Origin of the sequence: Pseudomonas sp. R-28-1W-6 (assembly GCF_009799925.1) — a bacterium.
Lineage (GTDB): Bacteria > Pseudomonadota > Gammaproteobacteria > Pseudomonadales > Pseudomonadaceae > Aquipseudomonas.
Genome location: NZ_WELK01000005.1, coordinates 22,404 through 77,831, shown reverse-complemented (window position 1 = coordinate 77,831; position 55,428 = coordinate 22,404). Strand labels below are relative to the sequence as shown.

Sequence of the window (55,428 nt, the reverse complement as noted above, 5' to 3'; positions counted from 1 at the left end):
ACGTAGACTCAGCGACGCCGCATGGCTGGCATGGCCTGAGGTCTGGCACCCTGATCTATCTGTAGGGTGCCGCCTATTTGAAATACCGCCCCCTGACCGCCGCCACGGTGGCCTCGCGCAGCAGGCCGATAAACAGCTGCTCCACGTCGCTCAGCAGCTGGTTCTCCGGCGTGACCAGGTACACCTCGTTGACCGGCAGCTGGTCATAGGGCGGCAGCTGGAACAGCAGCTTCTGCGCCACGAAGGGCTTGGCCCCCTCCACGGTCAGGGCGCCGAAGCCGAGGCCGGCGAGGATCAGGCGGCGCACCTCCTCCTCGTTGGGCGACACCGCCACCAGGCGGCCCCAGAACTGCTGTTCGGTGCGCACCGAGTTGACCGCACTGAGGCCTTCGCCAGGCTGGTCGCTCTCGAAGGAGACATAGGCCAGGCCGCGCAGGTCCGCCGCAGTCAGGTCCGCGCGGCCGAACAGCGGGTGGTGCGGGCCGCAATAGAAGGCCATCTGCTCGTAGCCGAGCAGGTCGAAGTGCAGGCCGGTCTGGGCGGTTTTCTTGTTGCTGATGCCGATATGCAGATCATCCCGGGCCACCGCGTCGACGATATCGGCGCTGGGCTGGGAGCTGAGGCTGATCAGCACATTGGGATAGAGACGGTGGAACTGCGCCAGGCTGTCGTCGAAGGGCTGGCAGCTGACATGGCTGGCGACCTGGATATGCAGCTCGCCAAGCACCGCACCGGCCTCGCCGGCGTACTGCTCGGCCATCTTGCCGATGATGCTGCCGGCCGAGGAAATGTACTCGTAGACCCGCAAGCCCTGCTCGGTCAGGGAGAACATGCCCTTCTTGCGCTGGATCAGGCGCATGCCCAGGTGTTCTTCCAGGCGCTTGAGGGCATTGCTGACGCTGGGCTGGCTGAGCGACAGCTTGCGCGCCGCGCCGGTGATGCTGCTTTCCTCGACTATCACCAGGAAGGTGTACAGCAGGTTCCAGTCCAGGTTGCGCATAAGGCGCTCGCGGGGCGACAGCATGATCGATGGCTCTCCCAGGCAGGCCGTCATGGTGGCGGCTCCTGGCAGACCTTAGCATTGCCGACCACCCAAGGGGCAGCGCGGGGCTGCCCCTCAGGCGACACGCCGTTGCGTTCAGTCGACATCATGGCTGAGCAGGTCGGCGTACTCGGCGCGGCGGCGGATCAGCCGGCTGCCCTGACGCTGATCGACCAGCACGGCGGCGGCGGCCTGCCGGCCGCAGTACTGGCTCATCATCTCCAGCGCGTAGGCGCCGACATCCAGCAGCGCGATCACATCGCCCTGGGCCGTGGCCGCCGGCAGCTCGCGCAGGTTGGGCTGGTGCACCAGCACCTGCTCCAGCACCGCGCGATGCTCGGCCAGCGCCGGCTGCTCGGCGATCAGCTCGGCCACCGCGCCCTCGCCCTCGATGTCGTAGTAGGTGTCGCTGCTGTCGCACAGCGGGCCTGCCATGCGGAACAGCGCCGTGTCGCGGTCGTCGCTGCGCGAGGCGTTGAGCATGTGGAAGTACCAGCCGTTGTACAGATCGAACAGCACGCTGTAGCCGGCGTCCAGGTAGCACACCGGGGTCTGGCGCGCCTTGTGCGCCTCGATGCGGGTCAGCAGGATGGCGGTGTCGCTGACCATGCTGCGCCCCGGCTCGACGATGATCTGGATGCCCTGCCCCAGCGCCTGGCTGATCGGGCGGATCAGCTGCTGGGCGAGCCGGGCGAAGTCGATGTCGGTGCGGTAGTTGTCGCGATAGTGCGGCGCCACCGTGGCGAAGTTTTCCTCGGCGCTGCTGTAGTTCTTGGCGAAGCCGCCGCCCAGGTTCACATGTTCCAGGGCATAGGGCAGGCGCTCGCTCACCTCGCGCACGTAGTCGATGAGGAAGGCGGCCTCGGCCTGGTACACCGCGATGTCGGTGATCTGGGTGCCGATATGGGCGTGCACGCCGACCATCTTCACCGCCTGCGGCTGGGCGAGGATGCGCTCGATGGCCTCGGCCTGCTCATCGGCGGTCATGCCGAACTTCGAGCTGGAAGTACCGGTCTGCCAGCCGGCGGCGGCGCCGCCGCGGATCTCCGGGATGATGCGCAGCGCCACGCGGGCCTGGCGGCCCAGCTCGGCGGCCACGGCGATGATGCGGTCGAGTTCGGACAACGAGTCGACGTTGATCGAGCCGATGCCGGCCTCGATCACCTCGCGCAGCTCCTGCACCTGCTTGGCCACGCCGTTGAACACCAGCTCGCCGGGAGCGAAGCCCGCCACGCAGGCCTTGTGGAATTCGCCGCCGGAGTTGACCTCCAGGGCCAGGCCGCAGTCCTTGAACACCTTGAGCACGGCGAGGTTGGCGCAGGCCTTGCTGGCGAAGCAGACGCGGGTGTTGGCGTGCTCGCGGCGGAAGTTCTCCAGGATGTCGCGGGCATTCTTGCGCAGGCGCGCCTCGGAATAGACGTAGAGCGGCGAGCCATAGCGCTCGACCAGCTCGACGGCATTGACGCCATCGATCAGCAGCTGGTTGTCGGCACTGGTCAGGTGCGCCTCGCGTTTCCACGGGTGCAGGGAGACGACTGAAGTCATGTCGGTACTCTTTCAGTAAAAAGTGGCAGTAGGAAAAGGGGAAATCAGTGCTGGGTGGCCAGCAGGCGCCGCAGGTTGGCCGACTGCGGATCGCCGAACAGCTGCTCGGGCGTGCCCTGCTCCTCGATGCGGCCCTGGTGCAGGTAGACCACGCGCGAGGACACCTCGCGGGCGAAGCGCATCTCGTGGGTGACCATGATCATGGTGCGGCCCTCCTCGCCCAGCTCGCGGATCACCCGGAGCACCTCGCCGACCAGCTCGGGGTCGAGCGCCGAGGTCGGCTCATCGAACAGCATCACCTCCGGGTCCATGGCCAGGGCACGGGCGATGGCCACGCGCTGCTTCTGCCCGCCGGACAGGCACTCGGGGTAGACGTGGCACTTCTCCAGCATGCCGACCCGCGCCAGCAGGCTGCGCGCCTTGGCCTCCACCTCCTCGCGCGGGCGGCCGAGGACGATGCAGGGGCCCATCATCACGTTCTCCAGCACGCTCATGTGCGGCCACAGGTTGAACGACTGGAACACCATGCCGAGGCGCGTGCGCACCCGCTCGATCTGCCGCTGGAAGCGCTTGGAGCGGTTGCCGCGCGAGTCGGCGGCCAGCTCCAGCTCCTCGCCGTGCACCCGCAGGGTGCCGCTGTCGGGAAACTCCAGCAGGTTCATGCAGCGCAGGAAGGTGCTCTTGCCCGAGCCGCTGGAGCCGATGATGCTGATCACCTCATGCTTGTGGGCGGTCAGCGACACGCCCTTGAGCACCTCGGTGCCGTCGTAGGACTTGTGCAGGTTCTCCACCTCCAGGGCGGCCTGCGGATGGTGCATGGTGGTCATGGGGCCACTCCTGTGGAAAGGCGGGTGAACAGGCCGCGACGCTTGCCCGGCTGGGCGCTGCGGCAGTGCAGATGGCGGGTCAGGCAGCGCTCCAGGCGCCGCCAGAGCAGCACGAAGATCGTGGTCATCAGCAGGTAGAGCACGGCGGCCCAGAAGTACACGGACAGGTCGAAGGTCTGCGAGAAGGCGCGGCGGGTCTGGCCCATCACGTCGAGCACGGTGATCACGCTGACCACTGCGCTGCCCTTGAGCAGCAGGATGATCTCGTTGCCCAGCGCCGGGAACGCGATGCGGTAGGCGTTGGGCAGGATGATCCGGCGGTACAGCTCAAACTTGCGCAGACCCAGGGCGATGCCCGCCTCGATCTGCCCGCTGGGCACCGCGCGCAGACCGCCACGGAGGATTTCCACCTGGTAGGCGGTGGAATTGAGCACAAAGGTCAGTAGCGCGCAGTAGTACGGGTCGCGGAAGAACCACCACAGCCCCGCCTCGGTCAGCGGCACGCGGAACTGCCCGGAGCCGTAATAGACCAGGAACAACTGGGCCAGCAGCGGCGTACCGCGAAAGAACGACACGTACAGCCGCACCGGCCAGCGCCAGGCCACGCTCGGGCTGCGCCGCAGCAGCGCCAGCGGCAGCGACAGGCAGCACGCCAGCAGGGAGGCGATCAGGGTGATCTGCAGGGTCAGCCCGGCGCCGGCCAGCAGTTGGCCGCCGAAACGTTCGAGGATGTCGATCATGCTGCGCGCCCCTCACGTTCGAAGCCCCGGTTGGCGCGCTGCTCCAGGCGGGCCAGGCCCCACTCGCAGAGCAGGCAGATGGCCCAGTAGACCAGGCACACCACGGCGAAGAACAGGAAGGGTTTCTTGGTCACCCCCACCGCCACGTTGGCCATGCGCATCAGGTCGTTCAGCGCGATCACCGACACCAGCGCGGTGTCCTTGATCAGGCTGATCCACAGGTTGCCCAGCCCCGGCAGCGCAAGGCGCAGCAGCTGCGGCAGCTCGATCAGGCGAAAGATGGTCAGCCGGCGCACGCCGATGGCCTGGGCCGCTTCCAGCTGGCCCCGGTCCAGCGACTGCCAGGCACCGCGCCAGACCTCGCTGGAGTAACCGGCGAACACCAGGCCCAGGGCGATCACCCCGGCCAGGAAGGGGCTCAGCTCGAAGGACGCGGCCCCCGGGCTGAACCACTTGAGCAGGCTGTTAAGCGCCAGGCCCACGCCGTGGTAGATGATGAACAGGGTCAGCAATTCCGGCAGACCGCGGATGGTGGTGCTGAAGCCGACCGACAGGCCGCGCCACAGCGTCCGCCGGCACAGGCCGAGTGCCGCCACGGCCAGCCCCAGGGCCAGGCCGACCGGCAGGCTGGCCGCCGCCAGCGCCAGGGTCACCCCCAGGCCGCGCAGCAACTCGTCGCCCCAGCCGCCACCGGTAAAACTCAGGTAGGAGAGCCACTCCATAGAACAGCCTCTTCTCGATCAGAAGGAAGAAAAATGCGAACCCAGCCGCCCGCCAGCGAACCCGCGTGGGCTCACCGGCAGGCGGCCGTGGATCACTTCTGCAGGGTCAGCAGGTTGACCGAGAAGTACTTGTCGTTGATGGTCTTGTAGGTGCCATCGGCGATGATCGCCGCCAGCGCCTGGTTGAGCTGGTCGCGCAGGGCCGCGTCTTCCTTGCGCAGGGCGATGCCGACGCCCTCGCCCACGTACTTGGCCTCGCTGATCGGCGCGCCGGCCAGCACGCAGCAGGCGCCGTCCTCGCTCTTGCCCGTCCACTCCAGCATCGGAATCATGTCGCCGACCTGGGCGTCCAGGCGGCCGGAGACCAAGTCCAGGTTGACCGCGTCCTGGGTCGGGTACAGGCGCACGTCGGAGTCCGGGAACATGGCCGAGAGGTAGTCGCCCTGGGTGGTGGAACCCTGTGCACCGATGGTCTTGCCGGCCAGGCCCTTGGGCGAGAAGTCCTTCAGGTCGGAATCCTTGGGCACCACGAAGCTCATGGCCGACTTCTGGTAGGGGTTGGTGAAGGCGACCTTCTGCTTGCGTTCCTCGGTGATGAACATGGAGGCGATGATCAAGTCGTACTTGTCAGCCAAGAGCGCCGGGATGATGCCGTCCCAGTCCTGGGCGACGAACTCGCACTGGGCCTTCATCTGGGCACACAGGGCGCGGCCGATCTCGATGTCGAAACCGCCCAGCTGGCCATCGGCGGTGAAGAAGTTGAAGGGTGGGTAGGCGCCTTCAGTGGCGATACGCAGGGTCGGCCCTTCGGCGGCCTGAGCGGCAGCGAACGGCAGGGCACCGAGGCTGGCACAGAACAACAGGGAGCGGAGAGTCTTATTCATCTTGTTTTCCTCTGGAATCGGGGTTCGCTGTGAAGCTGGCCGTCAGTTGCAAGCCCACTTCACATCGCACTGGATGACCACCCGGTCACCGCCGCGATCCAAGAATCCGCTCGCTCCAGGCATTTATCAAATGCATATTTATTATGTTATGCATATCCCATGGCTATGTATGAGCCCGGCAAAATCGCCGATGGCAAACGGCGCAACGAGCAGCCGCTGTCGCCTGCCGCCCGAGCGCCGTCCTGCTCTCGCCGGGATGCCTGCAGCAACGGGCAACAGAGCCCCCGCGACATCGACGCCGCGCCCGCCATGCGGCACACTCGCTGCGCACCAGCGCAAGGGGGCGACAGCCAGTATCCCCGCGCAGAAAGCCGATCCCCGCTGCCTACCCGCGCCACACAGCCCCGCGAGCCCGCCATGCCTATCGAAACCTGGGAACTGCTGTCCTATATCGTCACCGTGGTGGCGCTGCCCTTCGCCATCGGCGTGTTCATCTTCGAACAGCGCAAGGAGCGCGAGAACGAGGAAGAAGCCACCTGGCAGCAGATCTCCGACGCCTACATCGACTTCCTCGAAGTGGTGCTGAACAACCCCGACCTGCGCCTGCGCAGCCAGCGCGCCACCCCCGATCTGACCGACGAGCAGCGCGAGCGCATGTGGGTGATCTTCGACATGCTCATCTCGCTGTTCGAGCGCGCCTACCTGCTGGTCTACGAAGAGGGCATGGACGAGAAGAAGTTGCGCCGCTGGCACTCCTGGGAGGACTACATGCGCGAATGGAGCCGCCGCGAGGACTTCCGCCAGCGCCTGCCGGAACTGCTGCGCGGCGAGGACCCAGGCTTCGCCCGCTACATCCAGCGCCTGGCCGCGGAAGAAGCGGCCAACCCGGCCTGATGCCGTAGGGTGCGTACGGGGTAGGTGCTTGCGGCGGATCGGCTTGTTCCTGGTCGCGAATTCATTCGCGATCGGGGCCGGCTCCGAGTGGCCTGCTTATCGCGGATAAATCCGCTCCCACTAGAGCCGAGGACGGATGCAACAGGTAGCGACTACATTGCCACCGATAAATCCGAGAGGTCGTCAACAGACGCTCAGCGCTTGGCCCAGCGCCCGGCCGCATCCTGATCGCTGCTGCGTCCTTCCACCCAGCGCGCACCTTCGGGGGTGTCTTCCTTCTTCCAGAACGGCGCGCGGGTCTTGAGGTAATCCATGATGAAGTTGCAGGCGTCGAAGGCCGCCTGGCGGTGGGCGCTGGCGGTGCCGACGAAGACGATCGGCTCGCCCGGCGGCAACTGGCCGACGCGGTGGACGATTTCCACCCGCAGCAGCGGCCAGCGCTGCTCGGCTTCCGTGACGATCTGCTGCAGGGCCTTCTCGGTCATGCCCGGGTAGTGCTCGAGGAACATGCCGCGCACGTCCTGGCCGTCATTGAAGTCGCGCACGTAGCCGACGAAGCCGACCACCGCGCCGATGCCCAGCTGGGCCGCATGCAGGGCATTCAGCTCGACGCCGGGATCGAAGGCCGCAGGTTCGACGCGCACGCTCATGACCTAACCTCCGGTAACCGTGGGAAAGAACGCCACTTCATCGCCATCGGCCAGTTCGGTTTCCAGGCTGCACAGCTCCTGGTTGCGCGCGCACATCAGGTTCGCCTCGGCCAGCACCTGCCACACGCCGCCACGGCTGAGCAGGTGCCGGCGCAGCTGGTCCAGGCTGGCCAGGCTGGCCGGTTGCAGCTGCTCGCCATCGATGCCGAGCACCTCACGGTAACGGGCGAAATACTGCACGCGGATCATGCCTGCTCCCCCGCCACGAAGTGGCCGCTCTTGCCGCCGAGTTTCTCCAGCAGGCGCACCGACTCGATGACCATGCCGCGGTCCACCGCCTTGCACATGTCGTAGATCGTCAGCGCGGCGACGCTGGCGGCGGTCAGCGCCTCCATCTCCACCCCGGTCTGCCCGGCCAGCTTGCAGCGCGCCTGGATGCGCACGCAGTCGTCGCCACAGGCTTCCAGCTCGACCTTGACGCTGGTCAGCAGCAGCGGATGGCACAGCGGGATCAAATCAGAGGTCTTCTTCGCCGCCTGGATGCCGGCGATGCGCGCCACGGCGAACACGTCGCCTTTCGGATGGCCGCCGCTGGCGATCAGCTGCAGGGTGGCGGGCAGCATGCGCACGCGGGCTTCGGCCACGGCCTCGCGGGAGGTCGACGCCTTGTCGGTGACATCCACCATGTTGGCGCGGCCTTGGGAATCGAGATGGGTCAGCACGGTCTTGCTCCGGGAGAGATACGGCCATTGTAACGCCGCCGGCAGCCGAAGCGCGCTTCCCCTCCCCCGAATGGGAGAGGGGAATACCGCGTGATTTACATGTGGGTTTCCGCGTACTCGGCCAGCAGCGAACGCGGCACGCCCTGCAGGGTGATGTGCACGCCGTGCTCGAAGTCCTTGAAGCGCTCGGTGAGGTAGGTGAGGCCGGAACTGGTGGCGGACAGGTAAGGCGTGTCGATCTGCGCCAGGTTGCCCAGGCAGATCACCTTGGAGCCGGTACCGGCGCGGGTGATGATGGTCTTCATCTGGTGCGGGGTGAGGTTCTGGCACTCGTCGATCAGGATCAGGCTGTGCTGGAAACTGCGCCCGCGGATGTAGTTGAGCGATTTGAACTGCAGCGGCACCTTCTGCAGGATGTAGTCGACGCTGCCGTGGGTGCTCTCGTCGTCCATGTGCAGCGCTTCCAGGTTGTCGGTGATGGCGCCCAGCCAGGGCTCCATCTTCTCCGCCTCGGTGCCGGGCAGGAAGCCGATGTCCTCGTCCAGGCCCTGCACGCTGCGGGTGGCGATGATCCGCCGGTAGCGCTTGCTGACCATGGTCTGCTCGATGGCCGCGGCCAGCGCCAGGATGGTCTTGCCCGAACCGGCGGCGCCGGACAGGTTGACCAGGTGGATGTCCGGATCGAGCAGGGCGAACAGCGCCAGCGACTGGTAGATGTCGCGCGGCTTGAGGCCCCAGGCTTCCTGATGCAGCAGCGGCTCCTGGTGCAGGTCGAGAATGGTCAGGGTGCGTCCCTCGATGCCCTTGACCCAGCCGACGAAGCCCTGCTCGTCGATGATGAACTCGTTGACATGCACGGCCGGCAGGTTGTCGGTGAGCTGCACCTGGTGCCAGGTGCGGCCGTGGCCCTGACGGGTCTCGACCTTGCTCACGCGGTCCCAGAACGAGCCCGCCATGTTGTGGTAACCGCGTGACAGCAGGGACACGTCGTCGACCAGCTGGTCGGTGTGGTAGTCCTCGGCGGAGATGCCGCAGGCACGCGCCTTCAGGCGCATGTTGATGTCCTTGGTCACCAGCACCACGCGCATGCCCGGGTTGCTGCTGCGCAGGTCGACCAGCTGGTTGATGATCTTGTTGTCGTTGAGGTTTTCCGGCAGCCAGGTGATCGGCTCGGCGCGCTTGCTCATGAGGATCGACAGGCTGCCTTTCGGCCCGCTCTTGCCCCGCTGGATCGGCACGCCCTTCTCGACGTCTTCGGGAATCGCATCGCCGAGCACCTGGTCGATCAGGCGAATGGCCTGGCGACACTCGGCGGCGACCGAGTGCTTGCCGGCCTTGAGCTTGTCCAGCTCCTCGAGCACGGTCATGGGGATGGCGACGTGGTGTTCCTGGAAGTTCAGCAGCGCGTTGGGATCGTGGATCAGGACGTTGGTGTCGAGGACGTAGAGGGTGGGCTGGGTGGAACGGCTGTGTCCGTGATCATCCATACTCGGTCACCTTATCTGCGGGCCATGCGGAGCCGGCAAAGCGCTCCGACGAAGGGCCGTCGGCCTCCCGGCCAGAGCCGGAAAATGCACGCAAAGGTGATGGCCTTAAGCCGCCACCTGTGCTGCAGGGTTCGACGGTCTGTCTTCGTTAATACTCCATTCGGGATGACAGAAAAAAGAACTTTTTCATCGCTGCCGGACTTTTTTATCGGCTCGACGAATAACCCTTGGCGTACCCGAACGCCCCCGTTAAAGTCGGAAGTCATGCCCCTCGGCGAGCCCACTGCGGCCCGCCTGCCAAGCCCCCTCGGCACGCCCAGAATACGCCCCCGATTCAGCGCTCGATTCAGCGGTAGTCGTGGCAATCCAGCCAGTTCACCCCGGCCCCGTTGCTGGCCTGCAGCAGCCAGGGCAAGGCGCCGGCGGCCTTGTTGTGGATGTCGTGGAACAGCACGACACCACGGCGCCACAGCAGCATCAGGGTCAGCACGCGCTGGCCGGCGGCCTCGGCGCCAACCTTGCTGCTCCAGTCCTGCGAGTCGATCTGCCACAGCGCCACCTGCAGCCCCTGACTGGCGAAGAAAGCCTGGCTGTCGGCCTGGCGCTGGCCATAGGGCGGGCGGAATAGCGGCAGGTAAAGCGCCGGCAGTTCGCGCTGCAACAGCTCACGGGTGCGGCTCACCGAGCCCTGCCAGTCGGCCCAGCTGGTGTGGGCCTTGTGCTCCCAGCCGTGGGAGGCCACGCACTGGCCGGCATACAGCTGGTTCAGGGCCGCGGCCGAGGTTTTCTGCAGGCGCTGCTGCAGGTTGCTGCCGAGCACGTAGAAGGTGCCGTTGAGGCCCTGCTCGCGCAGCCAAGCCGCCAGCTTGTCAGTGTGGCCGCCGAGCGCCGTGGGGCCGTCGTCGAAGGTCAGGAGGAACTGCCTGTCGGCCAGCTCGTCGCCGTTGCGCTCCTGGTCGGAGAACAGCGCGATCTCGCTGCTGATCCGCGGGAACAGCGCGGCCAGGCGCATCTGCTCGTTGAGGTAGCCGAGGTGGAAACGCTGGCTGGCCTCGGCCCAGGCGAAGTAGCGCGAGTCCGGGGCGATCACCAGCTGCCTGGCCTGCTCGCGCAGCCCGGCGACATCTTCCGCCGGAGCGCAGAAATCGCTGGCCGGCGTGCAGCTCTGCCGGGCGAAACGATAGTTCTCCAGCAGGCGCTGCCAGAAACGTTCGCGCACCTGGGCGATCGACTGCAGGTTGGCCGATTTCAGGCCCAGGCGGGTTTTCCAGCCTGCTTCGTCGAGCCCTTCGCTGGCCTGCAGGGCCTGGGCGAACATGAGGATTTCCGCGCGCGAGGCGCTATCGAAGGCGGCCTGGCTGTGCAGCGGCTCGGGCCAGGTGCCGCGATCGAGGGTGGCGAAGGTCGCGGGGCCGGCGGCCTGGGCGCTGCCGGCCAGCAGGCCGAGACCGAGCAACAGGGTTCTGATCAGCATGAGTATTCTTCCTTGAATGAAAAACGCGCCCCTGAGGAGCGCGTTGTCTGGGTCGGCGCCGGATCAGCTGCGATCCTGCACGCGCAGGATGGCCTTGTCGTACACCGGGTTGGCCTTCTGTTCCTTGGCCAGGTGGTAGTGGCGCAGGGCGTCGTCATACTGCTCGGCCGCCTCGTAGATGCGCGCGATGTTGTAGTAGGAGCCGGCGCGCACGGTGGCCGCACTGGCGCCGCTGGCCAGGGCGATGGCCTTGCGGTTGGCCCAGATTGCCTCGGCGGTGCGCCCGGCCTTCTGGTAGGCCAGGCCGAGGTTGCCGTAGGCCTGGCCGTAGTTGGCGTCCAGTTCGATGGCTTGCCGGTAGAAGTCGATGGCCTGGTCCAGCTGGCCGGCATGGTAGGCCGTCTCGCCCTGGCGGTTGAGCGCCTTGGCGTCGCCCTGGGCGGCTTGTGTGGCGGTCAGGCTGGCAATGCTCTGCCCTTCGTTCTGCAGCGGCTGGAGGATGCCGCCGATGGCGGCGCTTTCGCCACTGATGCCCTGCAGCTGGTTGATGTCCTGGAAGTCGCCGTTGCCGGTGATGCGGAACACCGTCCACAGGTTGCCGCGCTGGCCCTGGGGCACGTAGTAGGTGCGCACCAGCGACTGGCCGACATAGACGAACACCTTGGCCTGGCTGGTGCTCAGGGCATTGGCCGACGGGGTGGTGCTGTTGATGAAGTCATGCACGGCGTACACGTAGGTCTCGCCGAAGCGCTTCTTCTGCAGGGTGATGGTTTCCGGGCCGTAGCTGTCGGTGTCGTCGACATCCAGGTTGGCCTGCTGGCCCTGCTTCTCGCCGAAGAACACATGGTTGCCCGGGTAGGCGATATGCGAGTCGAGGTCGGCCGGAGCCCGGCCCCAGCTGAGCACCACGCGCATGCCGTCGAGGCTCTGCATCACCGGGCTGATGGCGTAGGTCATGCCCTTGCACGGGCACTTGGCGACCAGATTGGAGTAGCCGGCCTTCTTGATGATCAGCAGGCTGGCGGCGTCATCGGCGAAGGCGGTGGTCAGGCTGACCTGGCCCTGGGCGTTGGTCTTGCCGACCACGGTCTGCGCGCCGTTCTTCTGTACCAGCACCTCGGCGTCGGCGATGCGCTGGTCCTTGACCACGGCGCTGAGCACTTCGATGGGCAGCTGCTCGGCCTGGGCCAGGGCAGCGGTGGATGCGAACAGCAGGGATAACACGGCGCGAGGGAGAAGACTCACTGCGACCTCCTTGTCAGAGCGATGAATGGAAGACGCGGCCGATCGGCCGCGCGGCGAGCACTATAACCGCTGCCCGACCCACAGTCTGTGACTGATCGCCCCGATAGCTGGAGCCATGCCCCGCATTGCCAACGCAGGTAGTTTTCCAACGGCCTGTTAGAATCGCCGCCACGTTTTATGGAGACGATCCGATGCTGATGGTGATTTCCCCCGCCAAGACCCTGGACTACGAGACGCCGCCGGCCACCGCGCGCTTCACCCAGCCCGCGCACCTGGACCATGCCCAGGAACTGATCGGCCAGCTGCGCGAGATGAGCCCGCAGCAGATCGGCGAGCTGATGCACCTGTCGGACAAGCTCGCCGCCCTCAACGTCGCCCGCTACGGCAGCTGGCACCCGGCATTCACCCCGGCCAACGCCAAACAGGCGCTGCTGGCGTTCAAGGGCGATGTGTACACCGGGTTGAATGCCGAGGACTTCAGCGAGGCCGACTTCGACTTCGCGCAAACCCACCTGCGCATGCTCTCCGGCCTGTACGGCGTGCTGCGCCCGCTCGACCTGATGCAGCCCTACCGCCTGGAAATGGGCACCAAGCTGGCTAACGCCCGCGGCAACAACCTCTACGATTTCTGGGGCGAGCGCATCAGCGGCTGGCTCAATGACGCCCTGGCCGAACAGGGCGACGAAGTGCTGCTCAACCTGGCCTCCAACGAGTACTTCGGCGCGGTCAAGCGCAAGGCCCTGAGTGCGCGGATCATCGACACCGAGTTCAAGGACCTGAAGAACGGCCAGTACAAGATCATCAGCTTCTACGCCAAGAAGGCCCGCGGCCTGATGGCCCGCTACGTGATCAAGGAACGCCTGCGCGACCCGGCCGGACTGAAGGACTTCGCCTATGCCGGCTACCGCTACAGCGCCGAGCAGTCCAAGCCGGACAGCCTGGTGTTCCTGCGCGACCAGCCGGCGGAGTAGTTGCCGCGCCCCTCCACGTTGGCACGCAGGGCCAGCCACTCTGGCCCGCCAGGCAAGTACAGGCGACAGCGCCCTTGTGTAGGATGCGAACGCACATAACAACAAGGAGCGCGCATGAGCCAGCCCGTGGTACTGATCACCGGATGTTCCAGCGGCATCGGCCGCGCCCTGGCCGACGCCTTCCAGGGTGCCGGTTACCGGGTCTGGGCCTGCGCGCGCAAAGCCGCCGACCTGGCGGAGCTGAGTGAGGCCGGTTTCGTCGCGGTATCGCTGGACGTCAACGATATCCGGGCCGTGCAACAGGCCGTCGCCCGCGTGCAGCAGGAAGCCGGGCGCCTCGACGTGCTGATCAACAATGCCGGCTACGGCGCCATGGGCCCGCTGCTCGATGGCGGCGCCGAGGCCATGCGCCAGCAGTTCGAGACCAACGTGTTCAGCCTGGTCGAACTGACCCGCGCCTGCTTCCCGTTGCTGCGCGCCAGCCGCGGCCTGGTGGTGAATATCGGCAGCATCTCCAGCGTGCTGGTGACGCCCTTCGCCGGCACCTACTGTGCCTCCAAGGCGGCCGTGCACGCGCTGTCCGATGCCCTGCGCATGGAGCTGGCGCCGTTCGCCATCGAAGTCATGGAAGTGCAGCCCGGCGCCATCGCCTCCAGCTTCGGCAGCAACGCCAGCGCCCAGGCCGAGCAGCTGCTCAGCGAGCATTCGCCCTGGTGGCCGCTGCGCGACGGCATCCGCGCCCGCGCCAATGCCTCCCAGGACAAACCGACCCCGGCCAGCCAGTTCGCCGCCGACCTGCTGGCCGCCGTGCAACGCCCCAGGCGCCCCGCCCTGCTGCGCCTCGGCCATGGCTGCCACAGCCTGCCGCTGCTGGCGCGCTGGCTGCCACGGCGCTGGCTGGACGCCACCCTGAAGAAGCGCTTCGGCCTCGACGTCAGGCTGTAGAGCCCGCCCGTTCGCGCTTCGAGCCGCGCCGTCCAAAGGCCGAATCGAGGCCGTAGGGTGCGCCCTGCGCACCAGGGCACTGTGCGGGCTTTGTGGTGCGCACGGCGCACCCTACGGCGACATACGGCCGATCCGCGGCCTCAGCGCTGCGGGCAGCTCGGCAACTCGGTGCAGCGGCCAGCGCCAGCCTGAGCCGGTGCCAGCGGCACCGCGAAGCGCGGGTCACCCGGCGCCAGGCGCCGCACGCAGGCCCGCGCGGCACTGGCCTGCTGCGGGCAGCCGCGCTCGTTGAGCAGCTCGCTCAGGTTGAACCAGCCCACGGCGAAATCCCCCTGGCGGCGCAGGCTGTCGCGCAGCGCCGCCTCGGCACCGTCCCGATCGCCGGCGGCGTAGCGCGCATTGCCCAGGGCGAAGGCCGGCAGCGGCTCGCTCGGCCAGTGCGCCGCCGCCGTGCGGTAGGCCCGCTCGGCGAGGGCACGCTGGCCGGTTTCCTCCAGGTCGCTGGCCGCCTGCAGCCAGGCCGGCAAACTGGCCTCCGCCGGCAGCCGCTCCACCGGCAGGGTGACCACCGCCCAGCGCTGGGCGCGCGCCCAGGTCTTGTCGAAGCTGCTGAAGTCGGTGGTCCAGCGCCTGACCGTCGCCGAGCGCAGGATCAGTTCGCCGCGCGGCCGGTCATAGCCGACCAGCACGGCGAAATGCCATTGCGGGTACCAGTCGAAACCCAGGTTCTGCATCACCAGCACCGGGTTGCCCGCCGCCACCTGGGCCAGCAGGGCATCCAGCTGCGGCTGCAGCGGGTAGACCAGCAGGCCGTGCTGGCGCGCGGCGGCGACCAGCTCCAGCTTCAGGCTGCCCTTGCGCCCCGGCAGGTAGACCTGCGGGCGCAGGGCCTCGGGCGAGGTGTTCACGCCGCGCTGCACCAGCAGGGTGGCCAGGGCGGCGGGGCCGCACTGGTAGGCATCCTGGGCAAAGAACGGCACCTCGCGCAGCTCCACCCGCTCGGGCAGGCGCTCGCTCTGCGCCGGCAGGCGAACCTGCCCGGCACAGCCGGCGAGCAGCAGGGCCAGGCCCGCCAGGGCAAGGTAACCGGGCTTCAGCGCACGCATTTGACGAAGCTGAAGATATCCGTGGCGCAGAGCATGTCGGTGATGATGAAGATCACCAGCAACAGCACGATGACGCCGATGATGCCGCCGGCCGGTTCCTGCGCCAGTTGCTGGTTGAACTGGGCCAGCTCGGCCGCCGTCAGGCGGTTGATGCGCTCCGCCACCTGCTGCCGATCGACCCCCAGCTCCAGCAGTTTCTGCTGCACCTGCTGGTCATCGAGCATGCGCAGCAGCTGTTGTCGGTCGACCTGCTGCCGTTGCTCCTGCAGGACTTGCGGCGTCCCGAGCATGGCCGCCTGGGCCAACGGCAGCTGGGCGAACAGGGCAAACTGCAGGGCCACCAGCACGGCGGCCAGGCGACGCATGAAGGCATGGGTAAGCATGGCGAAATTCCTCTTGGCAAGTTAGCGGTTGACCACAGCGGCGCCGCGCGGGTTCCCTGCCGGGCACCGGCGCGGCGACGGCCATTGCCGGTTCGCCGGCTGCCGCGCACACTAGCGCCAGCCCCGCCGAAGAAAGGCTTCGGCCGCCACCACAGGCTCGACCGACACCATGCTCAGGCTCCAGCACTTCGCCCTCTATCGCTACGCCCTGGGCGCCGCCGCGGCGGTGTTCGTCCTCAACCTGCTGGTACGCGGCCTGCTCAAGCTCGGCGGCTATCCCGCCACCCTGCTGGTGGCCATCGCCGTCGCCCTCGGCCTGCGCTGGCTGTTCGCCCACCTTGAAGGCCATCTGCCGCTGCGTGGCCAGGCCTGGGGCCTGGCGCTGCTCTACGGCGGCGTGCTCGGGGTGCTGTACCTGGGCCTGTGGGGGCTGATGTGGCTGAAGGACGAGCCCGGGCGCATGGGCCAGCTGATCTTCGTCGTGCATTACCTGACCTACCCCATCACCCTGGGGCTCGCCCTGCACCTGGGCCGGCGCGCGGACTGAACGCCCGATGCTGCTGTCGCAAGCCCAGGCCGGCCCGGCGCACACGCTGCCCTGCGAACTGCGCGACTACCCGCAGTGGCACCGCGGGCGCCAGCGCTATGCCGTCTGGTCGATCGCCGTCGACTGCCCGGCCGTGCTGGCGCGCATGCAGGCCGCGCGCGAGCTGCTCGGCGACTGGCTGCACCCGGCCTACCAGCGCCAGGCGCATATCACCCTGTTCGTCTGCGGTTTCATCGCCTCACAACGCCAGCACCCGGACGACTTCACCGCGCCCCAGCTGGAGCGGCAAAGCCAGGCCCTGGCGCAACTGCGCCCGCGCGCCTTCGGCCTGCAGATCGGCGGCCTGGACAGCTTCGCCAGCGCCGCCTTCCTGCAGGTCGCGGATCAGCGGCAGCAGCTGCCCCTGCTGCGCCGCCAGCTCGCCGGCGCCGCCACGGAAGTCCGCCAGGCGCCCTACTGCCCGCACCTGACCCTCGGCCTGTACCGCCAGCGCATCGCCGCTGAGGCCTGGCGCGAACGGGCGGCCGCCCTGGCCGAGTTGCCGCCGCTGCCTCTGGCCGTGACTGAACTGCACTACTGCAGCTACCAGGCGCAGCAGCTGTTCGGCCCGCTGCGGGTGGAGCGGCGCCTGCCCCTCGCCGGCTGAAGCCGGGCGCCCGGCTTCAGCTCTCCCCGGCCTCCGGCTCGCGACCCCGGCGTGACGGCACCTGCACCGAAGGGAAGCGCGCCGAGGCGAAACGCACCACCAGGATCGCCAGGCCGAGCAGCAGAATGGCGCCGGAGACGTAGACCACGCCCATGTCCGGGCGATTATGGTGCGACACGTCGGAGATCAGCAGGCGCGTCAGCGCGGTGATCGCCACGTAGATGAGGAAGCGCACCGGCATGTGGTTGGTCTTGAAGTAGATGCCGACCATGGCCCCCAGTTCGAGGTAGATGAACAGCAACAGGATGTCGTCAACCGTGATGTGGCCCTTTTCCAGCATGCCGAGAAAGGCGACCACCGAGGCCCAGGCGGTGATCGCGCCGATGCCGAACAGCGCCAGGTAGTGGAAGGCCTCCACCAGCAGATTGCCCAGGGACTGCGCCAGGGCATGCATGCCCTCCCGCAGGGAATCGACTTGTTGCAGTTTCACGCGTTCACTCCTGACTGGCTTGGAAAGGCCATGCTGGCCCCGACAGATGACGGTTATGCAGAATGGAGGCCAGCCTGCCGCCCGCAGCGGCGACAGGCAATGCTTCCATGGGAGGAGAAGCCGGGCTTGCGCTGGGCCGCCACTTTCCAATACTGTATGCACATACAGCAAACTTGAACCGATACAGGAATGAGGTGATGAATGGCCGTCGAAGTGGTGTACCGCAGCAGCCGCGACCCGGAGCGCTTGTTCATGGATAAGGCCGAAGCCGATCGTTACGACAAGATGCTGGAACTGGCCGAGGCGCTCGCCGAGGCGCTGCACAAGGCCGTGCCCTCGCTCAGCGAGCAGCAGGTGGAGGAACTCGGCATCTTCATGGCGAAGAACCGCGACACCTTCGCCAAGGCCTTCAAGAACCAGCCCGAGGCCCTGGCCGAACTGGGCACCGAAGCCGCCGAGTAACCACGCCCGCCGGGCCCCCGTTACACCTTGGTGCCCGGCACTGACCAGCTGCGCTTGAAGCCGCGACCAGGAAAGCGCCATACTCGGGCTGCCCATGGCAGGGCCGCAGCCTTGCCCAGTTCTTCAGCTCGACCGATAGCCGAACCATGACCCAGCCCGCGCACCGCTCTCTTTCGGCTCCTCAGCTCAGCGCTGAGCGGGGTGCTGCCGCGTGCCTGTCGCTGCTTTCCCCACCTGTCGCACCTCCCGCCGCACGCCGGGCCGGCACTCCCCCGCCGCCCCCTGCGTGCTCCGCTGCGGGCTGATACCCGGCCCGATTCCCGGCTCCGCTTCGCCTTCTGGCCGGCCCGTCCCGCGTGACGAGCCCGTGGAGCCTGTTAAGCCTTTGCGACAGGTGATTCACCATGTATTTCGACAAGACCTTCTGGGGCGCCTGCGCCTCGACTGCGCTGTTCGTCCTGCTCTGGAGCAGCGGCGCGATCTTCGCCCGGCTCGGCCTGGACCATGCGTCAGCCTTCGCCCTGCTGACCCTGCGCTTCGCCCTGGCCCTCGGCGTTCTGCTGCTGATCGGCAGCCTCAGCCGGACCTGGCTGCCGGCGCGCGGCCAGCGCTGGCGCACGGCCGTGACCGGCCTGCTGCTGATCGGCGGTTACTCCATCTGCTACCTGCTGGCGCTGGACCACGGCGTGACGCCGGGCGTGCTGGCCACCCTGCTCGGCGTGCAGCCGATCCTCACCCTGTTCCTGCTGGAACGGCGTTTCGCCGCACTGCGCCTGCTCGGCCTCGGCCTGGCCCTGGCCGGCCTGGTGCTGGTGGCGTGGCACAGCCTGCAGCAGGCGACGCTGAGCACAACGGGACTGGGCTATGCCCTGGCGGCGCTGGCCTGCATGACCGGCGGAGCGATCCTGCAGAAAGGCCTGGGGCAGACGCCCCTGCACACCTTGCCACTGCAATACGCCGCAAGCCTGCTGGCCTGCGCCGCGCTGCTGCCGTTCCAGCCATTCGTGGTGGACTGGTCGCTGGACCTGCTGCTGCCGCTGCTGTGGCTGGCCATCGTGATCTCGGTGGTGGCGCAGTTGCTGCTCTATCGCCTGATCCAGGCCGGCAACCTGGTCAACGTCACCAGCCTGTTCTATCTGGTGCCGGGCGTGACGGCGGCGATGGACTACCTGTTCCTCGGCAATGCCATGGGCGGGCTGAGCCTGATGGGCATGGCGGCGATCGTGCTGGGCCTGCTGCTGGTGTTTCGTAAAACCTAGCGGCGGAACTTGCCCGCCACGCCCATGGCCGTGCGTACCACCCGCCATGCAGAACGCCCGCGGCAGTGATGCCACGGGCGTTTTTCTGGGTGGCCCGGCCCTAGGCGCCGTAAAGCAGGCGCTCGGCCAGCCGGTCGGCGACCCGCGCCGGCGAGTGCTTCTCGGCCTGGGCGTGGGCGTAGAGCTCGTTCAGGCGCAGGCCGATCTGCGCCAGATGGGCGGTGATCGCCGGCAACCCCTCGCCGCGATGCTGCAGCGCCACGTAGATCAGCCCGCCGCAATTGATCACGTAATCCGGCGCATAGAGGATGCCGCGCGCGTCCAGCTCGTCGGCGATCTCGGCGCTGGCCAGCTGGTTGTTGGCCGAGCCGGCCACCGCCGCGCAGTGCAGGCCGGCCACCGTCTGCGCAGTGAGCACGCCGCCCAGGCCGCAGGGGGCGAGGATGTCGCACGGCGTGCCCAGCAACGCCTCGGGCGCCACCGCACGGGCGCCCAGCTGCTCCACCGCCAGTTGCACCCGCCCGCCATCGAGGTCGCTGACCAGCAGTTCCACGCCGGCCGCCGCCAGCTGCTCGGCCAGGGCGAAACCGACATGCCCCAGGCCCTGCACGGCCACGCGCAGGCCGTCCAGGTCGGCGCTGCCGAGGCGCGCCAGGGCGGTGCTGCGAATCCCGGCATACACGCCCATGGCGGTGTGCGGCGAGGGGTCGCCGGCGGCGGTGGTGCTGGTCACGTGCTGGGTGTGCTGGGCGATGCAGTCCATGTCGGCGCTGGAGGTGCCGCTGTCCACCGCGGTGATGTAGGCGCCGCCCAGCGACTCGATCATGCGACCGAAGGCCTCGAACAGCGCTGCGCGGTTGTCGACATGCGCCGGGCGGATGATCACCGCCTTGCCGCCGCCCTGCGCCAGGCCGGCCAGCGCCGCCTTGTAGCTCATGCCGCGGGCCAACTGGATGGCATCGCGCACGGCGCTGTCGGTATCGGCATAGGGCAGGTAGCGGCAGCCGCCGAGTGCGGGGCCGAGGCGGCTGCTGTGGATGGCGATGATGGCCTTGAGGCCGGTGACCGGGTCCTGGGCGAGGTGCAAGGCTTCGAGCCGTGCGCTTTCCATCATGGCGAACATGCGGATTTCCTTGCTGGCTTTACAGGCCAGTATAGGTAGGCCGCCGGGATTGGCTGGGCTGGCTGGGTATAAGGCGGCCAAGCCTGATAACCGCCACGCCGCCTCTACGGCCTCAGCGCCCCTGCACCTTCCACCAGGTGCAGAACTCCTCCAGCGCGGTCCAGATCGGCACCTGCGGGTCGTAATCCAGGTACTGCCGCGCGCGGCCGATGTCCAGGGAGAAGTCGCGCGCCATCACCGCCACGCCGAGGCGGAACAGGCTCGGTTCGGGGCGCCCCGGCAACAGCTTGCACAGCGTCTCGTTGAGGGTCGCCGCCGCGTAGGCCACGGCATAGGGCATGTGCCGGGTCACCGGCGGCAGGTCGAACTGGCGCAGGACAAAGTTGACCACGTCCCACAGCGGCACCGGCGCGCCGTTGCTGATGTTGTACACCTTGCCCAGTGCCGGGCCGGCGGCCAGCAGGCTGCTGAACAGGGCGTCGTTGAGGTTCTGCATGCTGGTGAAGTCGACCTTGTTCAGGCCGTTGCCGATGATGAACAGGCGGCCCTTGCGCTGCATCTCGATCAGCCGCGGGAAGATGCTGGTGTCGCCGGCGCCGGTGACGAAGCGCGGGCGCAGGGCGATCACCTCCAGGCCGAACTCCTGGGCCTCGAAGACCTTCTGCTCGGCCCGGTACTTGGTCGCGCCGTAGTGGTCGACGAACCTCGATGGCACCTGCTCTTCCTTCAGGCCGACATGCGACTGGCCGTCGAAATACACCGAGGGCGAGGACAGGTGCACCAGGCGCCGCACCTTCTGCCCCAGGCAGCCTTCGATGACGTTCTGGGTCAGCACCACGTTGCCGTTGTGAAAGTGCTCGCGGCTGCCCCACACGCCGACCGCGCCGGCGCAATGCACCACCGCATCGACGTCGCGGCACAGGCGATGGGCCAGGTCCGGGTCGGCCAGGTCGCCCTGGATGAATTCCGCGCCGCGCTTGATCAGATGCTGCACGCCTTCCGCCCGGCGTCCGTTGACCCGCACCAGCAGCCCCTGCTCCAGGGCGAAACGGGCAAAGCGCCCACCGATGAAGCCACTCGCGCCCGTCACCAGAATTTTCATTGCCCCGCCTCCCCCAGCGTTCTTGTTGTGCCTGCGACTCTAGCAGGCCACCCGCCCCAGCGCCCTGACCGCCCGCGCCAAGCCGATGACCCGCGAGCCCGGGTGCAAGCCATGTGGCTAGTCCGCCAGCGGCACCAGCCAGCCGCGAGCCTGGCGCTGCAGATGGCGGGTCAGCTCGGCCAGCAGCTCGCCGCCACTGCGCCAGTGGTGCCAGTACAGCGGCACGTCCAGAGGCCGCCCCGGGATGATCTCGCACAACGCGCCGCTGGCCAGTTCGGCCTGCACCTGCAGCTCCGGCACCAGGCCCCAACCGAAGCCGGCCTCGGCCAGGCGCACGAAGCCCTCGGACGAGGGGCACAGGTGATGGGCGAATCCGCCTTCCACGCCCAGCGCGGCCAGGTAGCGATGCTGCAGCAGGTCGTCCGGGCCGAAGACGATGGCCGGGATGCGGGCCAGCCGGGCGGGCTCGACGCCCTGGGGGAAATGCCGGGCGATGAACGCCGGGCTGGCCAGCGCGCGGTAGCGCATGGCGCCCAGCGCCAGCGAGCGCGCCCCGGCCACCGGCCGTTCGGCGGCGCACACGCAGGCGGCCACCTCGCCGGCACGCATGCGCTTGAGGCCGACTTCCTGGTCCTCCACCACCAGGTCCAGCAGCACCCGGTGTTCGGCGCAGAAGTCGGCCACCGCCCGCGCCCACCAGGTCGCCAGGCTGTCGGCGTTCAGCGCGATGCGCAGCCGTTCGGGCAGGCCGCCTTCGTCCAGCGCCGGCACCTGGCCCTGCAGGTCACGTTCGAGCAGGCGCACCTGCTGCACGTGGTTGAGCAGACGCCGGCCGATCTCGGTGGGGCTCGGCGGCGTACCGCGCACCAGCACCGGCTGGCCGACCCGCGCCTCGAGCAGCTTGATCCGCTGCGACACCGCCGACTGGGACAGGCCGAGCAACTGCGCCGCGCGCTCGAAGCCGCCCTGCTCCACCACCGCCGCCAGGGCCGCCAGGAGTTTGTAATCGAACAAATCAGTTTTCCTAATGGGAGATCAGCAGGATTTGTTTTTCTTATACAACAGCAGGCCGGAAACTGCCCACCATCGTTCACCTCCCACTCTTATAAGGAAGGCCCCATGGCCGGCGAATCCGCCCTCGCCACGCTGCTCGGCAGCCTGGCACCGCAGCTCAACCCCGGCACCTATGTGTTCTGCAGCCTGACGGCCGATCAGGCGATAGAGCCGCAGCACATCATCGGCAGCATTCGCGAAGCCGAAGGCCTGAGCCTGATCCTCGCCCAGGAACAAGCCGACCGCCTCGGCCTCGGCTACGACTACGTTGCCGCCTGGATCAGCCTGAGCGTGCACTCGGCGCTGTCCGCCGTCGGCATCACCGCCGCTTTCGCCGGCGCCCTGGCAGCCGCCGGGATCAGCTGCAACGTGGTGGCCGGCTATTACCACGACCATCTGTTCGTCGCCGCGGCCGATGCCGAGCGGGCCATGGCCGTGCTGCGGCAACTCGCCGAGGGAGCCGCCTGAGATGTGGCAGAGCTATCTGAACGGCCTGCTGGTGGCCGCCGGCCTGATCATCGCCATCGGCGCGCAGAACGTCTTCGTCCTGGCGCAGAGCCTGCGCCGCGAGCATCACCTGCCGGTCGCCGCGCTGTGCGTGCTGTGCGACGCCCTGCTGGTCGCCGCCGGGGTGTTCGGCCTGGCCGCCCTGCTGGCGCAGAACCCGTTGCTGCTCGGCATCGCCCGCTGGGGCGGCACCGCCTTCCTGCTCTGGTACGGGGCCAAGGCCCTGCTGCGCGCGATCAAGCCCCAGGCCCTGGAGCAGGGCGAGAGCGAGGGACCGCGCTCGCGGCGCGCGGTGCTGCTGGCCGCGCTGGCGGTGACCCTGCTCAACCCGCACGTCTACCTGGATACCGTGCTGCTGATCGGCTCCCTCGGCGCCCAGCAGCCGGAACCCGGGGCCTACACCCTGGGCGCGGCCAGCGCCTCCCTGCTGTGGTTCTTCAGCCTGGCCCTGGGCGCCGCCTGGCTCGCCCCCTGGCTGGCCCGGCCCACGACCTGGCGCCTGCTCGACCTCGGCGTGGCGCTGATGATGTTCACCATGGCCTACCAGCTGCTGCGCGCCATCTGAGGGGCTGTTGCCGTTTCGTTCACCAACCGGCCACAGACCCTAGGCAAAGGCCCTGGCACCGGCTTTCCCACACACTTGCTGCGTGGTTAAGGCCCGGCTCGGGTGCTATGATCCGGGGCTCGCGGCGCAAAGAGTACAAACTCCCCGCCGCCAGTCCGGCCGCCCGTGAACGGCCCATGAGCGCATCGCGCCCCCGACCTGAGTAGGAGATAGACCATGGCTTTCGAATTGCCGCCGCTGCCGTACGAGAAGAACGCCCTCGAGCCGCACCTGTCCGCCGAGACCCTGGAATTCCACCACGGCAAGCACCACAACGCCTACGTGGTAAACCTGAACAACCTGGTGCCGGGCACCGAATTCGAAGGCAAGAGCCTCGAAGAAATCATCAAGACTTCCTCCGGCGGCGTGTTCAACAACGCGGCGCAGATCTGGAACCACACCTTCTACTGGAACTGCCTGTCGCCGAACGGCGGTGGCCAACCGACTGGCGCCCTGGCTGACGCGATCAACGCCACCTTCGGCTCCTTCGACAAGTTCAAGGAAGAGTTCAGCAAGACCTCCATCGGCACCTTCGGCTCCGGCTGGGGCTGGCTGGTGAAGAAGGCCGACGGCTCCCTGGCCCTGGCCAGCACCATCGGCGCCGGCTGCCCGCTGACCAGCGGCGACACCCCGCTGCTGACCTGCGACGTATGGGAACACGCCTACTACATCGACTACCGCAACCTGCGTCCGAAGTACGTCGAGGCGTTCTGGAACCTGGTCAACTGGGACTTCGTGGCGAAGAACTTCGCCGCCTGAGTCGCCCCCAGCGTTCACCAGAAACCCGGCTAATGCCGGGTTTCTTGCTTTTGGGCCACGCCCCATGCCAGGCGAGGCGCCAGCGCCGGCAAGCGATCCGCCGGTTTGTCCATCAACCGTGTACAGCCGCCCAGCGCATCCACGGCATGCTCCGCGACACCAACCGCACGCCGAACGCTTCAGCCGCGAAAAGTTCTGCCGATGACCTAATGGCCCTTTGACGGCACACGCGCATTTGCCAATACTCACACCGGTCAGCAGCCTCCGGCAGAGAACAAGGAATAAGCATTTGAAGCTGGAATTGAAAAACAGCCTGTCGCTCAAACTGCTCCGTGTTGTCCTGCTCTCGGCCCTGGTCGTCGGCGTGGTCCTCAGTTGTGCACAAATCGTTTTCGATATCTACAAGACCCGTCAGGCGGTGGCCAGCGATGCCCAGCGCATCCTCGGCATGTTCCGCGACCCCTCGACCCAGGCCGTCTACAGCCTGGACCGGGAGATGGGCATGCAGGTCATCGAAGGCCTGTTCCAGCATGAAGCCGTGCGCTATGCCGCCATCGGCCACCCCAACGAACCGATGCTGGCCGAACGCTCGCGCGAGCTGATCGACGCCCCCAGCCGCTGGCTGACCGACCCGATCCTCGGCAAGGAACAGATGTTCAGTACCCAGCTGGTGGGCAAAGGCCCCTACAGCGAGTACTACGGCGACCTCAACATCACCCTGGACACCGCCAGCTACGGCGAGAACTTCATCACCACCTCGGTGATCATCTTCATCTCCGGGGTGCTGCGCGCCCTGGCCATGGGCCTGGTGCTGTACCTGGTCTACCACTGGCTGCTGACCAAGCCGCTGTCGAAGATCATCGAGCACCTGACCAGCATCAACCCGGACCGCCCCAGCGAGCACAAGCTGCCGATGCTGCGCGGCAACGAGAAGAACGAACTGGGGCTGTGGATCAACACCGCCAACCAGTTGCTGGAATCCATCGAGCGCAACACCCACCTGCGCCACGAGGCGGAAAACAGCCTGCTGCGCATGTCGCAGTACGACTTCCTCACCGGCCTGCCCAATCGCCAGCAACTGCAGCAGCAGCTCGACCAGATCCTCGAGGATGCCGGGCGCCTGCAGCGCCGCGTGGCCGTGCTGTGCGTCGGCCTGGACGACTTCAAGGGCATCAACGAACAGTTCAGCTACCAGACCGGCGACCAGCTGCTGCTGGCCCTCTCCGACCGCCTGCGCAGCCACAGCGGCAAGCTCGGCGCCCTGGCCCGCCTCGGCGGCGACCAGTTCGCCCTGGTCCAGGCCGACATCGAACAGCCCTACGAGGCCGCCGAACTGGCGCAGAGCATCCTCGACAGCCTCGACACCGCCTTCTCCCTGGAGCAGCAGGAAGTGCGCCTGCGCGCCACCATCGGCATCACCCTGTTCCCGGAAGACGGCGACAGCACCGAGAAGCTGCTGCAGAAAGCCGAACAGACCATGACCCTGGCCAAGAGCCGTTCGCGCAACCGCTACCAGTTCTACATCGCCAGCGTCGACAGCGAGATGCGCCGCCGCCGCGAGCTGGAGAAGGAACTGCGCGAGGCCCTCAACCGCAACGAACTGCACCTGGTCTATCAGCCGCAGATCGACTACCGCGACCACCAGGTGGTCGGCGTCGAGGCCCTGCTGCGCTGGCAGCACCCGCAACACGGCTTCGTCCCGCCGGACCTGTTCATCCCCCTGGCCGAGCAGAACGGCACCATCATCGCCATCGGCGAATGGGTGCTGGACCAGTCCTGCCGCCAGCTGCGCGAATGGCACGACCAGGGCTTCAGCAACCTGCGCATGGCGGTCAACCTGTCCACCGTGCAGCTGCACCACGCCGAGCTGCCGCGCATGGTCAACAACCTGCTGCAGGTCTACCGCCTGCCGGCACGCAGCCTGGAGCTGGAAGTCACCGAAACCGGCCTGATGGAAGACATCACCACCGCCGCCCAGCACCTGCTCAGCCTGCGCCGCGCCGGCGCGCTGATCGCCATCGACGACTTCGGTACCGGCTATTCCTCGCTGAGCTACCTGAAGAGCCTGCCGCTGGACAAGATCAAGATCGACCGCAGCTTCGTCCAGGACGTGCTGGAGGACGAGGACGACGCCACCATCGTGCGCGCCATCATCCAGCTGGGTAAGAGCCTGGGCATGCAGGTCATCGCCGAAGGCGTGGAGACGGCCGAGCAGGAGGCCTACATCATCGCCCAGGGCTGCAACGAGGGTCAGGGCTACCTGTACAGCAAGCCGCTGCCGGCGCGCGAAGTGACCCTGTACCTGAAGCAGGCCCGCCGCCTGAATATCGCCACCCTGTAAGCCGCTTGCCCGGGTGCGCGCCGCGCAGCCGGCAGGCGCCGCACGGCTGCTGCGTTCGGCCCATCCTAGGGGGCGCCGTGCGCGCCAACCAATCCGCACCCGCCTGGATCGGATCGAGTGCCACCCGGCATGCCGCAGGCCAGGTCACGCTCGCACAAGCACCCCGGCCCTAGTAGCCGCGGCCTGATTCGCCATAACTCTCCGAACCCCAGGCACCCTTCGCGGCTAACGTCGCTCCCGCGAAACGGCACTCGGCATCGGCGGGCAACGGCTGCAGCGCCAACAAAAAAGCCGGGCTAAGCCCGGCCTTTGTCCATCCCGCCCGCGTCAGGCGGCGCGCCTGAGCAGCACGAAGCCCGCCCCCGCGCAGATCAGGGTCGGCACCAGCACCGCCAGCAGCGGCGGGAAGCCGAACACCAGGCTGGAGGGGCCGAGCAGGTCCTGGGCGATGCGGAACACGAAGCCCACCAGCACCCCGGTGAACACGCGCTGGCCGAGGGTCACCGAACGCAGCGGGCCGAAGATGAAGGAAATCGCCATCAGCACCAGCGCGGCGGTCATCAGCGGCTGCAACACCTTGGTCCAGAACGCCAGCCAGTAGCTGCCGTTGTTCAGGCCCTGCTCGCCCAGGTACTGGATGTAGCGCCACAGCCCGCTCACCGACAAGGCCTCCGGCGCCATCACCACGGTGCCGAGCAGCTGCGGATTGAGCTCGATGTCCCAGCGCTGGCTCGGCTCCTCGACCACCTCGGTGGTGCGCTCGCGGAAATGCGTGGTCTTGACCTCTTCCAGCAGCCAGTGGTCGCCCTGGTACAGGGCGCGGCGGGCGAAGCTGGAGGACAGCAGGTGACGCTGGTCGTCGAACTGGTAGCGGGTCACCCCGTACAGCCGGCCATTGGGCTGCACGGCGTTGATGTGGATGTATTCCTGGCCCTGGCGGTGCCACAGGCCGCGCTTGGAGCTCTGCGCCTCGCCGCCACCCTGGGCCATCGAACGGTGCGCCTGGGCCAGGTTCTCGCTCCAGGGCGCCAGGTATTCGCCGATCAGCAGGCCGACCAGCATCAGCACCAGCATCGGTTTCATCACCGCCCAGACGATGCGCCCGACCGAGACCCCGGCGGCGCGCATGATGGTCAGCTCGCTGTTGCTGGCCAGGCTGCCGAGGCCGATCAGGCAGCCGATCAGCGCCGCCATCGGCAGCATCTCGTAGATCCGCCGCGGCAGGGTCAGCAGCACGTAGATCAGCGCCTCGAGGGTGCCGTAGGACTCCCCGAGATCGCCCAGTTCGTCGATGAAGGCGAACAGCAGCGCCAGGCCGACGATGATCCCCAGCACCGCCATGATGGCGAAGAACACACTGGTCCCGATGTAACGATCAAGCCTGACCATGGGCCATCTCCTTCACTGCGCGGCGGCTGGCCAGCTTGAGTTGCACGGGCGTCCAGAGGAACAGCCCCAATCCGATCAACAGGAACAGACCATGTACCCACCACAGGCCCAGGTCCTGGGGAATCTTGCCCTTGTCCAGCTGGCCGCGGGCGCCGATCAGCAACGCCAGGTAGGCCATGTACAGGAGGATCGCCGGCAGCAGCTTGAGGAAGCGGCCCTGGCGCGGGTTGACCCGGGCCAGTGGCACGGCCAGCAGTGTGACGACGAACACCAGCAGCGGAATCGACAGGCGCCACTGCAGCTCGGCCTGGTGCCGCGGGTTGTCACTGCCGATCAGCTCACGGGTGGGGATGGCTTCGCGCTCGCCGATCTCGTTGCTCACCGACGGTTTGGGCAGCAGCACGCCGTAGGTCTCGTACTGGATCGACCGGTAGTCGGCCTGGCCCGGGTTGCCGTCGTAGCGGTAGCCGTTCTCCAGGATCAGGTAGCGGCTGCCATCGGCCTGGATCACCTGGCGTCCGCTTTCGGCGACCAGCACGGTGATGCCGCGCTCCTTGTTCTTCTCGTCCTGGTCGCGGCTCAGGCGCTTCTCGGAGATGAACACGCCGGCCAGCTGGCCACGGTCGGCCGACAGGCTTTCGGTATAGGTCACCCGTGAGCCGTCCTTCATCGCCTGGAAGCGGCCGGGCACCAGGGTGTCGAACTCGGTCAGGGCATCCTGCTGGTTGAAGATCCGCGTCACCTCGGCCACCCCTTGCGGCGCCAGGCCCAGGCTCAGCCAGGCGGTCAGCAGGGCGACCAGCAGCGCCGGGGCCAGGGTGTAGGTCAGCAGGCGCTTGTGGCTCATGCCGGTGGCCGACAGCACGGTCATCTCGCTGTCCAGGTACAGGCGCCCGTAGGCCAGCAGGATGCCGAGGAACAGGCCCAGCGGCAGAATCAGCTGGAGGAAGCCCGGCAGGCGGTAACCCATGATGATGAACAGCACGCTGGGGTCGAGCAGGCCTTGTGCCGCCTGGGCCAGGTACTTGATGAAACGCCCGCTCATGATGATCACCAGCAGCACGGCACTGACCGCGCTGAGGGTAAGCAGCACTTCACGGGACAGGTAACGGAAGACGATCAAACCGGACACTCCAGGGTTGTCAGGCTCAGGTGGCTACGCTCAAACTAGCCGGCACCTTTGCCGGCCTGCAGCACGTGCAGGCCCTCGAAAAAATAGCGGCCATTATCCGCCAAACCCGACTCTTTGTCTTGGGGACAGCTCAGCATGGAATTCCTCGTCAAAAGCACCCGCCCGGAAACCCTGAAGACCGCCACCCTGGTGGTCGCCATTGGCGAAGGCCGCAAGCTCGGCCTGGCCGCCAAGGCCGTGGATGAGGCCAGCGCCGGCGCCATCAGCGCCCTGCTCAAGCGCGGCGATATCGCCGGCAAGTCCGGGCAGACCCTGCTCCTGCACAGCCTGCCGGGCCTCAAGGCCGAGCGCGTGCTGCTGGTCGGCAGCGGCAAGGGCGAGCTATCCGACCGCCAGTACCGCAAATTGGTTGCAGCGGTCCACGGCGTGCTCAAGGGCCTGGGCGGCAGCGATGCGGTGCTGGCCCTCGGCGAACTCAAGGTCAAGGGCCGCGACGCCTACGGCAAGACCCGCCTGCTGGTGGAGACCCTGGCCGACGGCGACTATGTGTTCGACCAGTTCAAGAGCCAGAAGGCCGAAGCCCGCGCGCTGAAGAAGATCACCCTGATCGCCGACAAGGCCGAGCAGGCCGACAGCGAGCGCGGCAGCCTGCATGCCCAGGCCATCGCCAGCGGCATGGCGTTCACCCGCAACCTCGGCAACCTGCCGCCGAACCTCTGCCACCCCAGCTACCTGGCCGACGAGGCCAAGGCCCTGGGCAAGGCGCACAAGAACCTCAAGGTCGAGATCCTCGACGAGAAGAAGCTCAAGGAACTCGGCGCCGGCGCCTTCCTCGCCGTGGCCCAGGGCAGCGCGCAGCCGCCGCGCATGATCGTCATGCACTACCACGGCGGCGCCAAGGATGAGGCGCCCTTCACCCTGGTCGGCAAGGGCATCACCTTCGACACCGGCGGCATCAGCATCAAGCCGGCCGCCGGCATGGACGAGATGAAGTACGACATGTGCGGCGCCGCCAGCGTGTTCGGCACCCTCAAGGCCGTGCTCGAACTGCAGCTGCCGATCAACCTGGTGTGCCTGCTGGCCTGCGCCGAGAACATGCCCAGCGGCGGCGCCACCCGCCCCGGCGACATCGTCACCAGCATGAGCGGGCAGACCGTGGAAATCCTCAACACCGACGCCGAAGGCCGCCTGGTGCTGTGCGACACCCTGACCTATGCCGAGCGCTTCAAGCCGCAGGCGGTGATCGACATCGCCACCCTCACCGGCGCCTGCATCGTCGCCCTGGGCAGCCAGGTCTCCGGCCTGATGGGCAACAACGAGGCCCTGGTCAAGCAGCTCCTCAAGGCCGGCGAGCACGCCGACGACCGCGCCTGGCAGCTGCCGCTGCACGACGAGTACCAGGAACAGCTGGACAGCCCGTTCGCCGACATCGCCAACATCGGCGGGCCCAAGGCCGGCACCATCACCGCCGGTTGCTTCCTCTCGCGCTTCGCCAAGAAGTACCACTGGGCGCACCTGGATATCGCCGGCACCGCCTGGATCAGCGGCGGCAAGGACAAGGGCGCCACCGGCCGCCCGGTGCCCCTGCTGACCCAGTACCTGCTGGACAGGGTCAAGTGAGAGTCGAGTTCTACGTTCTCTCCTCCACCACGCCGGAAGGCCGCCTGCGCGCGGCCTGCCAGCTGGCGTTGAAGGCCTGGCGCGCCGGCCTGCCGGTGTTCCTGCGCGGCACCGACCAGGCCCAGTGCGCAGAACTGGACGAACTGCTGTGGCGCTTCAAGGGCGACAGCTTCATGCCCCACGACCTGCACCAGGACAATCCGCAGGCGCCGGTGGTGATAGGCCTGGACGACGCGCCGGCCGCCAGCCAGGGCCTGCTGATCAACCTCAACCCGGCCCTGTCGCCGCACCTGGAGCAGTTCGCCCGGGTCATCGAGATCGTCAACCAGGAGCCGCAGCTGCTGGCCTTGTGTCGCGAGAATTTCCGCCTGTACCGGCAGAAAGGCTATGATCCGCAGCGTGTAGAGCTCTGATTCGCATCATGGACACCCCGAAACCACCCAAGCCCGACCATCTGCTGGACGACCTCGAGTCGATCCGCCAGCTGCTGGAAGAGCACCAGCTCGAGCCGCCGCTGCTCACCGACAGCCTCGACGGCGAACTGCAGATCCCCCTGCTCTCCGACATCATCGAGCCCGGCCCGGCCGTGAGCCTGCCGCCCCCGCTGCCAAGTGCCGCACCGACGCAACCCGCACGTGCGCCCGCCACCCCGACGCCCCCGGCCGCACCCGCCAGCGCGACCATCGGCAGCGCCATCCAGCGCCGCCTCGGCGCCCAGGGCAGCAGCGAGCTGAACCGTCTCGACGGCGAACTGCGCGCCGCCGCGCAACTGCTGCTGCAGGACGTGATCGACGACTTCGTGCCGCAGATCGAGGCCGAACTCAAGCGCCGCCTCGACGCCCGCCTCGACCGCCTGCTGGCCCAGCGCAAGCCCTGACCCCGCAAGGTGCGCCGTGCGCACCGAGGGCCCGCGCGGGATTCTATGGTGCGCACGGCGCACCCTACGCACCGCCCCTCAGGCAACCCGCAGCAACCGCCTGCCAACCGCGCAAACGCCCGCCAGACGGCCATCGCCGCTTCGGCCTTTGGCCGCCTGGCCTTTGCCGTTATACTTGCCGGCTTTCCCGCTCAGTTGCCAATACGGTCCCGCCGCACCCATGGACAAGACCTACCAGCCCCACGCCATCGAAACTTCCTGGTATCAGACCTGGGAGCAGAACCACTACTTCGCCCCGCAAGGTTCCGGCGAGCCCTACACCATCATGATCCCGCCGCCGAACGTCACCGGCAGCCTGCACATGGGCCACGGCTTCAACAACTCGATCATGGACTGCCTGATCCGCTTCCGCCGCATGCAGGGTCGCAACACCCTGTGGCAGCCGGGTACCGACCACGCGGGCATCGCCACCCAGATGGTGGTCGAGCGCCAGCTGGCCGCCGACGGCATCGGCCGCCACGACCTGGGTCGCGAGAAGTTCCTGGAGAAAGTCTGGGAATGGAAGGAGCAGTCGGGCGGCACCATCACCCGGCAGATCCGTCGCCTGGGCAGCTCGGTGGACTGGTCGCGCGAGCGCTTCACCATGGACGAAGGCCTCTCGGAAGCCGTGAAGGAAGCCTTCGTGCGCCTGCACCAGGACGGCCTGATCTACCGCGGCAAGCGCCTGGTCAACTGGGACACCAAGTTCCACACCGCCATCTCCGACCTCGAAGTGGAAAACCACGACGAGAAGGGCCACCTGTGGAACCTGCGCTACCCGCTGGCCGACGGCAATAAGACCGCCGACGGCAAGGACCATCTGATCGTCGCCACCACCCGCCCGGAAACCATGCTCGGCGACGCCGCCGTGGCCGTGCACCCGGACGACGAGCGCTATAAAGCCCTGATCGGCACCTTCGTCGAGCTGCCCCTGGTGGGCCGGCGCATCCCGATCATCGCCGACGACTACTGCGATCCCGAGTTCGGCACCGGCTGCGTGAAGATCACCCCGGCCCACGACTTCAACGACTATGAAGTCGGCAAGCGCCACAACCTGCCGCTGCTCAATATCTTCGACAAAGATGCGCAAGTTCTCGCCAAGGCCCAGGTGTTCAACATCGACGGCAGCGTCAACAGCGAGATCGACGCCAGTCTGCCGGCCGAATACGCCGGCCTCGACCGCTTCGTCGCGCGCAAGCAGATCGTCGCTGCGTTTGAAGCCGCCGGCCTGCTGGAGAAGATCGACGACCACGCCCTGAAAGTGCCGAAGGGCGACCGTTCCGGCACTGTGATCGAGCCGTGGCTGACCGACCAGTGGTACGTCTCCACCAAGCCGCTGGCCGAGAAGGCCATCGCCGTGGTCGAGAGCGGCGAGATCCAGTTCGTGCCCAAGCAGTACGAGAACATGTACTTCAGCTGGATGCGCGACATCCAGGACTGGTGCATCAGCCGCCAGCTGTGGTGGGGCCACCGCATCCCGGCCTGGTACGACGACGCCGGCAACGTCTATGTCGGCCGTGACGAGGCGGAAGTCCGCGCCCAGCACAACCTGGGTGATATCGCCCTGCGCCAGGACGAAGATGTGCTGGACACCTGGTTCAGCTCCGGTCTGTGGACCTTCTCCACCCTCGGCTGGCCGCAGCAGACCGACTTCCTCAAGACCTTCCACCCCACCGACGTGCTGGTCACCGGCTTCGACATCATCTTCTTCTGGGTCGCCCGGATGATCATGCTGTCCACCCACCTGACCGGGCAGATCCCGTTCAAGACCGTGTACGTGCACGGTCTGGTGCGCGACGGCCAGGGCCAGAAGATGTCCAAGTCCAAGGGCAACGTGCTCGACCCGCTGGACATCGTCGACGGCATCGACCTGGAATCCCTGGTGGCCAAGCGCACCAGCGGCATGATGCAGCCCAAGCTGGCCGAGAAGATCGCCAAGCAGACCCGCGCCGAGTTCCCCGAGGGCATCGCCGCCTACGGCACCGACGCCCTGCGCTTCACCAACCTGGCGCTGGCCTCCACCGGCCGCGACATCAAGTTCGACATGGGCCGCGTCGAGGGCTACCGCAACTTCTGCAACAAGCTGTGGAACGCCGCCAACTTCGTGCTGGAAAACACCGATGGCCAGGACACCGGCATCCAGGGCGAAGCGGTCGAACTGTCCTCGGTGGACCGCTGGATCATCTCCCAGCTGCAGCGCACCGAGGCCGACGTCACCCGTCACCTCGACGGCTTCCGCTTCGACCTGGCCGCCCAGTCGCTCTACGAGTTCATCTGGGACCAGTACTGCGCCTGGTACCTGGAACTGGTCAAGCCGGTGCTGTGGGATGAAAACGCCCCGGCCGAGCGCCAGCGCGGCACCCGCCGCACGCTGATCCGCGTGCTGGAAGTGATCCTGCGCCTGGCCCACCCGTTCATGCCCTTCATCACCGAAGAAATCTGGCAGCGGATCAAGGCCCAGGCCGGCGTCAGCGGCGAGACCATCATGCTGCAGGCCTGGCCGGTGGCGAACGAGAGCCGCATCGACGCCGCCGCCGAAGGCGACATCGAGTGGGTCAAGCAGCTGATGCTCGGCGTACGGCAGATCCGTGGCGAGATGAAGATCTCCATGGCCAAGCGCATCGACATCATCGTCGCCAACGCCAGCGCAGAAGACCTGCGCCGCCTGGCCGACTTCGAGCCGCTGCTCAGCAAGCTGGCCAAGCTGGAGTCGGTACGCGTACTGGCTGCCGGCGAAGAGGCACCGATGTCCGCGACCGCCCTGGTCGGCGATATGCAGGTGCTGGTGCCGATGGCCGGGCTGATCGACAAGGACGCCGAACTGGCGCGCCTGGACAAGGAAATCCAGCGCCTGCAGGGTGAAGTGCAGCGCGTCGGCGGCAAGCTGAGCAACGAGGGCTTCGTCGCCAAGGCCCCGGCCGAGGTGCTCGACAAGGAACGCGCCAAGCTGGCCGAGGCCGAACAGGCCCTGAGCAAGCTGGTCGAGCAGCGCGAGAAGATCGCCAACCTCTAAGCCAGCGCCATGAACAGGGCCCGCCGTCGCCAGACCGCGGGCCTTTTTCTTGCGCGGACGGCAGCTTGCGCGTTGTCGCTCGGATCAGCGTCATTCGCCGCTAAAGCCGCTTGTACCTCCAATGTTCGGCGCAGCCGCCCTGGCGCCGGCGTTTCGGGCTCGGCGCCGGCCTCTTTCCGCTGGCGGCCCGATCAGGCATGCTCGCCGGCTGCCCATAACAACAACCGCAAGGGAATCGTCCATGTACGTCCTCATGGCCCTGATCTTCGTCGCCGGCTACCTGTGCATTGCCCTGGAGCACCCGCTGAAGGTCGACAAGGCCGCCTCGGCCATCCTCACCGCCGTGTTCTGCTGGACCGTGCTGGTCCTCGGCGCCGAGAGCATCCTGCCCAACCTGGCCAGCCCGGACGAGCACGGCATCACCGGCGAGCTGCGCCACCACCTGGGCGAGATCTCCGAGATCCTGTTCTTCCTCATGGGTGCGATGACCATCGTCGAGCTGATCGATGCCCACGACGGCTTCAAGGTCATCACCGAGCGCATCCGCACCCGACGGCGCGTGCCGCTGCTGTGGCTGATCGGCTTCATCACCTTCTTCCTCTCCGCCGTGCTGGACAACTTGACCACCACCATCGTCATGGTTTCGCTGCTGCGCAAGCTGATCGACAACCGCAACGAGCGCTGGTTCTACGCCGGCATCGTGGTGATCGCCGCCAACGCCGGCGGCGCCTGGTCGCCGATCGGCGACGTGACCACCACCATGCTGTGGATCGGCAACCAGATCAGCGCCAGCGGCATCGTCACCCAGCTGTTCGTGCCCAGCCTGGTCTGCCTGCTGGTGCCGCTGCTGGTGCTCAGCCTGACCATGCAGGGCGAGTTCACTCGCCCTGCACCGAAGGTCCACGACGAGGATCGGCGCGAGCCGACCACGCCGTTCGAGCGCAACCTGGTGTTCGCCCTCGGCCTCGGCGCGCTGCTGTTCGTCCCGGTGTTCAAGACCATCACCCACCTGCCGCCGTACATGGGCATTCTGCTCGGCCTCGGCGTGCTGTGGGTGGTCACCGAATGGCTGCATCGCGGCAAGAATGACGAAGACCGCCATCCGCTGTCGGTGGTCGGCGTGCTGCGCAAGATCGACATCACCAGCGTGCTGTTCTTCCTCGGCATCCTCCTCGCCGTGTCCAGCCTGGCCACCGCCGGCCACCTGACCCAGGTCGCCGGTGCCCTGAAGGACAGCCTGGGCAACGTCTACGCCATCAACATCTCCATCGGCCTGCTGTCCTCGGTGGTCGACAACGTGCCGCTGGTGGCCGGTGCGATGAAGATGTACCCGCTGGTCAGCGCCGACACCCTGGCCGCCAGCACCGATGCCGGCTGGCTGGGCCACTTCGTCATCGACGGCACCTTCTGGGAACTGCTGGCCTACTGCGCCGGCACCGGCGGCAGCTGCCTGATCATCGGCTCGGCGGCCGGCGTGGCAGCCATGGGCATGGAGAAGATCGACTTCGTCTGGTACCTGAAGAAGATCAGCCTGCTGGCCCTGCTCGGCTACCTGGCCGGCGCCGCCACCTATATCGGGATGACCGCCCTATGAGCACGCCAAGCGTGGAAGCGAGCAAGACCCGCACCAGTTTCTACCGCCGCCTGTACCTGGCCTGGCTGATCGACAGCGGCACGGCCACCACGGTGCCGGCGCTGATGGCCGCCACCGGTATGCCCCGGCGTACCGCCCAGGACACCCTGGCCGCCCTCGGCGAGCTGGATATCCTCTGCGACTTCGTCCAGCACGACGGCGCGCGCAACAACGCCGGGCATTATGTGATCCGCGCCTGGGGCCCGATCGACCAGCACTGGGTCGCCAGCCACCTGCCACAGATCAAGAGCCTGCTCGGCTACCCCTGAACCCGCCTGCACTTCGGCCTCACCCATGCCCGGGTGGGGCCTGCCCCTCGCCACGCCCCCCCCCTTCCCAGACACACCGCGCGACCACGGCCCACGCACGCCTGCCAACTACCCCTCGCAGAAGCTGTACAAATAGTTTGACTTGTACAACGCAAAACCTATGATGAACCCAAGCTGTACAAATAAACCTATTTGTACAATTAATTCATCGCGAGGCCTGATATGTACAACAGCGGCCAGAAACCCAGAATCGGCATCAGCGCCTGCCTGCTCGGCAGCGAAGTGCGCTTCAACGGCGGTCACAAGGAATCGCAGCTGTGCAGCCAGGTGCTGGCCGAGCACTTCGAGTTCGTCCCGCTGTGCCCCGAGGTGGCCATCGGCCTGGGCATTCCGCGCCAACCGATCCGCCTGGTCGGCGACCCGCAGGCGCCCCGGGCGGTCGGCAGCCTGCGCGCCGAGCTGGATGTCAGCGATGCGCTGAGCGCCTACGGCCAGCGCATGGGCGACCAGCACGATGACCTGTGCGGCTACATCTTCATGCAGAAGTCGCCGTCCTGCGGCCTGGAACGGGTCAAGGTCTACGACGCCAAGGGCCTGCCGCAGAAAGGCGGTGGCCGCGGCCTGTTCGCCGCCGCCTTCTGCGCCCGCCACCCGGATCTGCCGGTGGAGGAAGACGGTCGCCTCAACGACCCGGTGCTGCGCGAGAACTTCCTCACCCGCGTGTTCGCCTACGCCGAATGGCGCCGCCTGCTGGCCGCCGGCCTGACGCGCAAGGCGATCATCGACTTCCATGCCCGCTACAAGTACCAGCTGATGGCCAGCAACCCGTTGCAGTACAAAGCCCTCGGCCAGTTGCTGGGCAATCTCGGCGCCCATGACCCGGCACAGATCGGCCCGCGCTATTTCAGCCAGCTGATGGCCGCGCTGCAGAAGTGCGCCACCCGCGGCACCCACAGCAACGTGCTGCAGCACCTGTCCGGCTACCTCAAGCAGGCCCTGAGCCGCGAGGAGCGCGACGAGATGCAGCAGCTGATCGCCCAGTACCGCTGCGGCATCATCCCCCTGGTGGTGCCACTGACCCTGCTCAAGCACCACTTCCGCCGTCATCCGCATCACTACATCGCGCGCCAGGCCTACCTGCAGCCGCACCCGGAAAACCTCAGCCTGCGGAACGCCATCTGATGAACGATGGTTTCGACGCCTACCTGGAGGCCATCGACCGCGGCTACCTGCCGATCCGCGAGGTGACCCGCAGCACCGGGGTCAACCCGGTGACCCTGCGCGCCTGGGAGCGCCGCTACGGTCTGGTGGTGCCCTATCGCACGCCCAAGGGCCATCGTCTCTACTCGCCGGAACACGTGGCGCGCATCCAGGCCATCCTCACCTGGCTGGGCCGCGGCGTGGCGGTCAGCCAGGTCAAGGAGCTGCTCGACAACCGCAACGCGCCGGCGAGCAGTACCGGCAACGACTGGCAGCGCCAGCGCCAGGCCCTGCTGCAGGCCATCAGCCGCCAAGCCGAGCGCCAGCTGGATGAACAGTTCAACCAGGCCCTGTCGCTCTACCCGCCACTGACCCTGTGCGAGCTGCTGATCCTGCCGCTGCTGGCCGAACTCGACCAGCGCTGGCAGCACTCGGCCCTGGGCCACCAGCTGGAGCGCGTGTTCTTCCATTCCTGGCTGCGCAGCAAGCTGGGCGCACGCATCTACCACAACAACCGCCAGCAGAGCGGCGCGCCGCTGCTGCTGGTCAACCTCTCGATGCTACCCATGGAGCCCGGCCTGTGGCTGTGCGCCTGGCTGGCCAGCAGTGCCGACTGCCCGGTGGAAGTGTTCGACTGGCCGCTGCCGAGTGCCGAACTGGCCCTGGCCGTGGAAGCCATCGCCCCGCGCGGGCTGCTGCTTTACTCCAGTCAGGCCCTGGACAGCCAGCAGGTACGCCGCGAACTGCCGCGCCTGAACACGGCCTGCGGTGTGCCGCTGCTGCTGGCCGGGCCGGCGGCGCAGATCCACGCCGAAGAACTGCACGGCCACTGCGGCCTGCACCTGGTCAACGACCCCCTCGCCGCCCAGCACAGCCTGCAGCTGCTGGGCCTGCTTGGTCCCCAGTAAGGAATGCCCATGCGCCAACTGATCTGGCTACGCAGCGACCTGCGCGTACAGGACAACACCGCCCTGACGGCCGCCCTGCAGGCCGGGCCGACCATCGCCCTGTACCTGCTCAGCCCGCAGCAGTGGCTGGAGCACGACGACGCGCCGTGCAAGGTCGACTTCTGGCTGCGCAACTTGCGCGAGCTATCCGCCGAGCTGGCGACGCTCCATGTGCCGCTGCTGATCCGCTCGGCGCCGCACTGGCGCGATGCCCCCGCGGTACTTGCCGAGCTGTGCCACGAGCTGCGCATCGACTGCGTGCAGGTCAACGAGGAATACGGCATCCATGAGAGCCAGCGCGACCAGGCCGTGGCCGCGCGCCTGCAGCAGCAGGGCGTGCAGTTTCGCAGCCACCTCGACCAGCTGCTGTTCCAGCCCGGCAGCGTGCTGACCCAGTCCGGCGGCTATTTCCAGGTCTACAGCCAGTTCCGCAAGGTCTGTTACCAGCGCCTGCACACGGCCCTGCCGGCCCTGCTCGGCACCCCGCCGGCGCAGGCACCGCTGGGCCTCGCCAGCGACCCGGTGCCGAGTGCGGTGGAAGGCTTTGCCAGCCCCAGCGACAGCCTGCGCCAACTCTGGCCGGCCGGCGCAGCGGCGGCCAGCGAGCGCCTGGCGCGCTTCGCCGCCGAGCAGCTCGACGCCTACCACGAGCAGCGCGACTTCCCCGCCCTGCCCGGCACCAGCCAGCTGGCCGCCTACCTGGCCGCCGGCGTGCTGTCGCCGCGCCAGTGCCTGCATGCCGCGCTGCGCCACAACCGGGGCGAGTTCGACAGCGGCAGCCAGGGCGTCATCACCTGGATCAACGAGCTGCTCTGGCGCGAGTTCTACAAGCACATTCTGGTCGGCTACCCGCGCGTCAGCCGCCATCGCGCCTTCCGCCCGGACACCGAGGCCCTGCCCTGGCGCCACGCGCCGGACGAGCTGGCCGCCTGGCAGGAGGGTCGCACCGGCATCCCGATCATCGACGCGGCCATGCGCCAGTTGCTGGCCACCGGCTGGATGCACAACCGCCTGCGCATGGTGGTGGCGATGTTCCTGACCAAGAACCTGCTGATCGACTGGCGCGAGGGCGAACGCTGGTTCATGCGCCACCTGATCGACGGCGACCTGGCGGCCAACAACGGCGGCTGGCAGTGGAGCTCGTCCACCGGCACCGACTCGGTGCCCTACTTCCGCATCTTCAACCCGCTCAGCCAGTCGCAGAAATTCGACCCGGACGGCCGCTTCATCCGCCACTGGATTCCCGAGCTGGTCGGCCTGAACAAGCGCGACATCCACAACCCGGCGGCCATGGGTGGCCTGTTCGGCCTGGCCGACTACCCGCGGCCGATCGTCGACCTGGCCCGCTCGCGCGACCGTGCCCTGGCGGCCTTCAAGAACCTGCCGCAACGGGAGGCCGCGCATGTCTGACTTCCTGCGCCAGTTCGCCGAACGCTTCGCCGGCCTGGATGCCTGCAACCTCGACCGCCTGGGCGAGCTGTACAGCGACGACATCCTGTTTCGCGACCCGCTGCATGAGGTGCACGGCCTGCCGGCAGTGCGTGATTACTTCGCCGAGCTGTACGCCAACATCAGCGAGCTGCGCTTCGATTTCTATGGCTTCGACCAGAGCGCCGAGGGCGAAGGCTACCTGCGCTGGACCATGAGCTACCGCCACCCACGCCTGCGCGGCGGCGCGCTGATCCGCGTCGAAGGCTGTTCGCACCTGCGCTGGCGCGACAAGGTCTACCAGCATCGCGATTACTTCGATGCCGGCGCCCTGCTCTATGAACACCTGCCGATCCTCGGTCGAGTGATTGCCTGGCTGAAAGGGAGACTGGCATGAAACGTATCTGGCTCACCGGCGCCAGCAGCGGGATTGGCGCTGCCCTGGCGGAAATCCTCCTGCACCAGGGGCATTACCTGGCCGTCAGCGCGCGCAATGCCACGGCCCTGCACGCCCTCGCCGAACGCTTCCCGCAGCAAGTGCTGCTGGCACCCGGCGACCTCAGCGATGCCGAGCAGGTCAAGGCCATCGGCGAGCGCATCCGCGAGCAGTGGGGCGTACTCGACACGGTGATCCTCAATGCCGGCACCTGCGAGTACGTGGACACCCGCCACTTCGAGGCGGCGATGATCGAACGGGTAATGCGCGCCAACCTGTTCTCCGCCAGCTATTGCATCGAGGCCGCCCTGCCGCTGCTCCGGCAGAGCGCGCAGCCGCACCTGGTCGGCGTCGGCAGCTCGGTGACCTATCTGCCCTTGCCGCGTGCCGAAGCCTACGGCGCCTCCAAGGCGGCCATGCGCTACCTGTTCGAAACCCTGCGCATCGACCTGGCCGCCGAGGGCATCGCCGTCACTCTGGTCAGCCCGGGCTTCGTCGACACCCCGCTGACGCAGAAAAACGACTTCCCCATGCCGATGCGCTGGCCGGTCGAGAAAGCCGCCCGGCACATCGCCGAGCGCCTGGACAAGCGCTCCTACGAAATCGCCTTCCCCGGCCCATTCATCGCCACCCTGCTGCTGCTCGCCCACCTGCCCAAAGGCCTGCAACTGGCCCTAGGCAAGCGCATGGCACGTACCTCCAACGCGGAATCCAACGCATGAAAATTGCCATCATCGGCAGCGGTATCGCCGGTCTGACCAGTGCCTACCTGCTCAATCGCCAGCACGACATCAGCGTGTTCGAAGCCAGCGACTGGGTCGGCGGCCACACCCACACCGTCGACGTCCAGGTCGACGGGCGTGACTACGCCATCGACACCGGCTTCATCGTGTTCAACGACTGGACCTACCCCAACTTCATCAAGCTGCTCGGCCAGCTCGGCGTCGCTTCACAACCCACCGAAATGAGCTTCTCGGTGCATGACCCGGCGACCGGCAGCGAGTACAACGGCAACACCCTTAACAGCCTGTTCGCCCAGCGCAGCAACCTGCTGTCACCGCGTTTCTGGGGCATGATCAGCGACATCCTGCGCTTCAACAAGGAAGCCCTGGCCGACCTCGCCGAACAGCGCATCGCCGCCGACACCACCCTCGGCGCCTACCTGCAGGAACGTGGCTACGGCCAGCGTTTCATCGACCATTACATCGTGCCGATGGGCGCGGCGATCTGGTCCATGTCGCTGGCCGACATGCTCGGTTTCCCGCTGCAGTTCTTCGTGCGTTTCTTCAAGAACCACGGCCTGCTGTCGGTCAGCAATCGTCCACAGTGGCACGTGGTCAGCGGCGGCTCGCGCAGCTATGTGGCGCCGCTGAGCGCCAGCTTTGCCGAGAAGATCCGCCTGAACTGCCCGGTGCAGCGCGTCGAGCGCGATGCCGAAGGCGTTACCGTGCACAGCGCCGCCGGCGCCGAACGTTTCGACCAGGTGGTGTTCGCTTGCCACAGCGACCAGGCCCTGGCCCTGCTGGCCGAGCCGAGCCAGGCCGAACGGGAGATCCTCGGTGACCTGCGCTACGCCGACAACGACGTGGTGCTGCACACCGACACCCGCCTGCTGCCCGACCGGCCGCTGGCCTGGGCCAGCTGGAACTACCGCCTGGGTGGTCCGAGCGAGCAGCCGGCGGCGGTCACCTACAACATGAACATCCTGCAGGGCATCCAGGCACCGCACACCTTCTGCGTCAGCCTCAACCAGACCGCCGCCATCGAACCGGCGAAGATCCTCGGCCGCTACCGCTACGCCCATCCGCAATACAGCCTGGCCGGCATCGCTGCGCAGGCCCGCTGGAACGAGATCAGCGGCGTGCAGCACAGCCATTTCTGCGGCGCCTACTGGGCCAACGGTTTCCATGAAGACGGCGTGGTCAGTGCCCTGCGCGTCGCCGAGGCTTTCGGGGAGCGCCTGTGAACAGTGCCCTGTACAGCGGCTGGGTCGGCCACCGGCGCTTTCTGCCGCGCGGCCACGACTTCCGCTATCGCATGGGCATGCTGTTGCTCGATCTGGACGAGCAGGACGCCGTGCTGGGCCTGTCGCCCCTGGCCGGTCGCGGGCGTTTTGCGCCGTTCGCCTTCCGCGAAACCGACTATCTGCCGCAGTTCACTCGCCAGGGCATGCGCCTGATTGACGCGGTGCGCCAGCGCATCGGCGAAGCCCTCGGCCGCGTGCCGGGCGGGCGCGTGTGCCTGCTGACCCAGCCGCGCAGCTGGGGCCTGGCCTTCAACCCGGCGAGTTTCTACTACTGCTATGAAGCCGACGGGCGCCTGGCGGCGATTCTCTGCGAGGTCAGCAACACGCCCTGGCGCGAGCGCTACCACTACGTACTGCCGGCCGGCGGCGAAGGCACCCAGCACTTCGCCGTGGCCAAGGCCTTCCACGTCTCGCCGTTCCTGCCGCGCGAGCTGGAATACCGCATGCGCTTCAATCAGCCGGACGAGCGCCTGAGCATCCAGATGGAAGACTGGCAGGGTGAGGAGCGCCTGTTCGTCGCCAGCCTCGGCCTGCAGCGCCAGGCCCTCAGCCGCGCCAGCCTGCACCGCCACCTAATGAGTTTTCCCTGGATGACCGGCAAGACCGTGCTCGGCATCTACTGGCAGGCCCTGCGCCTGCTGCTCAAACGCATACCGATTTTTTCCCATCAAGCCGCGCAAGGTGAATACCGCGTGGCCAGCCCCTCTGATCAGGAGCCTCGCCATGAAAACCCCTAGCCTGACCTCTGCAAAATCCAGCGTGCGCGCCGGCAGCGGCCTGGGCGCCAGCCTGCTGCGCAGCGCGGTACTGCGCCAGCTCGGCCAGTTGCGCCATGGCCAACTGGCCGTCTTCGAAAATGGCGAACGCCTGCTGTTCGGCAAGGCCGGCTCGCCGCTGCATGCGGAGATCCACGTGCACGATCCGGCCGTGTGGGGCCTGGTCGCCGGCAACGGTTCGATCGGCTCTGGCGAAGCCTATATCCACGGCTACTGGAGCACACCGGACCTGACCGCGGTGATCCGCGTGTTCGTCAGCAACCTCGAGGTGCTGGATGCCATGGAAGGTGGCCTGGCCCGCCTAGGCCGTCCGCTGATCCAGGGCCTGCACTGGCTCAACCGCAACACCCGCAAGGGCTCGCAGAAGAACATCGCCGCCCACTACGACCTCGGCAACGAGCTGTTCGAGCAGTTCCTCGACCCAACCATGATGTACTCGGCAGCGATGTTCGAGCGCGAAGACGACAGCCTGGAACAGGCGCAGCTGAACAAGCTCGAACGCATCTGCCAGAAGCTGCAACTCAAGCCCGGCGACCACCTGCTGGAGATCGGCACCGGCTGGGGCAGCATGGCCATCTACGCGGCCAGCCACTACGGCTGCAAGGTCACCACCACCACCCTGTCCAAGGAGCAGTTCGCCTACACTCAGCGACGCATCGCGGAACAGGGCCTGCAGGAGCGCATCACCCTGCTGCTGGAGGACTACCGCGACCTCAACGGCCAGTACGACAAGCTGGTGTCGATCGAGATGATCGAGGCGGTCGGCCATCGCTTCCTGCCCACCTACTTCAAGCAGTGCGCGCGCCTGCTCAAGGACGACGGGCTGATGCTGCTGCAGGCCATCACCATCCGCGACCAGCGCTACGAGCAGGCCAAGCGCTCGGTGGACTTCATCCAGCGCTACATCTTCCCCGGCGGCGCCCTGCCATCGGTGCACAAGATGCTGGAAATCGTTAACCGCGAGACCGACATGAACCTGCACCACATGGAGGACTTCGGCTTGCACTACGCCAAGACCCTGCGCCTGTGGCACGACAACCTGCGCCACGCCCGTCCGGCCCTGGAGCAGCTGGGCTACGACGATTATTTCTATCGTCTGTGGGAGTTCTACCTGTGCTATTGCGAAGGTGGCTTCCTCGAACGCACCATCGGCACCGCGCAACTGCTGCTGGCCAAGGAGAAAGCCGTGCCGGCGCCGCTGCTGGGCCGCTTCAACGCCTGAGCAGACCCGTAGGGTGCGCCGCGCGCACCGATGCCCGCGCTGTGCACCTGGTGCGCACTGCGCACCCTACGGTCTCTTGCACGGACAACCGCCCCCAACCCAAGGTCTGCCCATGCCGCTGTCACCTACCCACTCGCTGCTGCTGAATGCCGCGCTGTTCCAGCTCGGCTGGTTCGCCTGCGTGTTCGGCGCGCAGCGGCCCTGGCTGCTGCTGATCGCCCTGGCGTGCCTGGCGGCGCATTTCCTCTGGATCGCCAGCTGGCGCCAGGAAGGCCGCCTGGTGGCCAGCGTGATGCTGTTCGGTGCGGCGCTGGACAGCTTCCTGCTCAACCTCGGGGTGTTCGACTTCGCCGGTGACGGCCGCCTGCTCCCCGCCTGGCTGGCGCTGCTGTGGGCGCTGTTCGCTACCACCCTCAATCACAGCCTGGCCTGGACGGCCCGCCCCTGGTGGCTGGGCAGCCTGCTCGGCGCCGTCAGCGGGCCGTTGTCCTACCTGGGCGGAGCGAAACTGGCAGGCGTGGGCATGCCGCTGGGACTATGGCCGACCCTGCTGTTGCTGGCGGCGATCTGGGCGGGGGTGATGGTGGTGGTGCATGGGTTTGCGGGGATGTATCGGGCTCAGCGTACGACCTGAACATGGCTCTGGACAAAGCCAAGCGCCGAGAAATAAGTTAGCTATTGATCGTTCCCACGCTCCGCGTGGGCATGCAGCCACAGACACCCCGCGTCTGCGGCACTCGAAGCATCTCAGGATGGGTTACCACGCGGAGCGTGGGAACCATCAAATTGGCGCTAGCAGCGCACTTTCTCGGCACGCTTTCCTCGGCTTGTGACTACAGATTTCGCCTCTCACGGCGAGTCACTTTCTCTTTGCGCGCGCAAAGAGAAAGTAACCAAAGAGAAAGCGCGCCCGGCATCCGGGTTTCGCTGCGCGAAACTCCCCTCGCTCCGGTGCCGCTCCGGGGGCCGGCTTACAAGGGCCATCCCTGGCCCTTTAAGCCTCTCGCCGCATCCCTGCGACTCGTCCCCCTACGCAACACCTACGCTCGGCCTCCTGACGGGGGATCGGGCTCCGAGCTGCTTGAAGGTTGTGCAATAACAGACGAAGCAACTATCAGGCAGCGCCAAACGCCCCTTCAGGAGGGTGAGCGGAATCGTCGTGGAAGGGGTTGAGCGGCAGGGATGTCGCGAGAGCCGCGATGGGCCAGGGATGGCCCTTCGCGGCGGGCCCCTGGAGCGATGATGGAGTGAGGGAAGTCGAGCGCAGCGAGACCCGGATGCAGGGGGCAAGCGTTTTTGGTTACTTTTGCCGCGTTTGGCAAAAGTGACTCGCCGTGAGAGGCGAAACCTGTAGTTCAAAGCCGAGGAAAGCGCTGCGTCAGATCGCAGATCCTGGCGCACACAATCCAATCCCCACGTTGCCCAGCACCGCGTCGGTCGGCCAGACGCGCCATCCATCCCGGCCTGCCGTAAACTCCACGGCATGAGTCAGATCCCCCTCACCCAACTCCCCGACCAATCCAGCGTCAGCTGCTCCAACTGCGCCGCCTGCTGCTGCCAGCTGGAGGTCATGCTGATCACCGATACCGGCGTGCCGCAGCGTTTCATCGACACCGACGACTGGGGCGGCGAAGTCATGCGCCGTCTGGACGACGGCTGGTGCGCCGCGCTGGACCGCGACAGCATGCGCTGCACCATCTACGAGCTGCGCCCGCTGATCTGCCGCGAGTTCGAAATGGGCTCGCCCGAGTGCGTCGACGAGCGCCGCGGTATGGGCGCGATCTACCGCTAACCCCTGCGGGTGCCCATAAAAAAACCGGGCCATCCGCCCGGTTTTTCATGCCCGCCAGCCGTTAGAAACTCAGGCGATAGTGCAGGGTGTAGGCCTCGACGCCATCGTTCGGTTCCTTGATGCCGGCGTTGGAGTAATGCACCGCACGAATGCCGACTTCCTGGCCGGAGAAGCGCAGGCCGGCGCCCAGGCGGTCCTCGAACTGGAAGGAGGAGCCGAGGTCGTGCTCTTCCAGCTCGGTGTTCTCGAAGAAGGCCACGCCGATACCGGCTTCGATATAGGGCTTGACCCTTTCCCCGGCGAACTCGTAGACGAACACCGGGGTGAAGGACAGGCTGTGGTTGCTCGATGCCTTGTCACCGTCCCAGTAGGTGTAACCGGCATCCCAGTAGCCGGTCAGGCGGCCGACATCGCTCTGTGCCCAGCTGCGATCCCAATTCCACTGGGCCCCCAGGCGATAGACATTGGTGGACTCGCCGCTGCGCCCGGCGGCGACAGTGAAATCGACCGCCTGCGCAGCAAAGCTGCTCAGGCCAAGGGCTGCAGCGGCAGCCAGGGTAAGGATCTTGTTCATGCTCACGTCCTGTAACCAAGAATGATGGGGCGGAACCACGCTCACTCAGAAGTATAGAAACAGCTGTTATTAGTGGTAGGCGGCTTAAGTATTAATACTCAGTTTTGCCGGCCACTGGCAATGCCTGCACGCTCAGGGCCTCGCCCCACAGTACCGGCAGCACCCGCTGCAACTGCTGTGCGTCGCCGCTGGACCACAGGCGGGTCGGCAGGGCACGGCCCGACTCGGCGCGCAGCTCGCGCTGGTCGAGCAACTGCTGCAGGCGCCGTGCCACCGCCGCGCCGGTATCCACCAGGCTCACGCCCTCCCCCACCAGCTCGCGCAGCAGCGGCTTGATGAACGGATAGTGGGTGCAGCCGAGAATCAGGGTGTCGCAGCCTTCGGCCAGCAGCGGCTCGACCCAGCCACGCAGCAGCTCGCGGGTGCGCAGGCTGGCCAGCTCGCCGGCTTCGATCTGCTCGACCAGGCCCGGGCAGGGCTGGGTGATCACCCGCACGTCATGGGCGAAGCGGTCGAGCAAGGCGGCGAACTTGGCGCTTTTCAGGGTGCCGGTGGTGGCCAGCACGCCGACCACGCCACTGCGGGTCGCCGCCGCCGCCGGCTTGACCGCCGGCTCCATGCCGACGATGGGCAACTGCGGGTAACGCTCGCGCAGCTCGGCTACCGCCGCGGCGGTGGCGGTGTTGCAGGCCAGCACCAGCGCCTTGGCCCCCTGCGCCAGGAGGAACGCGGCGATATGCTGACTTCTCTCGCGGATGAACTCGGCGCTCTTCTCGCCATAGGGCACATGGCCACTGTCGGCGACATACAGCAGCGACTCGTCCGGCAGGCGCGAGCGAATCTCGCGCAGCACCGACAGGCCGCCTACGCCGGAGTCGAATACGCCGACCGGCGCGTTGCTGCTCACGGCCGCCCGCCACACACGCTGCAGGCCGGGTCGCGCTTGATGCGCAGCTCGCGAAAGCGCGAGTCGAGGGCATCCACCAGCAGCAGGCGGCCGACCAGCGGCTCGCCGAAGCCGGCCAGCAGCTTGAGCGCCTCCAGCGCCTGCAGGCTGCCGACCAGGCCGACCAGCGGGCCGACCACGCCGGCCTCGCTGCAGGTCAGCGCGCTCTCGTCGCCGTGGCCGAACAGGCAGTGGTAACAGGGGCTTTCCGGGCGACGCGGGTCGAACACGGCGAGCTGGCCCTGCAGGCGGATCGCCGCGCCGCTGACCAGCGGCTTGCCGGCGGCCACGCAGGCGGCGTTCACCGCCTCGCGGGTGGTGAAGTTGTCCGAGCAATCCAGCACCAGGTCCACCGCGCTCACGGCGGCGGCCAGGGAGTCGGCGTCCAGGGCGGCGCGATGGGCCAGCAGGCGGATCTGCGGATTGAGCGCCGCCAGCCGACCGAGCGCCGAATCGACCTTGCTCACGCCGATCTGGCTGCCATCGTGGATGATCTGCCGCTGCAGGTTGGTCAGGTCGACCGTATCGAAGTCGGCCAGGTGCAGCTCGCCCACCCCGGCAGCGGCCAGGTACAGCGCCACCGGCGAGCCGAGGCCACCGAGGCCGACGATCAGCGCGCGGCTGCCCTTGAGGCGCAGCTGCCCGGCGATATCGATCTGCGGCAGGAGGATCTGCCGGCTGTAGCGCAGCAGTTCGTCGTCGTTCAGTTCCACACTCATGAGCCCAGGCTCCCCAGGGAAATCCGTTCATGCCCGCCCAGATCGCGGCGGCTGTGCACCCGCGCGAAGCCGGCGGCGGCCAGCAACTCGCGCACCGCCGCGGCCTGGTCATAGCCGTGCTCCAGCAGCAGCCAGCCGCCCGGCTCGAGATGCTGCGGCGCCTGGGCGATGATCTGGCGAATGTCGTCGAGGCCGTCGGCCCCGGATACCAGGGCGCTGGCCGGCTCGAAACGCACATCGCCCTCGCCCAGATGGCGGTCATCGGCGGCGATATACGGCGGGTTGCTGACGATCAGCCCGTAGCGTTCGCCGGCCAGGGCGTCGAACCACTGGCTCGGGCGGAAGTCGGCATTGTCCAGCTTGAGGCGCTGGCGATTGCGCTCGGCCAGGGCCACGGCCTCGGCCACCCGGTCCACCCCGGTGACCCGCCAGCCCGGCCGTTCGCTGGCCAGGGCCAGGGCGATGGCGCCGGTACCGGTGCCCAGGTCGAGGGCACGCAGCGGCGTGGCCGGCAGCAGTTCGAGGGCGGCTTCCACCAGCAGCTCGGTGTCGGGGCGGGGGATCAGGGTATGCGGCGCCACCTCCAGGTCGAGGCTCCAGAAGCCCTGCTGGCCGAGGATGTAGGCCACCGGTTCGCCGCCGCGGCGACGGACCAGCAGGGCGGCGAAGGCCGCCTGTTGCTCGGCGCTCGGCTCGCGCTCGGGCCAGGTGCGCAGGTAGCTGCGCGGCTTGCCCAGGGCGAATGCCAGCAGCAGCTCGGCATCCAGGCGGGCGCTGGGCGAATCCGGCAGGTCGGCGTGGTTCAGCAACTGCTCGATGGAGGCCATCGGTGGTTCCCGGTGGTGCGCACGGCGCACCCTACGTGGCACGGGCCTGCGGCTGGGCCGCCACGGCCGGCACCAGGACTCAATCGCCCAGGGCGGCCAGCTGGTCGGCCTGGAATTCCTGCAACAGCGGCTCGATCACCGCCTCCACGCCGCCAGCCAGCACGTCGTCGAGGGCGTAGACCGTCAGGTTGATGCGGTGGTCGGTGACCCGCCCCTGGGGGAAGTTGTAGGTGCGGATGCGCTCGGAGCGGTCGCCGGAGCCGACCAGCAGCTTGCGCGTCTCGGAGATTTCCTTGTGCGCGGCGGCGTCTTGCTGGTCCTGCAGCTTGGCCGCCAGCCAGGCCAGGGCCCGCGCGCGGTTCTTGTGCTGCGAGCGCTCTTCCTGGCACTCGACCACCATGCCGGTCGGCAGGTGGGTGATGCGCACCGCCGAGTCGGTCTTGTTGATGTGCTGACCGCCGGCGCCGGAGGCGCGGTAGGTGTCAACGCGCAGGTCGGCCGGGTTGATCTCGATCGCCACCTGCTCGTCGGGCTCGGGCAACACCGCCACGGTACAGGCCGAGGTGTGGATGCGGCCCTGGGACTCGGTTTCCGGCACGCGCTGCACGCGGTGGGCGCCGGACTCGAACTTGAGCTTGGCGTAGACGTTGTCGCCCTCGACGCGGGCGATCACTTCTTTATAGCCGCCGTGCTCGCCGGGGTTCTCCGAGAGGATCTCGACCCGCCAGCCCTGGCGCTCGGCATAGCGCGAATACATGCGGAACAGGTCGCCGGAGAAGATCGCCGCCTCGTCGCCGCCGGTGCCGGCGCGCACTTCGAGGAACACGTTGCGCCCGTCCTTCGGGTCCTTCGGCAGCAGCATGCGCTGCAGGCGGCCCTCCAGCTCCTCCAGCTGCGCGCGGGCGCTGGCGACTTCCTCCTCGGCCATCTCGCGCAGGTCCGGGTCGCTGTCCTTGAGCAGCGCCTGGGCGCCTTCGAGGTCGCCCAGCACCTTGCAGAACTCGCGGTAGGCGAGGATCACCGGTTCGACCTCGGCGTACTCCTTGGAATAGGCGCGGAACTGGGTCTGGTTGCTGATCACCTCGCCGTCGCCGAGCAGCGCGGTGAGTTCCTCGTAGCGGTCCTGGAGGATGTCCAGCTTGTTCAACAGTGACGCTTTCATGGTTTCGGCTCGCCCTCGTCGAGGGCAAAAAGTTCCTGGGCCACGGCCAGCGCATCGAGGCGGCCATCGGCGGAGATTTTCTTCAGCTGCACGCTGGGCGCGTGCAACAGCTTGTTGGTCAGGCCGCGGGCCAGCTGGACCAGCACCTCGTCGGCCGGGGCACCGTTGCTCAGCAGGCGCTGGGCCTTGGCCAGCTCTTCGTCGCGCAGGCGCTCGGCCTGCTGGCGGTAGGCCTTGAGCACATCGACCGCGGCCAGCGCGCGCAGGCGCTGCATGAAGTCGTCGGCACCGGCGCTGACCAGCTCCTCGGCGGCCTGGGCCGCGCCCTGACGGCTCTTGAGGTTTTCCTCGATGACCTCGTGCAGGTCGTCGACGGTATACAGGTAGACGTCGTCCAGCTCGCCGACTTCCGGCTCGATGTCGCGCGGCACGGCGATGTCGACCATGAAGATCGGCTTGTGCCGGCGCTTCTTCAGCGCGCGCTCCACCGCGCCCTTGCCGAGGATCGGCAGCTGGCTGGCGGTGGAGCTGATGACGATGTCGCTGTTGATCAGCTCGTCGGGAATATCGGCCAGGAGGATGGCATGCGCACCGAACTGCTCGGCCAGCGAGCTGGCGCGCTCCAGGGTGCGGTTGGCGACGACGATGCGCTTGATGCCCTGGTCGTGCAGGTGGCGGGCGACCAGGCTGATGGTCTCGCCGGCGCCGATCAGCAGGGCCTGGCTGCGGTGCAGGTCGGCGAAGATCTGCTTGGCCAGGCTGACCGCGGCGAAGGCCACGGACACCGGGTTCTCGCCGATGGCGGTGTCGGTGCGCACGGTCTTGGCGGTGCTGAAGGTGGCCTGGAACAGGCGGCCGAGCAGCGGGCCGACGGTGCCGGCCTCGCGCGCCACGGCGTAGGCGGACTTCATCTGGCCGAGGATCTGCGGCTCGCCGAGGACCATGGAGTCCAGCCCGGAGGCGACGCGCATCATGTGCCGCACCGCCTCGTTGTTCTGGTGCACATAGGCGCAGGCACGCAGGTCGGCGATGTTCAGCTGGTGATAATCGGCCAGCCACTGCAGCACTTCGTCGGCCGACAGCTGCTCCTGCTCCAGGTACAGCTCGCTGCGGTTGCAGGTGGAGAGGATCGCCGCCTCCCGACTGGGCGTGGCGTGACACAGCTGCTGCAAGGCCTCGACCAGCTGCTCGGGGGTGAAGGCCACGCGCTCGCGGACGTCCACCGAGGCGGTCTTGTGGTTGATGCCGAGGGCAATGAAGGCCATGCAGGGTCGCTAATGGATAGGGGAAGCGCGCAATTGTCCTACGTCACCGGGGCGAGAACAACTGTCGCAGGTCATTGCCCCCATCAGCCTGGTGCCCAGCGCATCGCGGAACCGACATGGCCCATTGGGCTTGCCAGAGCGCTTGTGTCATGATGCCGACACCGCAGGTTAGTCGCCCTTTCCCATGAATAAATCCTTAGCGTTGCTGACCGCCCTGATGTTTGTCGGCGGCTGCCAGACCCTCGCCCCTTCCGCTCCCGATGGCGCTCCGCCGGTCGAAGACGCGGCTGCCAGCCCGGCCCCGGAAAAACCCAAGGTGTATGCCTCGTTCAACGAGGAAACCCTGTATTCGCTGCTCGCCGCCGAACTGGCCGGGCAGCGCAACCGCTTCGACATCGCCCTCGGCAACTATGTGCAGCAGGCCAATGCGACCCAGGACCCCGGCGTTGCCGAGCGCGCCTTCCGCATCGCCGAATACCTCGGCGCCGAGCAGGCAGCCCTGGATAGCGCGCTGATCTGGGCCAAGAATGCCCCGGACAACCTCGATGCCCAGCGCGCCGCCGCCGTGCAGCTGGCCCGCAGCGGGCGCTACGACGAATCCATGCAATATATGGAGAAGGTCCTGCAGGCCCGGGGCGACACCCACTTCGACTTCCTCGCCCTGTCGGCGGCGGAAACCGACCCGGACACCCGCAGCGGCCTGCTACAGAGCTTCGATCGCCTGCTGCTGAAGCACCCGGAGAACGGCCAGCTGCTGTTTGGCAAGGCCCTGCTGCTGCACCAGGACGGTCGCCCGCAGGAAGCACTGGAGCTGCTCGAAGGCCACTCCGCCAGCGAAACGGAAGTACCGCCCCTGCTGCTGCGCGCGCGCCTGCTGCAAGGCCAGCAGCGTGGCGAGGAAGCCATCCCGCTGCTGCAGAAGGGCATCAAGCAATACCCGGACGACAAGCGCCTGCGCCTGGCCTACGCCCGCCAGCTGGTCGAGTTGCAGCGCCTGGACGAAGCCAAGTCCGAGTTCGCCGGCCTGCTCCAGCAGTTCCCGGACGACGACGACCTGCGCTACTCCCTGGTCCTGGTCTGCCTCGAAGCCGAAGCCTGGGACGAGGCAGCCATCTACCTGGAAGAACTGGTCGCCCGCGGCAGCCATACCGACGCCGCCCACTACAACCTGGGCCGCATCTACGAGCGCAACGACGACCCGGAAAGCGCGCTGATCGAATACGGCCTGGTCGGCCCGGGCGACGACTACCTCGCCGCCCAGTCCCGGCAGAGCGAGATCCTGCTCGACAGCCAGCGCGCCGAGGAAGCCGCCAGCCACCTGGCCCGGGCCCGCGAAAGCCAGCCCGACTACGCCATCCAGCTGTATCTGATCGAATCCGAGGCCCTGGCCGACCGCGGCCAGCTGGAAAAGGCCTGGCAACTGATCCAGCAGGCGCTGCAGCAGTTCCCCGGCGACACCAACCTGATCTACACCCGCGCCATGCTCGCCGAGAAACGCGGCGACCTGCCCGGCCTGGAGAAGGACCTGCGCAGCATCATCGAGCGCGAGCCGGACAACGCCACCGCACTGAATGCCCTCGGCTACACCCTGGCCGACCGCACCACGCGCTACGCCGAAGCCAAGGCGCTGATCGAGAAGGCCCACCAGCTCAACCCGAACGACCCGGCCACCCTCGACAGCCTGGGCTGGGTCAACTTCCGCCTGGGCAACCTGGAGGAAGCCGAGCGCTACCTGCGCCTGGCCCTGGAGAAATACCCGGACCACGAAGTGGCCGCCCACCTGGGCGAGGTCCTCTGGGCCCAGGGCAAGCAGCGCGAAGCGCGCAAGGTCTGGGGCGCCGCCCTCAAGGCCCAGCCCGACAGCGCCATCCTGCGCAGCACCCTGCTGCGCCTCACCGGTTCCGAGACCCTCTGATCCATGCTCCGTCAGCTCATCGCCATCGGCCTGCTCGCCCTGCTCGGCGGCTGCACCAGTTTCACCAGCCGCGAAGCCATCGAAGGCCAGGGCAATGCCGCCCAGTGGAAGGCCCACAAGACCCAGATCAGCGCCCTGGATGCCTGGCAAATCAACGGCAAGGTCGGCATTCGCGCACCCAAGGACTCCGGCAGCGGCACGCTGTTCTGGCTGCAGCGCCAGGACTACTACGACATCCGCCTGTCCGGCCCGCTCGGCCGCGGTGCCGCGCGCCTGACCGGCCGCCCCGGGGCGATCCTGCTGGAAGTGGCCAACCAGGGCCGCTACCAGGCCGAATCGCCGGAAGCCCTGCTGGAAGAACAGCTCGGCTGGCGCCTGCCGGTCTCGCACCTGCTGTGGTGGGTACGCGGCCTGCCCGCTCCGGACAGCCGGAGCCGGGTGACCCTCGACGCCGACAGCCAGCTGGCCCGTCTGGAGCAGGATGGCTGGCAGGTGGAATACCTGAGCTACGCCGAGCAGAACGGCTACAGCTTGCCCGAGCGCATCAAGCTGCACGGCGAAAACCTCGACGTGACCCTGGTGATCAAGGACTGGCAGCCGCGCCAGCTCGGCCAGTAAGACCACCGCCATGCATGACGCGCAACTGATCCTGCCGGCCCCGGCCAAGCTCAACCTGATGCTGCACATCCTCGGGCGCCGCGCCGACGGCTATCACGAGCTGCAGACCCTGTTCCAGTTCATCGACCACGGCGACCTGCTGGGCTTCTCGCCGCGCAGCGACGGCGAGATCCGCCTGCATACCGAGATTCCCGGCGTGCCCCACGACAGCAACCTAATAGTACGCGCCGCCAGGCGACTGCAGGCCGAGAGTAACTGCACGCTGGGCGCCGATATCTGGCTGGACAAGCAGCTACCCATGGGCGGCGGCATCGGCGGTGGCAGCTCGGACGCGGCGACCACCCTGCTCGGCCTCAACCACCTGTGGCAGCTGGGCTGGGACGAGGAGCGCCTGGCCCAACTGGGCCTGGGCCTGGGCGCCGACGTGCCGGTGTTCGTGCGCGGCCGTGCGGCCTTTGCCGAAGGCGTCGGCGAGCGCCTGCAGCCGGTCACGCTTCCCGAACCCTGGTACCTGGTGGCCGTGCCGCAAGTCAGCATCAGCACCGCCGAAGTTTTTGCCGACCCCGAGTTGACACGGAATACCCCGGCCATTACAGTTCGCAGCCTTCCCGAGGGGGGTGGTCATAACGACTGCCAACCGGTTGTCGAGAAGCGCTACCCAGAAGTGCGTAACGCTTTGAACTTGCTGAACAATTTTGTTCACGCCAGAATGACCGGGACCGGAGCTTGTGTATTTGGGAGCTTCCCAAATCGGGCCGATGCTGATAAAGTCTCGCGCCAACTTCCGGCCACCCTGCCAAGTTTCGTCGCACGTGGTTGCAATCGGTCTCCGGTGCATCTGCAGCTCGAAAAACTAGCAACGGAAGGGAATGCCTAGCATTCGGTTATACGATACAGGGGCGTCGCCAAGCGGTAAGGCAGCAGGTTTTGATCCTGCCATGCGTTGGTTCGAATCCAGCCGCCCCTGCCATAACCTCCCAGAGGTTTCGTGAACCAAATCGTGCATTAGCTGTAACTCTACAGGGGCGTCGCCAAGCGGTAAGGCAGCAGGTTTTGATCCTGCCATGCGTTGG

Annotated in this window: 56 protein-coding genes and 2 tRNA genes (1 of these 58 cut by a window edge); 32 read left to right on the top strand and 26 right to left on the bottom strand. The window is 67.3% G+C overall.

The genetic code is table 11. The annotated features are described in order from the left end of the window. Window positions 1-73: 73 nt before the first annotated feature. From F3I62_RS12210 to F3I62_RS12185, 6 genes are all read right to left on the bottom strand, one after another. Window positions 74-1,054 carry a LysR family transcriptional regulator gene (locus F3I62_RS12210; RefSeq protein WP_218572846.1) on the bottom strand — a complete coding sequence of 327 codons (981 nt, stop codon included), beginning with the start codon at window positions 1,052-1,054 and terminating at the stop codon, window positions 74-76. Between the two features lie 84 nt (window positions 1,055-1,138). Beyond that, window positions 1,139-2,587, bottom strand: a complete 1,449-nt coding sequence (gene lysA / locus F3I62_RS12205) for a diaminopimelate decarboxylase (protein ID WP_160489908.1) — start codon at window positions 2,585-2,587, stop codon at window positions 1,139-1,141. 44 nt (window positions 2,588-2,631) lie between these two features. Next, entirely contained in the window at window positions 2,632-3,405 is a 774-nt protein-coding gene (locus tag F3I62_RS12200; protein WP_095939601.1) for an ATP-binding cassette domain-containing protein, read from the bottom strand. 5 nt (window positions 3,406-3,410) lie between these two features. Then, entirely contained in the window at window positions 3,411-4,154 is a 744-nt protein-coding gene (locus tag F3I62_RS12195) for an ABC transporter permease (protein ID WP_160489907.1), read from the bottom strand. Then, window positions 4,151-4,876, bottom strand: a complete 726-nt coding sequence (locus F3I62_RS12190) for an ABC transporter permease (protein WP_160489906.1) — start codon at window positions 4,874-4,876, stop codon at window positions 4,151-4,153. The genes F3I62_RS12195 and F3I62_RS12190 overlap by 4 nt, the downstream gene beginning before the upstream one ends. A 92-nt stretch (window positions 4,877-4,968) precedes the next feature. Then, the gene (locus F3I62_RS12185; RefSeq protein WP_160489905.1) at window positions 4,969-5,760 is read right to left on the bottom strand and encodes an ABC transporter substrate-binding protein; all 792 of its coding nucleotides are present in this window, start codon (window positions 5,758-5,760) and stop codon (window positions 4,969-4,971) included. A gap of 417 nt (window positions 5,761-6,177) precedes the next feature. On the opposite strand from F3I62_RS12185, the gene F3I62_RS12180 reads away from it, so the two are divergent. Beyond that, on the top strand, window positions 6,178-6,654 hold the full coding sequence (locus F3I62_RS12180; protein ID WP_160489904.1) for a hypothetical protein: 477 nt from the start codon (window positions 6,178-6,180) through the stop codon (window positions 6,652-6,654). A gap of 194 nt (window positions 6,655-6,848) precedes the next feature. On the opposite strand, the gene moaE is transcribed toward F3I62_RS12180, so the two are convergent. The 6 genes from moaE to F3I62_RS12150 form a co-directional block, all read right to left on the bottom strand. Further along, window positions 6,849-7,304 (bottom strand): molybdopterin synthase catalytic subunit MoaE, encoded by a 456-nt coding sequence (moaE, locus tag F3I62_RS12175; protein ID WP_160489903.1) that lies wholly within the window; start codon window positions 7,302-7,304, stop codon window positions 6,849-6,851. 3 nt (window positions 7,305-7,307) lie between these two features. Beyond that, on the bottom strand, window positions 7,308-7,553 hold the full coding sequence (locus F3I62_RS12170; protein WP_160489902.1) for a MoaD/ThiS family protein: 246 nt from the start codon (window positions 7,551-7,553) through the stop codon (window positions 7,308-7,310). Next, complete coding sequence (gene moaC, locus F3I62_RS12165) at window positions 7,550-8,026, bottom strand: cyclic pyranopterin monophosphate synthase MoaC (RefSeq protein WP_160489901.1); 477 nt, start codon at window positions 8,024-8,026, stop codon at window positions 7,550-7,552. The genes F3I62_RS12170 and moaC overlap by 4 nt, the downstream gene beginning before the upstream one ends. Window positions 8,027-8,121: 95 nt before the next feature. After that, on the bottom strand, window positions 8,122-9,513 hold the full coding sequence (locus F3I62_RS12160) for a PhoH family protein (protein ID WP_160489900.1): 1,392 nt from the start codon (window positions 9,511-9,513) through the stop codon (window positions 8,122-8,124). A gap of 346 nt (window positions 9,514-9,859) precedes the next feature. Beyond that, the gene (locus F3I62_RS12155; protein ID WP_160489899.1) at window positions 9,860-10,987 is read right to left on the bottom strand and encodes a polysaccharide deacetylase family protein; all 1,128 of its coding nucleotides are present in this window, start codon (window positions 10,985-10,987) and stop codon (window positions 9,860-9,862) included. 63 nt (window positions 10,988-11,050) lie between these two features. Then, the gene (locus F3I62_RS12150) at window positions 11,051-12,211 is read right to left on the bottom strand and encodes a tetratricopeptide repeat protein (protein ID WP_160490037.1); all 1,161 of its coding nucleotides are present in this window, start codon (window positions 12,209-12,211) and stop codon (window positions 11,051-11,053) included. A 212-nt stretch (window positions 12,212-12,423) separates the two neighbouring features. Here F3I62_RS12150 and yaaA point away from each other — a divergent pair, with 212 nt between their 5' ends. After that, entirely contained in the window at window positions 12,424-13,203 is a 780-nt protein-coding gene (yaaA, locus tag F3I62_RS12145) for a peroxide stress protein YaaA (RefSeq protein WP_160489898.1), read from the top strand. Window positions 13,204-13,317: 114 nt separating this feature from the next. After that, complete coding sequence (locus F3I62_RS12140; protein ID WP_160489897.1) at window positions 13,318-14,148, top strand: SDR family oxidoreductase; 831 nt, start codon at window positions 13,318-13,320, stop codon at window positions 14,146-14,148. A gap of 140 nt (window positions 14,149-14,288) precedes the next feature. Here the strand turns inward: F3I62_RS12140 and F3I62_RS12135 are convergent, their stop codons facing one another. Together F3I62_RS12135 and F3I62_RS12130 are read right to left on the bottom strand one after the other, a co-directional pair. Beyond that, window positions 14,289-15,254 (bottom strand): PA2778 family cysteine peptidase, encoded by a 966-nt coding sequence (locus F3I62_RS12135; protein WP_160489896.1) that lies wholly within the window; start codon window positions 15,252-15,254, stop codon window positions 14,289-14,291. Then, a complete protein-coding gene (locus tag F3I62_RS12130; protein WP_160489895.1) occupies window positions 15,242-15,637 on the bottom strand; it encodes a PA2779 family protein in 396 nt (131 codons plus the stop codon). The genes F3I62_RS12135 and F3I62_RS12130 overlap by 13 nt, the downstream gene beginning before the upstream one ends. A 169-nt stretch (window positions 15,638-15,806) precedes the next feature. Here F3I62_RS12130 and F3I62_RS12125 point away from each other — a divergent pair, with 169 nt between their 5' ends. Beyond that, on the top strand, window positions 15,807-16,184 hold the full coding sequence (locus tag F3I62_RS12125; RefSeq protein ID WP_160489894.1) for a hypothetical protein: 378 nt from the start codon (window positions 15,807-15,809) through the stop codon (window positions 16,182-16,184). Window positions 16,185-16,191: 7 nt separating this feature from the next. Beyond that, complete coding sequence (locus tag F3I62_RS12120) at window positions 16,192-16,830, top strand: 2'-5' RNA ligase family protein (RefSeq protein ID WP_160489893.1); 639 nt, start codon at window positions 16,192-16,194, stop codon at window positions 16,828-16,830. A 16-nt stretch (window positions 16,831-16,846) separates the two neighbouring features. Here F3I62_RS12120 and F3I62_RS12115 read toward each other — a convergent pair whose 3' ends face one another. Then, the gene (locus tag F3I62_RS12115) at window positions 16,847-17,284 is read right to left on the bottom strand and encodes a phosphate-starvation-inducible protein PsiE (protein WP_218572855.1); all 438 of its coding nucleotides are present in this window, start codon (window positions 17,282-17,284) and stop codon (window positions 16,847-16,849) included. A 237-nt stretch (window positions 17,285-17,521) separates the two neighbouring features. On the opposite strand from F3I62_RS12115, the gene F3I62_RS12110 reads away from it, so the two are divergent. Together F3I62_RS12110 and F3I62_RS12105 are read left to right on the top strand one after the other, a co-directional pair. Further along, the gene (locus F3I62_RS12110; protein WP_160489891.1) at window positions 17,522-17,782 is read left to right on the top strand and encodes a YebG family protein; all 261 of its coding nucleotides are present in this window, start codon (window positions 17,522-17,524) and stop codon (window positions 17,780-17,782) included. Between the two features lie 404 nt (window positions 17,783-18,186). Then, complete coding sequence (locus F3I62_RS12105) at window positions 18,187-19,041, top strand: DMT family transporter (RefSeq protein ID WP_160489890.1); 855 nt, start codon at window positions 18,187-18,189, stop codon at window positions 19,039-19,041. 100 nt (window positions 19,042-19,141) lie between these two features. Here F3I62_RS12105 and F3I62_RS12100 read toward each other — a convergent pair whose 3' ends face one another. The 3 genes from F3I62_RS12100 to F3I62_RS12090 form a co-directional block, all read right to left on the bottom strand. Further along, a complete protein-coding gene (locus F3I62_RS12100; RefSeq protein ID WP_160489889.1) occupies window positions 19,142-20,164 on the bottom strand; it encodes a Glu/Leu/Phe/Val dehydrogenase in 1,023 nt (340 codons plus the stop codon). Window positions 20,165-20,276: 112 nt separating this feature from the next. Beyond that, window positions 20,277-21,266 carry an NAD(P)-dependent oxidoreductase gene (locus F3I62_RS12095; protein WP_160489888.1) on the bottom strand — a complete coding sequence of 330 codons (990 nt, stop codon included), beginning with the start codon at window positions 21,264-21,266 and terminating at the stop codon, window positions 20,277-20,279. Between the two features lie 117 nt (window positions 21,267-21,383). Continuing rightward, window positions 21,384-22,280: a LysR family transcriptional regulator ArgP gene (locus F3I62_RS12090; RefSeq protein ID WP_160489887.1), complete on the bottom strand. Its 897-nt coding sequence runs from the start codon at window positions 22,278-22,280 to the stop codon at window positions 21,384-21,386. Between the two features lie 105 nt (window positions 22,281-22,385). Between F3I62_RS12090 and F3I62_RS12085 the strand changes: the two genes are divergently transcribed. The 4 genes from F3I62_RS12085 (at window position 22,386) to F3I62_RS12070 (ending at window position 26,530) form a co-directional block, all read left to right on the top strand. Next, window positions 22,386-22,787: an ACT domain-containing protein gene (locus F3I62_RS12085; RefSeq protein ID WP_160489886.1), complete on the top strand. Its 402-nt coding sequence runs from the start codon at window positions 22,386-22,388 to the stop codon at window positions 22,785-22,787. Between the two features lies 1 nt (window position 22,788). Further along, complete coding sequence (locus F3I62_RS12080) at window positions 22,789-23,391, top strand: LysE/ArgO family amino acid transporter (protein WP_160489885.1); 603 nt, start codon at window positions 22,789-22,791, stop codon at window positions 23,389-23,391. 216 nt (window positions 23,392-23,607) lie between these two features. Next, window positions 23,608-24,189 (top strand): superoxide dismutase [Fe], encoded by a 582-nt coding sequence (gene sodB, locus F3I62_RS12075; RefSeq protein ID WP_160078608.1) that lies wholly within the window; start codon window positions 23,608-23,610, stop codon window positions 24,187-24,189. A 289-nt stretch (window positions 24,190-24,478) separates the two neighbouring features. Beyond that, the gene (locus F3I62_RS12070) at window positions 24,479-26,530 is read left to right on the top strand and encodes a bifunctional diguanylate cyclase/phosphodiesterase (RefSeq protein WP_160489884.1); all 2,052 of its coding nucleotides are present in this window, start codon (window positions 24,479-24,481) and stop codon (window positions 26,528-26,530) included. 327 nt (window positions 26,531-26,857) lie between these two features. On the opposite strand, the gene lptG is transcribed toward F3I62_RS12070, so the two are convergent. Together lptG and lptF are read right to left on the bottom strand one after the other, a co-directional pair. After that, window positions 26,858-27,919, bottom strand: coding sequence for an LPS export ABC transporter permease LptG (gene lptG / locus F3I62_RS12065; protein ID WP_160489883.1), 1,062 nt, complete (start codon window positions 27,917-27,919; stop codon window positions 26,858-26,860). Next, a complete protein-coding gene (gene lptF / locus F3I62_RS12060) occupies window positions 27,906-29,042 on the bottom strand; it encodes an LPS export ABC transporter permease LptF (protein WP_160489882.1) in 1,137 nt (378 codons plus the stop codon). Before lptF ends, lptG begins: the two co-directional genes overlap by 14 nt. A gap of 144 nt (window positions 29,043-29,186) precedes the next feature. Here lptF and F3I62_RS12055 point away from each other — a divergent pair, with 144 nt between their 5' ends. From F3I62_RS12055 to F3I62_RS11980, 16 genes are all read left to right on the top strand, one after another. Continuing rightward, a complete protein-coding gene (locus F3I62_RS12055) occupies window positions 29,187-30,671 on the top strand; it encodes a leucyl aminopeptidase (RefSeq protein ID WP_160489881.1) in 1,485 nt (494 codons plus the stop codon). Further along, window positions 30,668-31,084, top strand: coding sequence for a DNA polymerase III subunit chi (locus tag F3I62_RS12050; RefSeq protein ID WP_160489880.1), 417 nt, complete (start codon window positions 30,668-30,670; stop codon window positions 31,082-31,084). The genes F3I62_RS12055 and F3I62_RS12050 overlap by 4 nt, the downstream gene beginning before the upstream one ends. Window positions 31,085-31,092: 8 nt before the next feature. Beyond that, on the top strand, window positions 31,093-31,548 hold the full coding sequence (locus tag F3I62_RS12045; RefSeq protein WP_160489879.1) for a DNA polymerase III subunit chi: 456 nt from the start codon (window positions 31,093-31,095) through the stop codon (window positions 31,546-31,548). A gap of 220 nt (window positions 31,549-31,768) precedes the next feature. Then, window positions 31,769-34,600 carry a valine--tRNA ligase gene (locus tag F3I62_RS12040; protein ID WP_160489878.1) on the top strand — a complete coding sequence of 944 codons (2,832 nt, stop codon included), beginning with the start codon at window positions 31,769-31,771 and terminating at the stop codon, window positions 34,598-34,600. A gap of 241 nt (window positions 34,601-34,841) precedes the next feature. Next, window positions 34,842-36,194, top strand: coding sequence for a sodium:proton antiporter NhaD (gene nhaD / locus F3I62_RS12035; protein ID WP_160489877.1), 1,353 nt, complete (start codon window positions 34,842-34,844; stop codon window positions 36,192-36,194). 11 nt (window positions 36,195-36,205) lie between these two features. Further along, window positions 36,206-36,502 carry a winged helix-turn-helix domain-containing protein gene (locus tag F3I62_RS12030; RefSeq protein WP_160490036.1) on the top strand — a complete coding sequence of 99 codons (297 nt, stop codon included), beginning with the start codon at window positions 36,206-36,208 and terminating at the stop codon, window positions 36,500-36,502. Between the two features lie 222 nt (window positions 36,503-36,724). After that, window positions 36,725-37,684 carry a DUF523 and DUF1722 domain-containing protein gene (locus F3I62_RS12025; RefSeq protein WP_160489876.1) on the top strand — a complete coding sequence of 320 codons (960 nt, stop codon included), beginning with the start codon at window positions 36,725-36,727 and terminating at the stop codon, window positions 37,682-37,684. Next, window positions 37,684-38,610: a MerR family transcriptional regulator gene (locus F3I62_RS12020; protein ID WP_160489875.1), complete on the top strand. Its 927-nt coding sequence runs from the start codon at window positions 37,684-37,686 to the stop codon at window positions 38,608-38,610. Before F3I62_RS12025 ends, F3I62_RS12020 begins: the two co-directional genes overlap by 1 nt. A 9-nt stretch (window positions 38,611-38,619) precedes the next feature. Beyond that, on the top strand, window positions 38,620-40,059 hold the full coding sequence (phrB, locus tag F3I62_RS12015; RefSeq protein ID WP_160489874.1) for a deoxyribodipyrimidine photo-lyase: 1,440 nt from the start codon (window positions 38,620-38,622) through the stop codon (window positions 40,057-40,059). Continuing rightward, window positions 40,052-40,474, top strand: a complete 423-nt coding sequence (locus F3I62_RS12010) for a nuclear transport factor 2 family protein (RefSeq protein ID WP_160489873.1) — start codon at window positions 40,052-40,054, stop codon at window positions 40,472-40,474. Before phrB ends, F3I62_RS12010 begins: the two co-directional genes overlap by 8 nt. Next, window positions 40,471-41,235: an SDR family oxidoreductase gene (locus F3I62_RS12005; protein WP_160489872.1), complete on the top strand. Its 765-nt coding sequence runs from the start codon at window positions 40,471-40,473 to the stop codon at window positions 41,233-41,235. Before F3I62_RS12010 ends, F3I62_RS12005 begins: the two co-directional genes overlap by 4 nt. Beyond that, the gene (locus tag F3I62_RS12000; RefSeq protein ID WP_160489871.1) at window positions 41,232-42,479 is read left to right on the top strand and encodes an NAD(P)/FAD-dependent oxidoreductase; all 1,248 of its coding nucleotides are present in this window, start codon (window positions 41,232-41,234) and stop codon (window positions 42,477-42,479) included. Before F3I62_RS12005 ends, F3I62_RS12000 begins: the two co-directional genes overlap by 4 nt. After that, window positions 42,476-43,276 carry a DUF1365 domain-containing protein gene (locus F3I62_RS11995; protein WP_160489870.1) on the top strand — a complete coding sequence of 267 codons (801 nt, stop codon included), beginning with the start codon at window positions 42,476-42,478 and terminating at the stop codon, window positions 43,274-43,276. The genes F3I62_RS12000 and F3I62_RS11995 overlap by 4 nt, the downstream gene beginning before the upstream one ends. Further along, entirely contained in the window at window positions 43,263-44,537 is a 1,275-nt protein-coding gene (locus F3I62_RS11990) for a cyclopropane-fatty-acyl-phospholipid synthase family protein (RefSeq protein ID WP_160489869.1), read from the top strand. The genes F3I62_RS11995 and F3I62_RS11990 overlap by 14 nt, the downstream gene beginning before the upstream one ends. Before the next feature lie 112 nt (window positions 44,538-44,649). Further along, window positions 44,650-45,171: a DUF2878 domain-containing protein gene (locus F3I62_RS11985; protein ID WP_160489868.1), complete on the top strand. Its 522-nt coding sequence runs from the start codon at window positions 44,650-44,652 to the stop codon at window positions 45,169-45,171. 849 nt (window positions 45,172-46,020) lie between these two features. Then, a complete protein-coding gene (locus F3I62_RS11980; protein WP_160489867.1) occupies window positions 46,021-46,329 on the top strand; it encodes a YkgJ family cysteine cluster protein in 309 nt (102 codons plus the stop codon). 61 nt (window positions 46,330-46,390) lie between these two features. Here F3I62_RS11980 and F3I62_RS11975 read toward each other — a convergent pair whose 3' ends face one another. From F3I62_RS11975 to hemA, 6 genes are all read right to left on the bottom strand, one after another. After that, entirely contained in the window at window positions 46,391-46,903 is a 513-nt protein-coding gene (locus tag F3I62_RS11975; protein ID WP_160489866.1) for an acyloxyacyl hydrolase, read from the bottom strand. A gap of 91 nt (window positions 46,904-46,994) precedes the next feature. Beyond that, window positions 46,995-47,810, bottom strand: a complete 816-nt coding sequence (murI, locus tag F3I62_RS11970) for a glutamate racemase (RefSeq protein ID WP_160489865.1) — start codon at window positions 47,808-47,810, stop codon at window positions 46,995-46,997. Next, a complete protein-coding gene (locus tag F3I62_RS11965) occupies window positions 47,807-48,568 on the bottom strand; it encodes a molybdopterin-synthase adenylyltransferase MoeB (RefSeq protein ID WP_160489864.1) in 762 nt (253 codons plus the stop codon). The genes murI and F3I62_RS11965 overlap by 4 nt, the downstream gene beginning before the upstream one ends. Then, complete coding sequence (prmC, locus tag F3I62_RS11960; RefSeq protein ID WP_160489863.1) at window positions 48,565-49,395, bottom strand: peptide chain release factor N(5)-glutamine methyltransferase; 831 nt, start codon at window positions 49,393-49,395, stop codon at window positions 48,565-48,567. Before prmC ends, F3I62_RS11965 begins: the two co-directional genes overlap by 4 nt. Before the next feature lie 79 nt (window positions 49,396-49,474). Next, on the bottom strand, window positions 49,475-50,557 hold the full coding sequence (gene prfA / locus F3I62_RS11955; protein ID WP_160489862.1) for a peptide chain release factor 1: 1,083 nt from the start codon (window positions 50,555-50,557) through the stop codon (window positions 49,475-49,477). Further along, entirely contained in the window at window positions 50,554-51,822 is a 1,269-nt protein-coding gene (hemA, locus tag F3I62_RS11950; RefSeq protein ID WP_160489861.1) for a glutamyl-tRNA reductase, read from the bottom strand. Before hemA ends, prfA begins: the two co-directional genes overlap by 4 nt. 184 nt (window positions 51,823-52,006) lie before the next feature. Between hemA and F3I62_RS11945 the strand changes: the two genes are divergently transcribed. The 5 genes from F3I62_RS11945 to F3I62_RS20235 form a co-directional block, all read left to right on the top strand. Then, window positions 52,007-53,737: a tetratricopeptide repeat protein gene (locus tag F3I62_RS11945; protein ID WP_160489860.1), complete on the top strand. Its 1,731-nt coding sequence runs from the start codon at window positions 52,007-52,009 to the stop codon at window positions 53,735-53,737. Window positions 53,738-53,740: 3 nt separating this feature from the next. After that, entirely contained in the window at window positions 53,741-54,355 is a 615-nt protein-coding gene (lolB, locus tag F3I62_RS11940) for a lipoprotein insertase outer membrane protein LolB (RefSeq protein ID WP_160489859.1), read from the top strand. 10 nt (window positions 54,356-54,365) lie between these two features. Beyond that, on the top strand, window positions 54,366-55,232 hold the full coding sequence (gene ispE, locus F3I62_RS11935) for a 4-(cytidine 5'-diphospho)-2-C-methyl-D-erythritol kinase (protein ID WP_160489858.1): 867 nt from the start codon (window positions 54,366-54,368) through the stop codon (window positions 55,230-55,232). Window positions 55,233-55,250: 18 nt separating this feature from the next. Then, window positions 55,251-55,325, top strand: a tRNA-Gln gene (locus tag F3I62_RS11930). A 51-nt stretch (window positions 55,326-55,376) separates the two neighbouring features. Then, a tRNA-Gln gene (locus tag F3I62_RS20235) sits at window positions 55,377-55,428 on the top strand; it runs 123 nt beyond the window's last position.

Bases quoted from the DNA above. Each gene is read 5' to 3' on its own strand.
- F3I62_RS12210 (WP_218572846.1), bottom strand. From the start codon at position 1,054: ATGACGGCCTGCCTGGGAGAGCCATCGATCATGCTGTCGCCCCGCGAG.
- lysA (WP_160489908.1), bottom strand. From the start codon at position 2,587: ATGACTTCAGTCGTCTCCCTGCACCCGTGGAAACGCGAGGCGCACCTG.
- F3I62_RS12200 (WP_095939601.1), bottom strand. From the start codon at position 3,405: ATGCACCATCCGCAGGCCGCCCTGGAGGTGGAGAACCTGCACAAGTCC.
- F3I62_RS12195 (WP_160489907.1), bottom strand. From the start codon at position 4,154: ATGATCGACATCCTCGAACGTTTCGGCGGCCAACTGCTGGCCGGCGCC.
- F3I62_RS12190 (WP_160489906.1), bottom strand. From the start codon at position 4,876: ATGGAGTGGCTCTCCTACCTGAGTTTTACCGGTGGCGGCTGGGGCGAC.
- F3I62_RS12185 (WP_160489905.1), bottom strand. From the start codon at position 5,760: ATGAATAAGACTCTCCGCTCCCTGTTGTTCTGTGCCAGCCTCGGTGCC.
- F3I62_RS12180 (WP_160489904.1), top strand. From the start codon at position 6,178: ATGCCTATCGAAACCTGGGAACTGCTGTCCTATATCGTCACCGTGGTG.
- moaE (WP_160489903.1), bottom strand. From the start codon at position 7,304: ATGAGCGTGCGCGTCGAACCTGCGGCCTTCGATCCCGGCGTCGAGCTG.
- F3I62_RS12170 (WP_160489902.1), bottom strand. From the start codon at position 7,553: ATGATCCGCGTGCAGTATTTCGCCCGTTACCGTGAGGTGCTCGGCATC.
- F3I62_RS12160 (WP_160489900.1), bottom strand. From the start codon at position 9,513: ATGGATGATCACGGACACAGCCGTTCCACCCAGCCCACCCTCTACGTC.
- F3I62_RS12155 (WP_160489899.1), bottom strand. From the start codon at position 10,987: ATGCTGATCAGAACCCTGTTGCTCGGTCTCGGCCTGCTGGCCGGCAGC.
- yaaA (WP_160489898.1), top strand. From the start codon at position 12,424: ATGCTGATGGTGATTTCCCCCGCCAAGACCCTGGACTACGAGACGCCG.
- F3I62_RS12140 (WP_160489897.1), top strand. From the start codon at position 13,318: ATGAGCCAGCCCGTGGTACTGATCACCGGATGTTCCAGCGGCATCGGC.
- F3I62_RS12135 (WP_160489896.1), bottom strand. From the start codon at position 15,254: ATGCGTGCGCTGAAGCCCGGTTACCTTGCCCTGGCGGGCCTGGCCCTG.
- F3I62_RS12130 (WP_160489895.1), bottom strand. From the start codon at position 15,637: ATGCTTACCCATGCCTTCATGCGTCGCCTGGCCGCCGTGCTGGTGGCC.
- F3I62_RS12125 (WP_160489894.1), top strand. From the start codon at position 15,807: ATGCTCAGGCTCCAGCACTTCGCCCTCTATCGCTACGCCCTGGGCGCC.
- F3I62_RS12120 (WP_160489893.1), top strand. From the start codon at position 16,192: ATGCTGCTGTCGCAAGCCCAGGCCGGCCCGGCGCACACGCTGCCCTGC.
- F3I62_RS12115 (WP_218572855.1), bottom strand. From the start codon at position 17,284: ATGCATGCCCTGGCGCAGTCCCTGGGCAATCTGCTGGTGGAGGCCTTC.
- F3I62_RS12110 (WP_160489891.1), top strand. From the start codon at position 17,522: ATGGCCGTCGAAGTGGTGTACCGCAGCAGCCGCGACCCGGAGCGCTTG.
- F3I62_RS12105 (WP_160489890.1), top strand. From the start codon at position 18,187: ATGTATTTCGACAAGACCTTCTGGGGCGCCTGCGCCTCGACTGCGCTG.
- F3I62_RS12100 (WP_160489889.1), bottom strand. From the start codon at position 20,164: ATGTTCGCCATGATGGAAAGCGCACGGCTCGAAGCCTTGCACCTCGCC.
- F3I62_RS12095 (WP_160489888.1), bottom strand. From the start codon at position 21,266: ATGAAAATTCTGGTGACGGGCGCGAGTGGCTTCATCGGTGGGCGCTTT.
- F3I62_RS12085 (WP_160489886.1), top strand. From the start codon at position 22,386: ATGGCCGGCGAATCCGCCCTCGCCACGCTGCTCGGCAGCCTGGCACCG.
- F3I62_RS12080 (WP_160489885.1), top strand. From the start codon at position 22,789: ATGTGGCAGAGCTATCTGAACGGCCTGCTGGTGGCCGCCGGCCTGATC.
- sodB (WP_160078608.1), top strand. From the start codon at position 23,608: ATGGCTTTCGAATTGCCGCCGCTGCCGTACGAGAAGAACGCCCTCGAG.
- lptG (WP_160489883.1), bottom strand. From the start codon at position 27,919: ATGGTCAGGCTTGATCGTTACATCGGGACCAGTGTGTTCTTCGCCATC.
- F3I62_RS12055 (WP_160489881.1), top strand. From the start codon at position 29,187: ATGGAATTCCTCGTCAAAAGCACCCGCCCGGAAACCCTGAAGACCGCC.
- F3I62_RS12045 (WP_160489879.1), top strand. From the start codon at position 31,093: ATGGACACCCCGAAACCACCCAAGCCCGACCATCTGCTGGACGACCTC.
- F3I62_RS12040 (WP_160489878.1), top strand. From the start codon at position 31,769: ATGGACAAGACCTACCAGCCCCACGCCATCGAAACTTCCTGGTATCAG.
- nhaD (WP_160489877.1), top strand. From the start codon at position 34,842: ATGTACGTCCTCATGGCCCTGATCTTCGTCGCCGGCTACCTGTGCATT.
- F3I62_RS12025 (WP_160489876.1), top strand. From the start codon at position 36,725: ATGTACAACAGCGGCCAGAAACCCAGAATCGGCATCAGCGCCTGCCTG.
- F3I62_RS12020 (WP_160489875.1), top strand. From the start codon at position 37,684: ATGAACGATGGTTTCGACGCCTACCTGGAGGCCATCGACCGCGGCTAC.
- phrB (WP_160489874.1), top strand. From the start codon at position 38,620: ATGCGCCAACTGATCTGGCTACGCAGCGACCTGCGCGTACAGGACAAC.
- F3I62_RS12010 (WP_160489873.1), top strand. From the start codon at position 40,052: ATGTCTGACTTCCTGCGCCAGTTCGCCGAACGCTTCGCCGGCCTGGAT.
- F3I62_RS12005 (WP_160489872.1), top strand. From the start codon at position 40,471: ATGAAACGTATCTGGCTCACCGGCGCCAGCAGCGGGATTGGCGCTGCC.
- F3I62_RS12000 (WP_160489871.1), top strand. From the start codon at position 41,232: ATGAAAATTGCCATCATCGGCAGCGGTATCGCCGGTCTGACCAGTGCC.
- F3I62_RS11990 (WP_160489869.1), top strand. From the start codon at position 43,263: ATGAAAACCCCTAGCCTGACCTCTGCAAAATCCAGCGTGCGCGCCGGC.
- F3I62_RS11985 (WP_160489868.1), top strand. From the start codon at position 44,650: ATGCCGCTGTCACCTACCCACTCGCTGCTGCTGAATGCCGCGCTGTTC.
- F3I62_RS11980 (WP_160489867.1), top strand. From the start codon at position 46,021: ATGAGTCAGATCCCCCTCACCCAACTCCCCGACCAATCCAGCGTCAGC.
- F3I62_RS11975 (WP_160489866.1), bottom strand. From the start codon at position 46,903: ATGAACAAGATCCTTACCCTGGCTGCCGCTGCAGCCCTTGGCCTGAGC.
- F3I62_RS11965 (WP_160489864.1), bottom strand. From the start codon at position 48,568: ATGAGTGTGGAACTGAACGACGACGAACTGCTGCGCTACAGCCGGCAG.
- prmC (WP_160489863.1), bottom strand. From the start codon at position 49,395: ATGGCCTCCATCGAGCAGTTGCTGAACCACGCCGACCTGCCGGATTCG.
- prfA (WP_160489862.1), bottom strand. From the start codon at position 50,557: ATGAAAGCGTCACTGTTGAACAAGCTGGACATCCTCCAGGACCGCTAC.
- hemA (WP_160489861.1), bottom strand. From the start codon at position 51,822: ATGGCCTTCATTGCCCTCGGCATCAACCACAAGACCGCCTCGGTGGAC.
- F3I62_RS11945 (WP_160489860.1), top strand. From the start codon at position 52,007: ATGAATAAATCCTTAGCGTTGCTGACCGCCCTGATGTTTGTCGGCGGC.
- lolB (WP_160489859.1), top strand. From the start codon at position 53,741: ATGCTCCGTCAGCTCATCGCCATCGGCCTGCTCGCCCTGCTCGGCGGC.
- ispE (WP_160489858.1), top strand. From the start codon at position 54,366: ATGCATGACGCGCAACTGATCCTGCCGGCCCCGGCCAAGCTCAACCTG.